General features: G+C 62.4%; 31 protein-coding genes, 1 tRNA gene and 1 rRNA gene. 21 read left to right on the top strand and 12 right to left on the bottom strand.

Annotated features, from left to right (window positions below; all coding sequences use genetic code 11):
- The first annotated feature begins 119 nt into the window (after nucleotides 1-119).
- Nucleotides 120-235, top strand: a 5S ribosomal RNA gene (gene rrf, locus BMY68_RS24700).
- A 133-nt stretch (nucleotides 236-368) separates the two neighbouring features.
- On the opposite strand, the gene BMY68_RS24695 is transcribed toward rrf, so the two are convergent.
- Nucleotides 369-1,373 carry a zinc-binding dehydrogenase gene (locus tag BMY68_RS24695; RefSeq protein WP_085533800.1) on the bottom strand — a complete coding sequence of 335 codons (1,005 nt, stop codon included), beginning with the start codon at nucleotides 1,371-1,373 and terminating at the stop codon, nucleotides 369-371.
- The gene (locus BMY68_RS24690; protein ID WP_085533802.1) at nucleotides 1,363-2,295 is read right to left on the bottom strand and encodes a TIGR03571 family LLM class oxidoreductase; all 933 of its coding nucleotides are present in this window, start codon (nucleotides 2,293-2,295) and stop codon (nucleotides 1,363-1,365) included. Before BMY68_RS24690 ends, BMY68_RS24695 begins: the two co-directional genes overlap by 11 nt.
- Before the next feature lie 243 nt (nucleotides 2,296-2,538).
- On the opposite strand from BMY68_RS24690, the gene mrdA reads away from it, so the two are divergent.
- Nucleotides 2,539-4,431: a penicillin-binding protein 2 gene (gene mrdA, locus BMY68_RS24685; protein ID WP_085533804.1), complete on the top strand. Its 1,893-nt coding sequence runs from the start codon at nucleotides 2,539-2,541 to the stop codon at nucleotides 4,429-4,431.
- A gap of 1 nt (nucleotide 4,432) precedes the next feature.
- Here the strand turns inward: mrdA and BMY68_RS24680 are convergent, their stop codons facing one another.
- Nucleotides 4,433-5,419, bottom strand: coding sequence for a LysR family transcriptional regulator (locus BMY68_RS24680; protein ID WP_009044872.1), 987 nt, complete (start codon nucleotides 5,417-5,419; stop codon nucleotides 4,433-4,435).
- 155 nt (nucleotides 5,420-5,574) lie between these two features.
- Here BMY68_RS24680 and BMY68_RS24675 point away from each other — a divergent pair, with 155 nt between their 5' ends.
- Genes BMY68_RS24675 through BMY68_RS24665 form a run of 3 tightly spaced genes read left to right on the top strand, consistent with a single transcriptional unit; the run spans nucleotide 5,575 to nucleotide 8,554 of the window.
- On the top strand, nucleotides 5,575-6,876 hold the full coding sequence (locus BMY68_RS24675; protein ID WP_085533806.1) for an MFS transporter: 1,302 nt from the start codon (nucleotides 5,575-5,577) through the stop codon (nucleotides 6,874-6,876).
- Nucleotides 6,873-7,628 (top strand): class II aldolase/adducin family protein, encoded by a 756-nt coding sequence (locus BMY68_RS24670; protein WP_009044870.1) that lies wholly within the window; start codon nucleotides 6,873-6,875, stop codon nucleotides 7,626-7,628. The genes BMY68_RS24675 and BMY68_RS24670 overlap by 4 nt, the downstream gene beginning before the upstream one ends.
- Nucleotides 7,625-8,554: a 2-hydroxyacid dehydrogenase gene (locus tag BMY68_RS24665; RefSeq protein WP_085533808.1), complete on the top strand. Its 930-nt coding sequence runs from the start codon at nucleotides 7,625-7,627 to the stop codon at nucleotides 8,552-8,554. The genes BMY68_RS24670 and BMY68_RS24665 overlap by 4 nt, the downstream gene beginning before the upstream one ends.
- On the opposite strand, the gene BMY68_RS24660 is transcribed toward BMY68_RS24665, so the two are convergent.
- Nucleotides 8,548-9,483, bottom strand: coding sequence for a LysR family transcriptional regulator (locus BMY68_RS24660; protein ID WP_085533810.1), 936 nt, complete (start codon nucleotides 9,481-9,483; stop codon nucleotides 8,548-8,550). The genes BMY68_RS24665 and BMY68_RS24660 overlap by 7 nt on opposite strands.
- Before the next feature lie 182 nt (nucleotides 9,484-9,665).
- Here BMY68_RS24660 and BMY68_RS24655 point away from each other — a divergent pair, with 182 nt between their 5' ends.
- The 7 genes from BMY68_RS24655 to BMY68_RS24625 all read left to right on the top strand — a co-directional run bounded on the left by BMY68_RS24655 (nucleotide 9,666) and on the right by BMY68_RS24625 (nucleotide 19,369).
- Entirely contained in the window at nucleotides 9,666-10,970 is a 1,305-nt protein-coding gene (locus BMY68_RS24655; protein WP_085533811.1) for an MFS transporter, read from the top strand.
- A gap of 28 nt (nucleotides 10,971-10,998) precedes the next feature.
- Complete coding sequence (locus BMY68_RS24650) at nucleotides 10,999-12,228, top strand: Zn-dependent hydrolase (RefSeq protein ID WP_085533813.1); 1,230 nt, start codon at nucleotides 10,999-11,001, stop codon at nucleotides 12,226-12,228.
- Between the two features lie 10 nt (nucleotides 12,229-12,238).
- A complete protein-coding gene (locus tag BMY68_RS24645) occupies nucleotides 12,239-13,264 on the top strand; it encodes a histone deacetylase family protein (RefSeq protein ID WP_085533815.1) in 1,026 nt (341 codons plus the stop codon).
- A 489-nt stretch (nucleotides 13,265-13,753) separates the two neighbouring features.
- Entirely contained in the window at nucleotides 13,754-15,796 is a 2,043-nt protein-coding gene (locus tag BMY68_RS24640) for a type VI secretion system Vgr family protein (RefSeq protein WP_085533816.1), read from the top strand.
- Nucleotides 15,797-15,850: 54 nt separating this feature from the next.
- Nucleotides 15,851-18,412 carry a lysozyme family protein gene (locus BMY68_RS30215; RefSeq protein ID WP_239694129.1) on the top strand — a complete coding sequence of 854 codons (2,562 nt, stop codon included), beginning with the start codon at nucleotides 15,851-15,853 and terminating at the stop codon, nucleotides 18,410-18,412.
- On the top strand, nucleotides 18,412-18,819 hold the full coding sequence (locus tag BMY68_RS24630) for a lysozyme inhibitor LprI family protein (RefSeq protein ID WP_085533818.1): 408 nt from the start codon (nucleotides 18,412-18,414) through the stop codon (nucleotides 18,817-18,819). The genes BMY68_RS30215 and BMY68_RS24630 overlap by 1 nt, the downstream gene beginning before the upstream one ends.
- Before the next feature lie 232 nt (nucleotides 18,820-19,051).
- On the top strand, nucleotides 19,052-19,369 hold the full coding sequence (locus BMY68_RS24625) for a hypothetical protein (RefSeq protein WP_239694128.1): 318 nt from the start codon (nucleotides 19,052-19,054) through the stop codon (nucleotides 19,367-19,369).
- 43 nt (nucleotides 19,370-19,412) lie between these two features.
- On the opposite strand, the gene BMY68_RS24620 is transcribed toward BMY68_RS24625, so the two are convergent.
- Both BMY68_RS24620 and BMY68_RS29950 read right to left on the bottom strand, forming a co-directional pair.
- The gene (locus BMY68_RS24620) at nucleotides 19,413-20,618 is read right to left on the bottom strand and encodes a hypothetical protein (RefSeq protein WP_085533820.1); all 1,206 of its coding nucleotides are present in this window, start codon (nucleotides 20,616-20,618) and stop codon (nucleotides 19,413-19,415) included.
- A complete protein-coding gene (locus tag BMY68_RS29950) occupies nucleotides 20,619-20,795 on the bottom strand; it encodes a hypothetical protein (RefSeq protein ID WP_157832265.1) in 177 nt (58 codons plus the stop codon).
- Between the two features lie 862 nt (nucleotides 20,796-21,657).
- Between BMY68_RS29950 and BMY68_RS24615 the strand changes: the two genes are divergently transcribed.
- From BMY68_RS24615 to BMY68_RS24600, 4 genes are read left to right on the top strand one after another with little or no spacing between them, the layout of a single operon-like run.
- Nucleotides 21,658-23,574, top strand: a complete 1,917-nt coding sequence (locus BMY68_RS24615; RefSeq protein WP_085533822.1) for a sigma-54-dependent Fis family transcriptional regulator — start codon at nucleotides 21,658-21,660, stop codon at nucleotides 23,572-23,574.
- A complete protein-coding gene (locus BMY68_RS24610; RefSeq protein ID WP_085533824.1) occupies nucleotides 23,574-25,292 on the top strand; it encodes an ABC transporter ATP-binding protein in 1,719 nt (572 codons plus the stop codon). The genes BMY68_RS24615 and BMY68_RS24610 overlap by 1 nt, the downstream gene beginning before the upstream one ends.
- Nucleotides 25,282-25,959, top strand: a complete 678-nt coding sequence (locus BMY68_RS24605) for a subtilisin-like serine protease QhpE (RefSeq protein WP_085533826.1) — start codon at nucleotides 25,282-25,284, stop codon at nucleotides 25,957-25,959. Before BMY68_RS24610 ends, BMY68_RS24605 begins: the two co-directional genes overlap by 11 nt.
- Entirely contained in the window at nucleotides 25,956-27,263 is a 1,308-nt protein-coding gene (locus tag BMY68_RS24600; protein WP_085533828.1) for a flavin-dependent monooxygenase QhpG, read from the top strand. The genes BMY68_RS24605 and BMY68_RS24600 overlap by 4 nt, the downstream gene beginning before the upstream one ends.
- Before the next feature lie 221 nt (nucleotides 27,264-27,484).
- On the opposite strand, the gene BMY68_RS24595 is transcribed toward BMY68_RS24600, so the two are convergent.
- Entirely contained in the window at nucleotides 27,485-29,386 is a 1,902-nt protein-coding gene (locus BMY68_RS24595) for an amidohydrolase (protein WP_009044852.1), read from the bottom strand.
- A gap of 230 nt (nucleotides 29,387-29,616) precedes the next feature.
- Nucleotides 29,617-31,107, bottom strand: coding sequence for an aldehyde dehydrogenase family protein (locus tag BMY68_RS24590; RefSeq protein ID WP_085533830.1), 1,491 nt, complete (start codon nucleotides 31,105-31,107; stop codon nucleotides 29,617-29,619).
- A 231-nt stretch (nucleotides 31,108-31,338) separates the two neighbouring features.
- Here BMY68_RS24590 and BMY68_RS24585 point away from each other — a divergent pair, with 231 nt between their 5' ends.
- Both BMY68_RS24585 and BMY68_RS24580 read left to right on the top strand, forming a co-directional pair.
- Complete coding sequence (locus tag BMY68_RS24585; protein WP_009044850.1) at nucleotides 31,339-31,728, top strand: MliC family protein; 390 nt, start codon at nucleotides 31,339-31,341, stop codon at nucleotides 31,726-31,728.
- Nucleotides 31,729-31,939: 211 nt separating this feature from the next.
- On the top strand, nucleotides 31,940-32,383 hold the full coding sequence (locus tag BMY68_RS24580; RefSeq protein WP_009044849.1) for a hemerythrin domain-containing protein: 444 nt from the start codon (nucleotides 31,940-31,942) through the stop codon (nucleotides 32,381-32,383).
- Between the two features lie 239 nt (nucleotides 32,384-32,622).
- Here BMY68_RS24580 and BMY68_RS24575 read toward each other — a convergent pair whose 3' ends face one another.
- The 4 genes from BMY68_RS24575 to BMY68_RS24560 form a co-directional block, all read right to left on the bottom strand.
- Nucleotides 32,623-34,188: a methyl-accepting chemotaxis protein gene (locus tag BMY68_RS24575; RefSeq protein ID WP_085533832.1), complete on the bottom strand. Its 1,566-nt coding sequence runs from the start codon at nucleotides 34,186-34,188 to the stop codon at nucleotides 32,623-32,625.
- 236 nt (nucleotides 34,189-34,424) lie between these two features.
- Nucleotides 34,425-34,829 (bottom strand): DUF1090 family protein, encoded by a 405-nt coding sequence (locus BMY68_RS24570; protein WP_009044847.1) that lies wholly within the window; start codon nucleotides 34,827-34,829, stop codon nucleotides 34,425-34,427.
- Nucleotides 34,830-34,958: 129 nt separating this feature from the next.
- On the bottom strand, nucleotides 34,959-35,624 hold the full coding sequence (locus BMY68_RS24565; protein WP_009044846.1) for an HAD family hydrolase: 666 nt from the start codon (nucleotides 35,622-35,624) through the stop codon (nucleotides 34,959-34,961).
- A 206-nt stretch (nucleotides 35,625-35,830) separates the two neighbouring features.
- The gene (locus tag BMY68_RS24560) at nucleotides 35,831-37,237 is read right to left on the bottom strand and encodes a saccharopine dehydrogenase NADP-binding domain-containing protein (protein ID WP_085533834.1); all 1,407 of its coding nucleotides are present in this window, start codon (nucleotides 37,235-37,237) and stop codon (nucleotides 35,831-35,833) included.
- 618 nt (nucleotides 37,238-37,855) lie between these two features.
- On the opposite strand from BMY68_RS24560, the gene BMY68_RS24555 reads away from it, so the two are divergent.
- The 3 genes from BMY68_RS24555 to BMY68_RS24545 all read left to right on the top strand — a co-directional run bounded on the left by BMY68_RS24555 (nucleotide 37,856) and on the right by BMY68_RS24545 (nucleotide 40,426).
- Nucleotides 37,856-38,929 carry a 2-hydroxyacid dehydrogenase gene (locus tag BMY68_RS24555; protein WP_085533837.1) on the top strand — a complete coding sequence of 358 codons (1,074 nt, stop codon included), beginning with the start codon at nucleotides 37,856-37,858 and terminating at the stop codon, nucleotides 38,927-38,929.
- Between the two features lie 6 nt (nucleotides 38,930-38,935).
- Complete coding sequence (locus BMY68_RS24550; protein ID WP_085533839.1) at nucleotides 38,936-40,321, top strand: FAD-binding oxidoreductase; 1,386 nt, start codon at nucleotides 38,936-38,938, stop codon at nucleotides 40,319-40,321.
- A 32-nt stretch (nucleotides 40,322-40,353) separates the two neighbouring features.
- Nucleotides 40,354-40,426, top strand: a tRNA-Lys gene (locus BMY68_RS24545).
- Nucleotides 40,427-40,442 lie beyond the last annotated feature (16 nt).

Below are 40,442 nucleotides of genomic sequence, written 5' to 3'. Positions count from 1 at the left end.
GCTTAACAGCCAGATTGCGGTGTGTGAAGACGAAACGAACCGAAAGTTCGAGAAAACACACAAACTATCGCATACCCAATTTGCTGAAGCGTCGAAAGACGACTCGGCACACCGAATTTCTTGACGACCATAGAGCATTGGAACCACCTGATCCCATCCCGAACTCAGCAGTGAAACGATGCATCGCCGATGGTAGTGTGGGGTTTCCCCATGTGAGAGTAGGTCATCGTCAAGATTAAATTCCGAAACCCCAATTGCGAAAGCAATTGGGGTTTTGTTTTTGCGCGCGGAAAAACCTTTCCAGTCAACGGAGAGCAGCGCCCTTCGACTCAAGAACTACCTCAAGCCGAAGGCACCCTTGGCGGGCGTTAACGTCCCAGGCTGCTGTGCGTTAGCCGGGCTACCCACTTGCCATGCTGCTCGCCATTCTTCAAGATCCGCAGTTTCTCCGGCAACTGGTTGAAGTCGAACTCAATCAGCGGCGCAGGTTGCAGCAGACCCGATACAGCCCCGCACATCAGTTGCTCAGCGTACTGACGTAGCTGTTGCCAGTCGGCCCGGCTGCCGTAAGCATGAATACTGTTGAGGGCCACCTCGTGGAGTGAGATCGCGGTGCTGAACGCCGGCAATGGCGCTGCCTCCTGACGATCCTGAATACACACCAGGTGCCCGTTGTAACCCAGCAGTGCTGCCAGGCTGCGCGCCTGAGCCCCGCTGACGGTATCGAACAGCGCATGCAGGCGACGCACCCCCAATCGTGATTGCAGCTCGGTTTGCCAGGTGTCTGCCCGATAGTCGAAAACCCCGACCGCGCCTTGCGCCAGCAACCGCGCATGATGCTGGGCAGACGCCGTCGCCCACACCCGCAAACCGCGTTGCACCGCCAATTGGACCAGCAACGAACCCACCGCGCCTCCGGCCCCCACCACCAGCACATCACGCGCACCCACAACGGGGACCTTATCCAGCGCCTGCAAGGCGGTCAGGCCGGGGCAGGGCAGGCTGGCGGCAACTGCGTCATCCAGTGACTCAGGAACCGGCAGCGCCGCATTGGCATCGAGCAGGCAATACTCGGCGAAGCTGCCATCACGGCTCAACGACTGGTGATAAGCCACCCGCGTACCGATCTTCAGCGTCACCGCGGACCCCGCGGCCACCACCACGCCAACGCCATCGACACCAGGCACGCGGCCGGTATGCCAATCGGCATGTCCCCACTCGATGATCTTCCAGTCCACCGGGTTGAGGGCGATCGCGGTATTGGCGATCAGCACTTCATTCGCTCCCGGTTGCGGCAATGTCTTGCGGATCAGTTGAAGGCCTTCCAGGCCGGCTCCTGCGGTCCAGCCCCAGGCGTTGTATTCAGTTGGCATGGTGAAACCTCGGCAGTACGAATTCGGCAATTTCCTCGATGGCCTCGGCCACCGGGCGTTCACTGCGGCGCAGATGCAGGCCGACATGCTGCACGCCTGCCTCACGCAGGGCCTGCAGTTCCTCGATCAGTGCCAGGCGCCCACAGCGGCCACCAAAGCGCAGGCGCTGCATGGGCGCATGTGGGTCAGCGGCAAGGTCCAGATGGACGAAGCTGATATAGGGTTTGTCGCCACCGACCTCACGCCAGAGCGCGACGCGTCGGCGATGTTCGTCCGGGGTGCCCGGGTAGGCGAGCCAGCCGTCCATGTGTTCACCGATCCAGGCCGGCGATTGCTGGCCCAGCCCGGCCACCAGCAGCGGTGCGGCTTCAGGACGCTGTGGCAGCAGATGCGCACCCTCGGGTAAACGATCCTGTCCCTGGCTGTGCAACAGCTCGACAGCATCGCGAAAGAGTTCTCCGCGCTGGGCGTAATCGACACCGAACAGCGGATACTCCATCGGCCGGTCACCACTGGCGACCCCCAACAGCAAGCGACCATCGCTCAACTCGTCGATGCTGTTGGCGGCCTTGAGGGTCAGCCACGGCTGGCGCAACGGCAGGACCACCGCGGCGGTTCCGAGCATGATGTTCTGCGTGATGCCGGCCAGGTAGCCGAGGTAGGAAAAGGTTTCAAAGACCTGAGCGGCATCGCCGAAATTCGGGTCGTACACCGGTACGTCACGTACCCATAGCGCGCGAAAGCCGGCCTGGTCCGCCAGGCGGGCGAGGGTGGCGTGTTGCTTGAGGTCCGGCACGCCGAAGGGGCGACCTTCGGCCTGGCGCAGGCGCTGGCCATCGCTGGACCAGTCGTTATCGAGCGGCAGTTCCAGGCCGACGGAAAAGTTGTTCCTGCCAAGCAGGCGTTGAAAACGAGGATGCATGAAGGGCTCCGGCGTCTCGCCCGTGGCAAGACGGTCATAGGGATCACAGCGCAGCAGTATCCCCAGGTCCGGCCCACGGAAAAATGCATGAATCGGAACAACAATCTTGAGCGGGCATCACGAATCGGCTGAATTCTTCATGAAAGCGCCGGGACGGTTTTTGGTATCGTGCAGCTCGCTTTTCAAGGGACCGACATTCACCCGCACGGATCAGCGTTCACTATTCCACGAGAAGCTGTAGCAATGCCTGAACCGATACCGATCAAGGACCACGAAAAAGAGACGCGGCTGGTCAACAAAAGACTGTTGGCCTGCGCGCTCCTGGTGGTCGCCATCACCTGCACCCTGATCGGGCGCCTGTATTTCCTGCAGGTGGTCGAATTCGACTATCACTCGACCATTTCCGAAAACAATCGGGTGCACGTGCTGCCCATCACCCCGACTCGCGGCCTGATCTACGACCGCAACGGCGTGCTGCTGGCCGACAACCGCCCCAGCTTCAACCTGACCATCACCCGCGAGCGCACCACCGATCTGAAAGGCGAGCTGGACCAGGTGGTCAGCCTGCTGCACCTGCCCGCCGAAGACCGCGCGCTGTTCGACAAGGCGCTGAAGCAATCACGCCACCCGTTCGTGCCGGTCACCCTGTTCTATGAGCTGACCGAAGAGCAGATCGCCGTGCTGGCGGTCAACGAGTACCGCTTGCCGGGGCTGGAGGTCGAGGCCCAGTTCGTGCGGCACTATCCGATGGGCGCGCACTTCGCCCATTCCATCGGCTATGTCGGGCGTATCAACGAGAAGGAAGCCAAGGTCCTGGACTCGGTGGAGTACCGCGGCACCCAGTCGATCGGCAAGACCGGGATCGAGCGTTTCTACGAGTCCCAGCTGCATGGCCATGTCGGCTACGAAGAGGTGGAAACCAACGCCCAGGGCCGGGTCATGCGGGTGCTCAAGCACACCGATCCGATTCCTGGGAAAAACATCGTGCTCAGCCTCGACGTGAAGTTGCAGGAGGCGGCCGAGGCGGCCCTGGGCGACCGTCGCGGATCGGTGGTGGCCCTCGATCCGCAGACCGGCGAAGTGCTGGCCATGGTCAGCAAGCCGAGCTTCGACCCGAACCTGTTCGTCACCGGCATCAGCTTCAAGGAGTACAGCGCGTTACGCGATTCCATCGACCGGCCGCTGTTCAACCGGGTGCTGCGCGGCCTGTATGCGCCGGGTTCGACCATCAAGCCGGAGGTGGCGATCGCCGGGCTGGACTCCGGGGTGGTCAGCGCCTCGACCCGGGTGTTCGATCCGGGTTACTACCAACTGCCGGACGTCGACCACAAATACCGCAACTGGAACCACAGCGGCGACGGCTGGGTGGACCTGGACGCGGCGATCATGCGTTCCAACGACACCTACTTCTATGACCTGGCGCACAAACTCGGTATCGATCGCCTGCACGATTACCTGGCGATGTTCGGCCTGGGCGAGAAAGTCTCCCTGGACATGTTCGAGGAGGCGTCGGGACTGATGCCGTCCCAGGCTTGGAAGCGCGCCACCCGGCGCCAGCCGTGGTTCCCCGGCGAGACGGTGATTCTCGGCATTGGCCAAGGGTATATGCAGGTCACGCCGCTGCAGCTGGCCCAGGCGACGGCGCTGATCGCCAACAAGGGCGTGTGGAATCGCCCTCATCTGGCCAAGACCGTCGATGGCGTGGCGCCGGTGGACGAACACCCGATGCCGAACATCCGGCTCAAGGACCCGGTCGACTGGGACCTGGTCAGCCACGGCATGCAGATGGTGATGCACGCGCCTCGGGGCACCGCACGCGACGCAGCGGCCGGCGCGCAATACCGCATCGCCGGCAAGAGCGGTACGGCGCAGGTGGTGGCGATCAAGCAGGGCGAGCGCTACAACCGTCTGAAGACCCGCGAGCGCCATCGTGACAATGCCTTGTTCGTCGGCTTCGCGCCGGCCGAGCACCCGCAGATCGTGGTAGCGGTGATGATCGAGAACGGCGAGGCCGGCGGCCGGGTCGCCGGCCCCGTGGTCCGTCAGGTCATGGATGCCTGGCTGCTCGATCAGCAAGGCCACCTGAAGCCGCAGTACGCCAGCCCTGGCAAGGGGCCGGACGTTCCCCACGCCTGAGTCATTTGAACATCAGGCTGTCCGGCACCTGCTCACGAATACTGAGCATGTGCTGGATGCTGTCCAGGAACAGGGTTTCGGCCTGGCTCATCTTCTGTTCCCGGTGCCACAGCAGCTGGATATCGAAATCCACCACGCCCTCGTCCGGCGGCAAACGCCAGAGCAGCCCTTGCTCGACATCCCGCCTGACCAGGTGGATCGGCAGGCAGCCGATACCGAATCCCGCGCAGATCAGTCGGTAAATCTCCTCGAAACTGGTGGAGGAGGCGACGATCTTGCCGGTAAAGCCCTGTTGGTCGCGAAACAGCGTCAGCGGTGACAGGTTGCCCCCCAACTGGTCGCTGGTGAAGCTGACGAAGTTCTCGTTGGCCAGTTGTTGCAGGCTCAGGTCCTGCTGGCCGAACAGCCGGTGGCGCTGGCCGCAGAAGTAGGCATACCGCTCGCGAAACAGCACCCGCTGTTCCAGCCTGGGTTGTGGCAGGCGGCACAGCCCGACCCCCAGGGTCGCGGTCTTTTGCAGCAGCGAACTGATGATGTCCGAGCTGCCCATCACCTCGACTTCCAGCTCGATTTTCGGGTGGGCCTCATGGAAATCGGCGAGGAACTCGTCGTAATGCGGCGCTTGCACACCGCTGACGGTAAGGATGCGGATCTTGCCCACCACGTCGTCGTTGCGGCTCTCCAGCACCGTGCCCAGGCGCGAGATATCGCCGTAGATATCGGTGGCGATGCGCAGTACTTCCTCCCCGGTCTCCGTCAGCTCGAAGCGCCGTCCGCTGCGCGCGATCAACACGCAATCGAGCTGTTCCTCCAGGCGCTTGAGGGCCTGGCTGACCGCCGACTGGGTGATGTGCAGGCGCGCGGCGGCGCGGCTCATGCTGCCTTCCTGGCCGATCACTAGGTAGGTGCGCAGCAGGTTCCAGTCCAGGCGATCGTTGAGGAAACGCCGACCGACCCAGGGGTTGGAGGTGGAGAGCGGTGCGGGCATGACGACTCCAGGTAGTAGCAGTGCTAATAGCAAAGATAAGGATTTGAAAATTGACTAATCCTGGCACGGCGGCGATAAAGCCCACAAGCGCCAGAGAGCGCCGCGTGATCAGCCTTCCGCACCTGCCCAAAACTACAAATACACAGGGTCCTTGCATGCACAGCACTCCTCAGCCGCGCCGAGCCGCGGCGGCGGCCTTTATCGGCACGACCATCGAGTTCTACGACTTCTACATCTATGCCACGGCCGCGGCCCTGGTCCTCGGCCAGGTGTTCTTTCCCAGCAGCGACCCGGTGATGAGCACCCTGGCGGCCTTCGGCAGCTTCGCCGTGGGCTTCATCGCCCGGCCCATGGCCGGCATGGTGTTCGGCCACCTCGGCGATCGCCTCGGGCGCAAGAAAATGCTGTTGGTGACCATGGCGCTGATGGGCCTGGCCACCACCGGCATCGGCCTGTTGCCCAGCTATGCCAGCGTCGGCATCTGGGCGCCTATCAGCCTGATCGTACTGCGCATCATCCAGGGCATCTCCGTGGGCGGCGAGTGGGGCGGGGCGGTGCTGATGGCCAGCGAACATGCCCCGGCCAAGCGCAAGACCTTCTACGCCTCCTTCGCCCAGCTCGGCAGCCCGGCCGGCCTGCTGCTGGCGTTGATCGCCTTCCGCCTGGTGACCAGCCTGGACCAGCAGGACTTCCTCGAGTGGGGTTGGCGCCTGCCGTTCCTCGCCAGCGGTGTGCTGATGATGTTCGGCCTGATGATCCGTTCCGGCGTGCATGAGTCGCCGGAGTTCGCCAAGGCCCGGGACAACAACGAAACCGCCAAGTACCCGGTGATGGAAGTGCTGCGCAGCTGCTGGAAGCAGATCCTGTTCGCCGCCGCCGCGGTGACCATCGGCTCGGCCGGCTTCTTCTTCACCAACACCTTCATGATCACCTACGTGACCCAGTACCAGGGCATTTCCCGGGCGACCATTCTCGATTGCCTGTTCCTGGTGACGATCATCCAGCTGCTGTCCCAGCCGGTCTCCGCGCTGCTGGCCGAGCGTATCGGCGAAGGGCGTTTCCTCAAGTGGGTGGCGCTGCTGTGCATGGCCACGCCGTACCCGATGTTCCTGTTGGTCGGTACCCAGAACATTGTGCTGATGACCCTTGGCATCGCCCTGGCGGTGGTGATTCTCTCGGCGCTGTACGCGGTGATCGCCGGCTACATGACCCAGGCCTTCCCGGTGCACCTGCGCTACTCGGGGATCTCCATCGCCTACCAACTGGCCTGCGCGGTCGCCGGTGGCAGCACGCCGCTGATCGGCACCCTGCTGGCCAGCCAGTTTTCCGGACAGTGGCTGCCGCTGGCGGTGTTCTTCAGCCTGCTGTCGGCCCTGTCATTGATCGGCGTCTGCGGCCTGGCCCGGCTGCGCGCCAACCCGACTGTCCACCACGTTCCTAAAGAGGTGTATTCGTGAGCAAACCCGAACACATGAGCCCGATTGAATGGCAGGCCCGCTGCGAGCTGGCGGCCCTGTATCGACTGGTCGCGCACTTTCGCATGACCGACCTGATCGACACCCACATCACCCTGCGCATTCCAGGGCCCGAGCATCACTTCCTGATCAACCGCTACGGGGTGATCTTCGACCGCATGCGTGCCAGCGACCTGGTACGCATCGACCAGGAGGGGCGCATCGTCGACCCGCACTACGCCGGGCACCGGGTCAATGCCGCCGGCTTCGTCATCCACTCGGCGATCCACATGGCGCGCCCGGACCTCAACTGCGTGATCCACACCCACACCGCCGCCGGCATGGCGGTGGCCGCGCAGAAGCAGGGGCTGTTGCCCATCAGCCAGCATGCGCTGAAGTTCTACGGCAAGCTGGCGTACCACACCTATGAAGGCATCGCCCTGTCTCTGGACGAGCGCGAGCGCCTGATCGCCGACCTTGGCCCGCACAAGGCGATGATCCTGCGTAACCACGGCCTGCTGGTGGGCGGTGCCAGCGTCGCCCATGCGTTCCAGGAGATCCATTTTCTCGAGCGTGCCTGCCAGGCCCAGGTCCAGGCGCTGGCCGGCGGTTGCGAGCTGAACTACCCGTCGCCGCAGGTCTGCGCCCACACCGCCGAACAGTTCGAACGCGACGACGCCGACCATATCATCGAGCTGGCCTGGGAGGCCGCCCTGACCTTGATCGAGTCCCAGCGCGAGTCCTATCTGTCATGAGCCTCGTGGTGCTGCTGTCCCGCGACAGCCTGTTGCTCAAGCAATTGCAGGCCGCCTTCGCCCGTTGTGCGCCACAGGTGCAGGCAGTGCTGGCCGACGATCCACGCGCGGCTCAGGCGCCAATGGCCGCTTGTTGGTTTCCCCCCGCCGGCAGCCTGGGGCGCTTGCCCAGCCTGCAAGTGATTCATTCGGTGGCGGCGGGCATCGACCATCTGGAACACGACCCTTCGTGCCCGGACCTGCCGGTGTGCCGGGTGGTGGACCCGGGCCACCGCCAGGGCATGACCGAGTACCTGCGCTGGGCGGTGACCCACTATCACCGCGGCTTCGACCGGGTGCTGGGGCAGCAGCGCGAACGGCACTGGGAGCGGCCGCTGCAACGGCCGGCGCGGCAGTTCAAGGTCGGGGTCATGGGCCTGGGTTCCCTGGGCAGCGCCATCGCCCTCGACCTGGCCGCCGCCGGCTACGACGTGCGCGGCTGGGCCCGCAGCGCCAAGCGCCTGGCGGGAGTACACACCTTCGTCGGACCGGGGCAGCTGGAGCCCTTTCTCGACCAAGTGGAACTGCTGATCAACCTGCTGCCCCTGACCGCCGAGACCCGCGGCATTCTCGGGCGCGACAGCTTTGCCCGGCTGGCCCATGGCGCGGCGTTGGTCAATGTCGGGCGCGGCGGCCACCTCAACCTCGACGACTTGCAGCAGGCCCTGGCCAGCGGCCAACTGCGTGGCGCCTTGCTCGACGTGTTCGAACAGGAGCCGCTGCCGACCGATGATCCGTTGTGGAGCACCCCCGGGGTCACCATTACTCCGCACATGGCCTCGGCGGCCTCCCACGATTGCATCGCCGAGCAGGTGGCGGACAACCTGCGGCGCCTGCAAGCCGGCGAGCCGCTGTTGAACGAGGTGGACAGGGCCCAGGGTTACTGAGCGCCCAGGCAGGCCTGCAAGGCTTCGATAAAGACCATCTCGGCGCGGCTCATGCGCTGTTCGCGGTTCCACAGCAGATGGATGTCGACGTCGGCGATGCCTTCGTCGGGCGGCAGGCGCCACAGCAGCCCGGCGTCGACATCGGCCGCCACCACATGCTCGGGCAGGCAGCCGATGCCGTAGCCGGCGATCACCAGGCGCCGCACTTCCTCCAGGCTCGGCGACGAGGCGACGATGCGCCCGCTGAAACCCTGCTGGTCGCGAAAGATGGTCAGCGGCGAGAGCATGCCGCCGATCTGGTCGCTGGTGAAACTGACGAAATTCTCCCGCTGCAAATCGCCCTCGGCCACCTTCTGTTGGCCGAACAGGGCATGGTGCTTGCCGCAGAAAAACGCATAGCGCTGGCGCAGGAACAGCCGCTGCTCCAGGCGCGGCTGGGGCCGGCGGTTGAGGCTCAGGCCGAGGGTCGCGGTTTTTTCCTGCAGGGCGCTGACGATGTCCGAGCTGCGCAGCACCTCGATCTCCAGGTCGACCCGCGGATGCTGGCGGTGGAACTCGGCGAGGAAATCATCGAAACGCTCGGAAAAGATCCGGCTGATCATCAGCAGGCGCACCTTGCCGATCACCTCGTCGGCCGGCTGTTCCAGCACGCCGCTGACCTGGGACATCTGCCCGTAGATTTCGCCGGCCAGGTGGAAGATCTGCTCGCCGACTTCGGTCAGGGCAAAACGTGGCCCGCGCCGGGCGATCAACTGGCGGCCCAATTGTTCCTCCAGGCGCTTGAGGGCCTGGCTCACCGCCGGCTGGGTCAGGTGCAGGCGGGCGGCCGCGCGGCTGATGCTCAGTTCCTGGCCGATCACCCGAAAGGTGCGCAGCAGGTTCCAGTCCAGGCGGTCGTTGAGCAGGCGGTCGGGCAGGCGGTTGGACATGGCGCGGGGCTCTGGGTCGAAGGACAGGGCTGATAATAAGCAGCGGTAATAATTAGCATAATAAATAGAAAATTGACTAATTATAGCCTCGCGACGATAAATCCCTCCCAGACAGGCGCCGCCAGAGCGCCTCTGCGTTCCCGTTCTCTCCTGCCAGAAAAATAATCAAAGGAGCACGATCCATGAAGCCTTCAGCTTCGCCCCAGCCGCGCCGTGCGGCGGCCGCCGCCTTTATCGGCACCATGATCGAGTGGTACGACTTCTACATCTACGCCACCGCCGCGGCGCTGGTGTTCGGCGCCTTGTTCTTTCCCTCCGACGACAAACTGTTCAGCACCATGGCGGCCTTCGGCACCTTCGCCGTGGGCTTCTTCGCCCGGCCATTGGGCGGCATCGTGTTCGGCCATATCGGCGATCGCATCGGGCGCAAGAAATCCCTGGTGATCACCCTGCTGATGATGGGCGTGGTCACGGTGTGCATCGGCCTGCTGCCGACTTATGCACAAATCGGCGCGGCGGCACCGGTGCTGCTGATCCTGCTGCGCATCGTCCAGGGCATCGCCGTCGGTGGTGAGTGGGGCGGGGCGGTATTGATGGCCGGCGAGCATGCGCCCAAGGGCCGGCGCAACTTCTTTGCTTCCTTTGCGCAGTTGGGCAGCCCGGCCGGGTTGATCCTGTCGCTGCTGGCCTTCAGCGCGGTCACCCGCCTGCCCGAAGAAGACCTGATGAGCTGGGGCTGGCGCCTGCCGTTCCTCGCCAGCGCGCTGTTGCTGGTGGTGGGCCTGGCGATTCGCCTGGGGGTCAATGAGTCGCCGGAATTCCTCGCCAGCCGCGAGCAGGCGCACAAGAGTCTGCGCAAGGAACAGGCGCCAGTGATGGAAGTGCTGCACAGCGCCTGGCGCCCGCTGCTGCTGTGCATCGGCGCCAACACCTTAGGGATTGCCGGGGTGTATTTCACCAACACCTTCATGATCGCCTACAGCACCCAGCAACTGGGGTTGCCGCGCTCGCTGATCCTGGAATGCCTGTTCGTGGTGGCGATCATCCAGTTCTGCATCCAGCCCCTGGCGGCCTGGACCGCCGAGAAGATCGGCGCCACGCGCTTCCTGTGCCTGGTGTCGTTGCTGGCCATGGCCTCGCCGTACCCGATGTTCGTGCTGGTGAGCAGCGGCCAGGCGCCACTGATCATCCTCGGCATCGCCCTGGCGGTGGTGTGCATGGCGTCCTTCTATGCGGTGATCGCCGGCTACGTCAGCGGCATGTTCGAGACCCGCGTGCGCTACACCGCGATCTCCCTGGCCTATCAGGTCTGCGGCGCCGTGGCCGGTGGCCTGACGCCGCTGATCGGCACCTGGCTGGCCCATCAATTCGCCGGCCAGTGGTGGCCGATGGCGCTGTTCTACAGCCTGATCGCGACCATTTCGCTGCTCTGCGTGCTGGCCCTGGCCCGCCGCCATGCAGCCGTCCACCGCCTGGAAATGGCTTGAGTGTTTATCGAATCCGGAGAACCGAAGCATGTTGAAGATCAACGGTGAACGCCTGTGGGCGAGCCTGATGGCCATGGCCGAAATCGGCGCGACCGCCCGTGGCGGCAGCTGCCGCCTGGCCCTGAGCGAGGACGACAAGGCCGGGCGCGAGCTGTTTGCAAGCTGGTGCCGCGAGGCCGGCATGAGCCTGAGTGTCGACCCCATCGGTAACCTGTTTGCCCGTCGTCCGGGCAGCGACCCCGACGCCGCCCCGGTGATGATGGGCAGCCACCTCGACACCCAGCCCGAAGGCGGGCGCTTCGATGGCGTGTACGGCGTGCTCGCCGGCCTGGAGGTGGTGCGCCGCCTCAACGATCTGCAAATCCAGACCCGCAAGCCGCTGGAGGTGGCGGTGTGGACCAACGAGGAGGGCGCGCGTTTCACCCCGGCCATGTTCGGCTCGGCGGTGTTCACCGGGATCATGGACCTGGAGGCCGCCCTGGCGGTGCGCGACGCCGACGGCATCAGCGTCGCCGAGGCCCTGCACGCCACCGGCTACGCCGGTACGCGGCCGCTGGGCGGGGCGGTGGATGCCTACTTCGAGGCGCATATCGAACAAGGTCCGATCCTCGAAGACAACGCCAAGAGCATCGGCGTGGTCAGCGGCGGCCAGGCGATCCGCTGGCTCGACGTGCAGGTCGAAGGTATGGCGGCCCACGCCGGCACCACGCCGATGCCGCTGCGCAAGGATGCGCTCTACGGCGCCGCGCAGATGATCCTGGCGATCGAAACCCTGGCCACGGATTTTGCCCCCGAGGGCCTGACCACCGTTGGCGAGCTGAGCATCGCCAAGTCTTCGCGCAACACCATTCCCGGCCTGTTGCAGTTCACCGTCGATCTGCGGCACCACCGCGACAGCGCCATCGCCGCCATGGAGCAGGAAGTACGCGCGCGGCTTGCTGCCATCGCCGGACAACGCCAGCTGAAGGTGACCATCAGCCCGCACTGGATCAGCCCGGCCACGCCCTTCGATGCCGACTGCGTGGCGGCCGTGCAACAGGCGGTGGACAGCCTCGGCTACGCTCAGCAATCGATCGTCAGCGGCGCCGGCCATGACGCAATTCACCTGGCGCGGTTCTGCCCCACAGCCATGGTCTTCATCCCGTGCGTTGGCGGCCTGAGCCACAACGAAGCCGAAGACGTACTGCCCGAGGACGTGCGCCAGGGCACCGACGTATTGCTTAACGCCGTGCTGGCCCGCGCCGGCCAGGTCGAATAAGGAGAAGGTCATGCGCAGTTTTTTCCACCCCGAACAGCTGCTGCACTATCCGCGCAGCTATTACTCCCGCGGCCAGATGCGCACCCCGCAGGAAGTGCCCGAGCGCGCCCAGCGCCTGGTCCAGGCCGTGCACTCCCTGGGTTTTGACGTGCAACAACCGGAGGATGCCGGCCTGCAACCGCTGCTGGCGGTGCATGGCGCGGCGTACCTGCAATTTCTCAAGGAAGCCCACCAGCGCTGGAAGGAGATTCCCGAGGACTGGGGCGACGAGGTGATGTCGAACATCTTCGTCCGCGAGCCCAACGCCCTGCGCGGCATCCTCGCCCAGGCCGCGCGTTACCTGGCCGATGGCAGCTGCCCGGTGGGCGAACTGACCTGGCGTTCGGCCTACTGGTCGGCGCAAAGCGCGATTGCCGGCGCCCGCGCCTTGCTCGACGGCGAACCGGCGGCCTACGCCTTGTGCCGCCCGCCGGGCCACCACGCCCGGGCCGAAGCCGCCGGCGGTTTCTGCTACCTGAACAACGCGGCGATCGCCGCCCAGGTACTGCGCGAAAAATTCGAGCGGGTCGCGGTGCTGGACACCGACATGCACCACGGCCAGGGCATCCAGGAAATCTTCTATGAACGCGACGACGTGCTGTACGTCTCGGTGCACGGCGACCCGACCAACTTCTACCCGGGCGTCGCCGGTTTCGCCGACGAGCGCGGCAGCGGCGCGGGGCAGGGCTACAACCTCAACCTGCCAATGGCCCACGGCGCCAGCGAAGCCGAATTCCTCGCCCAACTGGAAACCGCCCTGGCGGCGGTGAAAAGCTTCGACGCGCAAGTGCTGGTGCTGTCCCTGGGTTTCGACATCTACGAACTCGACCCGCAAAGCAAAGTGGCGGTAACCCGCGCAGGTTTCGCTCGCCTCGGCGAACGCATCCGCAGCCTCGGCCTGCCGTGCCTGATCGTGCAGGAAGGCGGCTACCACCTGGAAAGCCTCGAAGACAACGCACGGGCGTTTTTTGCCGAGGCGGGGGCCTGGACGCTCTGAGCGAGGGGATTGTGAGATCGCTTCGCGGGCAAGCCTCGCTCCTACGCAAGCACAGGCGTCGCCGTCCGTAGGAGCGAGGCTTGCCCGCGCTAAACGTCAACGATAACGCGCTGCGTCTGCCTGTCCCCCATACCAAAGCCCCTGAATCAAGAGATCCAGGGGCTTTTTAATACCTGCAACAGGCTGTCGCGGAGGATGTCGGGAGAGGCCTCAAACTCTTACAGACGACCCGCCTCTGGCCTTTGCATCACCTTGCCCTGGGCAACATCCAGCAAGGCCAGTCATTCGCTGAAAAAACTGACGTCTTCTTCCAATTCTTTCCAAGGGGTTTAGGACGTTTCCTAGATTAATGCCGTTGGTGACTTGCTAGCCTGGCTCGGCTGTTCAGCTTGGCCGAATCTGGATGTAACCAGGCCAAAAACCAGTTGCGCTGACATTAAGTCGGCGCACAAAAGCTCGCGCTATGTCGCAGTCCAAAGGAACAAAGGAATGTTCAACAACGCCAACGAAACTCACTTCAGCCTGAGCATTGAAGGCTTCCAGAGTGACTTGCAGGTGCTGTCTTTCAAGGGGATCGAAGGCATCAGCCAGCCGTTCCGTTTCGATCTGGAGCTGGTCAGCGAGAACCCCGACCTGGACCTGGAGACCCTGCTGCACAAGCAGGCTTTTCTCGCCTTTGATCCGCAAGGCAGTGGCATCCACGGGCAGATCTACCGCGTGGCCCAGGGCGATGCCGGCAAGCGCCTGACCCGCTACCAGGTGTCGCTGGTGCCGGAGCTGGCCTATCTCGAACATCGCACCAACCAGCGTATCTATCAGCAGCTGTCGGCGCCGAAGATCATCGCGCTGATCCTCGAAGAGCACGGCATCCAGGGCAACGCTTACCAGTTCCAGCTCGGCACCCCGTGCCCGGACCGCGACTACTGCGTGCAGTACGACGAAACCGACCTGCACTTCATCCAGCGCCTGTGCGAAGAGGAAGGTCTGCATTACCACTTCCAGCACAGCCCGCAGGGCCACTTGCTGGTGTTCGGCGACGACCAGACCGTATTCCCCAAGCTCGGCCAGCCCACCGCCTATATCCAGGGCAGCGGCATGGTCGCCGACGAGCCGGTGATCAAGGGTTTCAACCTGCGCCTGGAAACCCGCACCCGCCGTACTACTCGACGCGATTACGACTTCGAGAAACCGCGCCTGCAACTGGAGGCCGCCTATAAACCCGAGATCGACAGTGAAGAACCGGACCTGGAAGACTACGACTACCCGGGCCGTTTCACCGACCGCGCGCGCGGCAAGTTCCTCAGCCAGCGCGCCCTCGAACGCCACCGCGCCGACTACCAGCAGGCCGAAGGCTGGGGCGACCAGACGCGACTGGTCAGCGGCCACTTTCTGGAACTGTCCGAGCACCCGCGCAGCGAGTGGAACGACCTGTGGCTGCTGACCCACATCGTCCACGAAGGCAAGCAGCCGCAGGTGCTGGAAGAGTCGGTGACCAGCGACACCACCAACAACAAGGACGACTTCCACCAGGGCTACCGCAACCGCTTCCTCGCCACGCCCTGGCAGGTGTTCTACCGCCCGGCCCTGAACCACCCGAAACCGCGCGTCCTCGGCAGCCAGACCGCGGTGGTCACCGGGCCCAAGGGCGAAGAAATCCACTGCGACCAGTACGGCCGGGTCAAGGTGCAGTTCCACTGGGACCGCGAGGGCAAAGCCGACGACAAGACCAGCTGCTGGCTGCGCGTGTCCAGCAGTTGGGCCGGCGACCGCTACGGCGCCCTCGTCATCCCGCGGATCGGCATGGAAGTGCTGGTGACCTTCCTCGAAGGCGACCCCGACCAGCCGCTGATCACCGGCTGCCTGTACCACAAGGAACACCCGGTGCCTTACGCCCTGCCGGCGAACAAGACCCGCACGGTATTCAAGTCCATGAGCTCACCAGGCGGCGCCGGCTACAACGAACTGCGCATCGAAGACAAAAAGGGCGCCGAGCAGATCTTCATCCACGCCCAGCGCGACTGGGATGAAAACATCGAGCACGACCAGAAAATCCGCATCGGCCACGAACGCCACGACACGGTGGAAAAGAACACCTACACCGAACTCAAGGCCGAAGAACATCGGATCACCCACGCCGATCGCAAGACCGAAACCAAGGTCGACGACCACCTGACCGTGGGCGAAAACCAGCACATCAAACTCGGCACCGCGCAGCTGACCAAAGCCGGCCAGGAAATCCACCTCAAGGCCGGCGCCAAGATGGTGATCGAGGCGGGCAGCGAACTGACGCTCAAGGCCGGGGGGAGTTTTATCAAGCTCGATGCCGGCGGCGTCACGGTGGTGGGGCCGGTGGTGAAGATCAATGCGGGGGGCTCGCCGGGGAGTGGGGCGGGGATTGGGATCAAGCCGCCGACGTTGCCGGGGGCGGCGGATAAGGATAAGGCGGGGAGTTTGATGGATGGAGCACTGTTGAATGCACCGGAAGAACAGATCAAGCGCAAGCCGAAGCGGATGCTCAATTTTTCCGGCTAACCGACACCATCGGAGCTTCCAGTCACCAAGGATCAGGATTTCAGGTAAGTAGTTATGGCAGAGACAACAAGCAGCAAGGTTGAAAAGTGGGCATACCCTCTGAAAGCTGGAGCTTCAGAGGTCACAGATTCGATGCAGTATTACAAGGCTTTGGCCAAGGCCAAGGATGGGTATTACCCGCTTGGTTCCAATGGCTTGTGGCACGGAGGTGTTCATTTCGATGAGGACACCGGGTTAGTCGCAGACAAGAGCGAAGTTCGTTGCATCGCCGATGGCGAGGTGGTCGCTTATCGAATTGATGAGAAGTACCCGACCTCGAATTACGGTTCGACGCCGTCAGTATTCTCGACCGGTTTCGTGTTGGTTAAACACCGTCTTGAGCTGCCTGCGCCTCCTGCTCCGGTAGGTGGCGCACCGGCAACGACGCCACCAGTTACCAGCCCAAGCCTGACCTTCTTCAGCCTGTACATGCATCTGCTGGACTGGGAGGGCTACAAGGCCAACCCTACGCTTAAGAGGCCTGCCTTTTGGGGTAAAGACACTTATCAAGTCAAAGCAAATGCGCCAGACAAGTCATTAGGGCTGCGAGTTCGTAGCGGCAACTCAGGACAGACCTCGGTATTGACGGTTCTACCCCGTGGCACCACGGTGAACACTAAACCTGCTCCAGCAACACAAAAGTGGCTCGAAATCGTCAGCGTGACCCCTGAAGTCGCAGCTCTGCCAGCGAATACAGGTTGGGTGTTCAAAGGTGAAATGCAGCATCTTTCCGGAGATATTTATTTTGTAGGAGAACAGGCCAAGGACGCCCCTCCAGAGCAGAAAACCGGGGCGAACATCCGCAGTGCCACGGCAAGAGGGCTACCTATAGGTTTTTTACCTACAGGCACGCAAATCAAAATCAGCAATGAACAAGCTTCTGGCAAATATCGCAAGCTACTGGAAATTGTCACCGGCGAATCCATCCCTGCGTTAACACCGGGTGCAGATGGAACATTGCCTGGGTATGTCTGGCTTGACTCTCTTGAGGCAAAAAGCGAACCCAAAACCCCTGGGGTGATTGTCCCGTTGACACCGGTTCATAAAATCAAAGCCGGTGAGCTCATAGGGCATGTGGGGAAGTATCAGAATTACTCGGACGCAGCTCCGAAAAATTTACTGCACCTGGAAGTGTTTAGTTGTGAGGACATCAAGGCTTTCATCGACCAGACCAAAGAGCAGGCCGTCAGACTGCCAGCAACAGAAAAGACACTGGTCAAAATCCTGCCACACACCCCGCTGATTACTCATGTGTCGGGGATGAATGCTACCAACCCCCCCAAAGCGAACGATGCTAGCAAAGAGGTCGGTTATGGTCTGCTCATTCCTGTGAGCGTATTGGAAGCCCTGCCAGCAGAGAAAAAAATCAAAGCTCCGGTGGTGATGGATGGAGTCACTACCTATACGCAGTGGTGGCACCTGGAAGGGCTACTCGCCGATGCTCAAGGAGAGAGCATCGACGGTTGGTTTGCCGAGCCTAATACCACGTTGTACCGCCACTCGCCTTTTGAATGGGAAGGTTTCACCTTCATCGAAGAGACTGGGAGCAATGTCGATCTCTACGCGGATTTTCTGCATGCGCAAGAGAATATGACCGATGAAGAGCGCAAGGCTTACCACCCAAATATCGTGACTGCCGGGGCAGGTCCGACAAAACAATCTCTCTACACCATCCTTGATCGAAATCGCGACACGAAACTTCCACCGGAAGAGATAAGAAATGCCCTAAGCAAGCCTTGGTTTGCCCAACCGGTCTCACAGATGATTATCAAGTATGAGAGTGAGTGGGACTACCAGGCAGCGAAGTGGGACTCATTGGATGAGTTGATGGGGCATAGCGAGTCGGCGCCACATAAGGAGTGGGTTGCCGAGAAGGCGCGGATTGATAGCCTGAGTTGGTGGGAAAAGCTTGGGATAATTGATAGTGCCAACGTATGGCATATGCACCCTGTTGGTTTGCTGGGAGCCTTTTGCAAACTGAAGAGCTCAAGTGGAAGCTTGGGGAAGGTCACATATGATGCAGAAGGTAATGATATTCCTACGTCGCAATTTTTCAGCAGGGTAATACATTGGCCAGGTAATGCTGAGTCAGGAGTTACTTTAGGGCGAGGCTATGATATGGGGGATCGAAGTGAAAGCTCTATATATGAGCATATGGTTGCTTCGGGGGTTCCATCTGCTCAAGCTACGAAAATATCTAAAGCCCGTGGGTTAAAAGGGATCTTGGCAAGAGATTTTGTGGCGGCGAATAAACAAGATATCGGGGAGATCACGCTTGAGCAGCAAAAGGCACTTTTTGAATTGATTTATCCAGATTACGTTTCAAGAACAATAGTGGTTTACAATAGTTGGACCTCTACATTGCCAGGGCGTATAGAGTGGGAAGGATTGCGGCAGATAGTAAGAGACATACTGGTGGATTTTGTTTATCAAGGATTCACCCAAGGTCCAAACCCAATGAAGGCAGGGATGAATGATGATGTGGATGAGCTTATTAGATATATAGAAAATACCCCTGCTATAAGTCAGTATGAAGGCGGGCGGCATCGTGCTAATTATCTAAGGAATAATAGGTGATGAGAGTGTTTTTTGATTGTTTTGGGAAGTTTACTTTGCTTTCTCTGCTTGCCATTTTGTCATCTTTTGCTATAGGAGGGGAGTGCGATAATATTACATTGAGTGCCCAGGTTGACCTGTGTGCAAAAGAAAAAAAAGACAGTGCGGATGCGAAGCTGAACGAAAGCTACAAAGATCTCATAAGTCGAGTTCGAGCCCAGTATGAAGCTAACTCTGAATTAGGTGGCTTGTATTTGGAGAAGCTTAAGGGGGCGCAGCGTGCATGGTTGAAGTATCGTGATGCTAATTGTGATCTGGAAGCATTTGAAGTAGAGGTAGGGCGGCCTGCTCAGATAACGATAGTTAATAATTGTGTGGCTCGAATGAGTGAGGAACGTACCGCTTATTTGAATGGGGTTATGAATTGATTTTTAGTAAGGGGGGCAGCTTCATTTGAGGAGCCGCTGAAATGCAAACGCCGGGAATAAGTGGTGGGTCGTAACTTTTTAGGGGGTCTAATGGCAATAGTTAGCCCCATGAGTAGGCTTCAAATGTTGGAAGGTGTTGCCGTGGAGTGCGCCAGGGCTGTTATTGGTCATGGCGGGTCTTGCGGCGGTGGTCAAGCTGGGTGTTGTTTGAGGTTATTTACGAGAGCCACAAATGAGTACCTCTGAGATTGCTTTCGGGTATCTGGGTGGCGTCGCGATTCTCGGCACACTTGTCTGGATCGGTGTCGCGTTGCACATGGCTTATACCAAGCTGGATGAGCTCTTGGACCATCTGAAAAACTGTTCCGCCATCATGGCCCGCGCTCCGTTAAAACACGGCGGTCCCTGGGGGAAGCTGTTGCTGATTGGGGGTATCTCCGGGACCGTGACGTTTCCCGGGTTCCATCTCAAAAGAGGGGCGACGGAAACCATGGTGACGCCGGGCCTGGCCAATGGTGCGGCGACCTTTACGGCTATTTATCCGCGATGAACGGCACACCTCCTGCCGGGAGGCCGGCAGGAGGCAGCGCGGCTCAGTCGTAGTTGCTCACATAAGCCAGGATGCCCTGGGCGCCCAGGGCGTTACCGTTGAAACGGGTCGCCTGCAGCAGCACGGCGATCTGGTTGTCGCTGGCGACGGCTTTCGGAAAGGTATTGCCGCTGTCGTTCGGGTTGATCGATGTTTCCGCCGCCAAGGGGATGAAGGCGTCATCGAACCGGTTGAAAAAGATGCCGGTATAACCGGTACTCCAGGTCACCAGGAAGTCAATGACACCGCATGCGTCCGGCATGGCACTGATATAGGGCTGGCTCGAGGCGTAGACATTGTTGTTCAGGCGAACGGGGGAGAGGGCTTGCAGTTCCTGATCGCTTTGGTACTGCTCAGCCTCAGACTGATCAGCCTTGCCGAAGACCCGGACTCGGTCGCCATAGACATAGGCGCTGGTGCCGATATAAACCAGCATGATGTTGTTGTGCACGGTGTCGAAGGTTGCATGGAACTTGCCCATGCCGGTTTGCGAGTAGCTGGTGATCAGATTGACCGGCGATTTGCCGGAGGAGGGGCTGCCCACTCGCAGGAAATTGATCTTGCTCAGGGTTTCCTGGACGCCGACGATCACCCCGTCGCCATGGTTCATCAGCACGATATTTTCGTAGGTGGAAGTGTCCAGATCGGCACCGGGATTAAACAGGGTCGGATAGACGGCAGAGGTGATCATCACCGGATAACTGGTCGGCTCGAGGGTGTCCTTGTCCAGCCAGATGCCTTGCAACTGGCGTTCGGTCACGCCGATCCAGCAGGCGAAGAGCTGGCAGTTGGCGGGGTTGTAGATGACCCTGGGGCAGACGTAATCACCGTTGGAGCCACTGATCAGGGTTTCCGTGAAGGGCGCGCCGATACCCTGGCGCTCGCTGACGCTGTATTTGCGCGCAAAGATGCGAAAGGCGCCCGGGTCGTTGCTGGCCCAGACGGCAACGAAGTCGTCGCTGCCCTGGATCGGCGTGGTGTCGACATCCTTCTGGGTCCGCTGGGTGAAGGCGGGAAGCAGATAGCTCGGGCGTAGCGTGCCATTTTTTGTCTCCAGGCGGCCATAGAGCGTGGTGTAGCCGGAAGCCTTCGGCCCTTGATAGGTGCCGACCAGATGACCGCTGACATCGGTCTTCAGCACGCCGCGCAGGGATTCGTTGCTGTTGTCGTCATAGAAAATGTTCAAGCCGTTCAACCATTTGGTATTCATTCAGGCACCTGTGACTGTTTGAGGAGTGTCTTCGTTGTTCACGTAGTGGCGCAGGAACAGCAGGTCGCCATTGGCATCGGTCTGATGGCTGTAAAGAAGCGCAGGCAAACCGTTAATGATTCCCGAGTCGAAATTTCTGAAGAAGTTTCGCAAGTTCGGGGTGGAGGAACTGGGCATGCTGACTCTCCTTGTGGGCGAAATAGTCGAGGCTACTTTCTGCCGTGGGCTTTCCATCTCCATGGACTTTCATAGGGGGCGCCAATCAGGCTCTGCCCTGAAAAGCAGCTTTTCGGGAGGTCGATTTAGTGGGGCGTAGGTGACTTTTCTGGGCGGCTTGAAGTGTGCAAGCTGACGGTCTTGATAGGTCGTAGAAGTGCGGGGCAATAGTGTGTTCCGACGCATGACTTCGACCTCCTTGTCGACTCGCGTTCTGTCCGTTCGCATCCAGCAAGATCAGCGTAGTCATTATTTTATAGTGCCCGATAATATTTTTTTATTTATTTAAAACAGTAAGATGCCTCTGAAGTTTTGAGCGGTTTCAGCTTTGACGGATAACTGACTTGGCCAGGGAAAGGGTGGTGTTACTGGTGGCTATGAAGATAAGTGCGAGTGGTAATAGTGCAAAGTTGTCTTTATAACTCCACTAAAGAATGACCATGGCTTCTTGTAAGTATTGGCAATAAGTCATTTCAGAATATAAAGGGACTTAGTTGGCAGCCTGTCCGCATTACCTGCTTTATGTTCCCCTGTTCAGACTGGTCATTTACTGGGCCGTTTTACCGCCAGGCGAGCAGTGAGTAGCAGGGGAACCGGATGCCATACGGCACTTGCCATCCGCTTTACGTTAACGTCAAGATGCTTCGGCGCGGTTTGTCCCGTGGCGCAGGTTTTGCTTCTGTAAGGGCAGGGCTGGCCACGGGCCAAACTTCCCTTTACTGCCTTCTGAACCGGGTGTAGACATTGCCCATGGCTTGCGTGCCCCTCGCAACCCAAGGGAATGGACCGGGGAGGTGCCGGGCGGACCGATTCGGAGCGCTTGATGACGCTTATAAAAACAACAACCGGCGAGCTGCAGCACCAAGCCGGGCTGGCGCGCAAAAAACTCCATCTGGAAGGCGCAGTCCCCGATGGCGTATTGCGTGCGGAAATCGATGCGTCATGGCGGCGCAGCCTAAGCCATGGCGTGCACTTCAATGGCCAGCCGGAGTTGACCCTGGAATCCGGCGCCAGCCTCGAGGTGCTGCTGGCGAGCAATCGCCTGCTGCTCGACGCGGCAATACCCGCCATCGACTACCTGGCCGAGTGCCAGGGCCAGGACGGCCTGATTATCCTGGCCAATGCCGACGCCACCATTCTGTCGATCGAAGGCCGGGCCGACCGGCTCAAGGGCAGCGGCGTGCAGGACATCACCCTCGGCGCCTGCTGGAGCGAAGCCACCCGTGGCACCAATGCCCTGGGCACGGCGCTGGTGGAAGCACGCACCACCCTGATCGACTGCGGCGAACATTACCTGGATCGCCTGAGCCATTTCTCCTGCACCTCGGTGCCCATCCATTGCCCCCAGGGCGAGATCCTCGGCGTGCTCGACCTGACCCGCGAAGGCCCGCTCGGCCGCATCCACGACAGCACCGCGCTGCTGAGCATGGCGGTCAGCCAGATCGAGAGCCGGGTGTTCAACAACAGCTTTCCCGAGCAGATTGTCCTGGCGTTCCACAGTCGTCGGCAGTATCTCGAATCGCCGTGGCAAGGCTTGCTCGCGGTCAGTCTCGGCGGGCAGATCCTGGCGGTCAGCGCCCAGGCCTGCCAGTTGTTGCGCGCCGAGCGTTCGGCACTGGTCGGGCGGCGTTGTGAAGAGTTTCTCGGCGTGGATGGCGTGCAACTGCTCGGCCGTTTGCAACAGGGTGGCATCGGCAGCCTGCAGACCGCCAAGGGCGAGTTTTTCTACAAGACCCTGCGCGCCCCGCAACGCTCGATCAACCTCAGCAGCGTGCCGCGCGGCACGTCGAAAAGCGCCCCCAGCCAGGCGCAGCCCGACCCGCAACTCGACACCCTGGCCGGCAGCAACAGCCGTTATGCCCGGGCCTTGCGCATGGCCCGGCAGGGCCTGGCCAATGCCTTGCCGGTGTTGCTGCTGGGGGAAACCGGCACCGGCAAGGAGGTCATCGCCCGCGCCCTGCACATGGCGGGCAGTCGCGCCGACAAGCCCTTTATCGCGGTCAACTGCGCGGCGATCCCCGAGGGCCTGATCGAGTCGGAGCTGTTCGGTTATCGCGAGGGCGCCTTCACCGGCTCGCGCCGTGGCGGCATGATCGGCCGCCTGCAACAGGCCCATGGCGGCACCCTGTTCCTCGATGAAATCGGCGATATGCCGCTGGCCTTGCAGGCGCGCCTGTTGCGGGTGCTGCAGGACCGCAAGGTAGCGCCGCTGGGCGCTGGCGAAGAGCAGGACATCGATGTGGCGCTGATCTGCGCCACCCACCGCGACCTCAAGCAGCAGGTGGCCGACAAGCAGTTTCGCGAGGACCTGTTCTACCGGGTCAACGGCATCAGCGTGATGCTCCCGGCGCTGCGCGAGCGCGAGGACTTCGACGCGTTGTTGGACGTGCTCCTGGCCAAGCTCGGCAGCCCCGGCGCGGCCCTGGCCGAGGACCTGCGCCAACTGCTGGCCGGCTATCACTGGCCGGGCAATATCCGCCAGCTGGAGATGGTCCTGCGCACCGCCCTGGCGATGCGCGAGGAGGGCGACGCGGCCCTGGGCCTGGAGCACCTGCCCGACAGCATGCTCGACGATCTCAACGCCAGCGAACGCCCGGCCAGCGGCAGCATCCGCGAGAACCAGCTGGAACTGATCCGCCAGGCACTGGACAACCACCAGGGCAATGTTTCCGCCGCCGCCGATGCCCTGGGCATCAGTCGCGCGACCCTGTACCGCAAGCTCAAGCAGTTGCGCAGCTGATGTCGCGCCTGCTCAGCCGGCTGGTGGACAGCCCCGACCCCGCGGCCCTGCAAGCCGCCTTGCGCTGGCTGTACGGGTTTGTCCGCCCGCAGCGCCTGGCCATCGCCGGGTTGCTGGCACTGTCGGTCTGCGCCTCGTTGCTGGTGCTGGTGCAGCCGTGGCTGACCAAGCTGCTGATCGACGACGGCCTGCTGGCGCGCAATTTCCCGATGCTGGCGTGGATCGCCGGGCTGATGATTCTCGCCGGGCTGCTGGGCACCGCGTTGTCGGGCATCAACCGCTACCTGCACACGCGCTTGTCGGGGCGGATCCTGTTCGCCCTGCGCGACGACCTGTACCGGCATTTGCAGCGCCTGTCGCCGAGCTTCTACGGCCAGCGGCGGATCGGCGACCTGATGTCGCGGCTCGATGGCGACGTGGCGGAGATCCAGCGCTTTGCCGTCGACTCGCTGTTCTCCGCGGTGTCCAGCGTGATCGGCCTGGTGGTGGCCCTGGCGCTGCTGGTGACCCTGTCCTGGCAGCTGTCGCTGCTGGCGCTGCTGCTGATTCCGCTGGATGTGCTCTGGCTGCGCTGGATGCGGCGCAAGGTCGAGCGCGATGTGCGGCAACTGCGCGAGCGTTCGGCGGACATGTCGTCGTTCATGGTCGAGACCCTGCCGGTGATGAAGTTCATCCAGAGCGCCGGCCAGCAGCAGCGCGAGGCGCGGCGCCTGGAGCAGTTGGGGCAGGGCTATATGAGCCAGTTGCTGCGCCTGCAGGTCAGTGAGTTCTTCACCCAGGCGGTGCCCGGCACCCTGACCTCGCTGTCGCGGGCCTGTGCGTTCCTGATCGGCGGTTATTGGGTGGTGCAGGGCACCTGGCAACTAGGCGCGCTGATCGCCTTTTCCACTTACCTGGGCATGGCCGTGGGGCCGGTGCAGAGCCTGTTGGGGCTGTACGTGGCGATCCAGCGCATGAGCGTCAGCCTGGGCCGGGTCATGGAACTGCGCGGCGAACAACCGAGCGTGACCACGCCGGCGCAACCGCTGCCGATGCCCAGCGGCGGCGAGCTGTCTTTTCGTGATCTGCACTTCAGCCATCCGGGGCGACCGAGCACCCTGCGTGGCATCGAGGCGCGCATTCCCTATGGCCTGAAGGTGGCCCTGGGCGGCGGTTCCGGGGTCGGTAAGTCGACCCTGATCGACCTGCTGCAACGCCACCACGACCCGCAGTCCGGGCAGGTGCTGCTGGACGGTATCGACCTGCGCCAGCTCGACCTGTTCGAGCTGCGCCGACGCATCGCCGTGGTCAGCCAGGACATCGTGCTGTTCCGCGGCAGCCTGGCCGACAACCTGGCCTACAGCGTGCCCGACGCACCGCGTGCGGCGGTGGCCGAGGTGGCGCGGCTGGCGCAACTGGACAGCCTGATCGAAGCGCTGCCCGAGGGCCTGGACAGCCCGTTGGGCGAGCGCGGCCAGCAGCTGTCCGGCGGGCAGAAACAACGGATCGCGATTGCCCGCGCGCTGCTCCAGGACCCGTTGATCCTGGTACTGGACGAAGCCACCTCGGCGGTGGACGAAAGCACCGAGCGCGAAGTGATCGAGGCCATCGACCGGCTGTTCGCCGGGCGCACGCGGATCCTGATCAGCCATCGGCCGTCGACCCTGGCCGACGCCGACCTGCGCTTCGAGCTGGTGGACGGCGTCTTGTACTCCGTGAAGGTGCCCCATGAAGCCTGAGCTGCGGATCGGCGTGATCGACAGCGGGCATACGGCTGTGCAACGCCCGCAGGTGGTGGCCGGGCGGCGCTTCTATCTGGTGGAAGACGGGGTGGGCGAGGGCGACTTGCGCGAAGACCCCCTCGGCCACGGCAGCGCGATCATCGAGGCGATCAGTGCGCGGGCGCCCAAGGCGCGTTTCTGTGTGGCCCAGGTGTTCGACCAGCGCGGGGTGACCAGTGCGTTGCAGATCGCCAGCGCCCTGGACTGGCTGGTGAGCCAGCAGGTGCGGCTGGTCAACCTCAGCCTGGGGCTGCGCCAGGACCGCCGCCTGTTGCGCGAAGCCTGCGCGGCCGCCCTGGCCCGTGGCGTGCTGTTGTGCGCCTCGACGCCGGCCCAGGGCGAAGGGGTGTACCCGGCGCGTTACCCGGGCGTGCTGCGGGTCACCGGCGATGCCCGTTGCACCCCCGGCGAATGGTCGTGGCTCGACAGCCAGCAGGCCGACTTCGCCGCCTGTGTGCAGGGCAGCCACCCCGGCCAGTCCGGCGCCAGCCTGGGCTGCGCGGCATTGAGCGGGCATATCGCCGGCTACCTCGGCGAACACCGCGACGCCGACAACCCGCAGGTGGTCCAGTGGCTGCGGACCCACGCCCGCTATCACGGCCCCGAACGGCGCGGCTGGACATGAAGCCGATCCTGGTGCTCGGCGCCGGCCCGGCGGGGGCCGCGGTGGCCCTGGGCTTGCGCCGCCTGGGCTACGCGGTGGCGCTGGTCAGCGAGTGGCGGCGTTTCCCGGCGCTCGAAGGGGTGTCGCTGCGGGTGCTCGAAGCCCTGCGTGGCGCCGGCCTGGGGCGTGGGCTGGAGGCGGCGTTGCAGGCGTCCCAGCGTCAGGTGGTGTGGAACGGCCAGAGCCATGCGCAGAACGTCGAATACCTGCTGGATCGCCCGCGCTTCGATCGCGGCCTGCGCGAGGATCTGCGCGAGGCCGGGGTCGAGCTGATCGAGAGCCGGGTGCTGGAGGTGCAGTCGACGGCGAACGAGCATCGGCTGCGGATCGAGGGGCAGGCCGAGCGCCTCGCGGATTTTCTGGTGGAGGCCCGCGGGCGTCAGGCGCCTGCATTGAGTAAAGAACTGGGCAAAGGCCTGCGGGGCCCGGAAACCCTCAGCCTGCTCAACCGCTGGCAGGGCGCGCCGGGCAGCACTGCCAGCGCCGTGCACAGCCTGGAAGACGGCTGGGCCTGGATGGCGCGCCAGGCCGACGGCCAGTGTTACTGGCAACTGACGGTGGACGTGGCCAGCGCCGCGCTGCCGGGCAAGGCGCAGTTGCTGGATTACTGCCGCCAGCGGCGCCAGGGTTCGGCCCTGGCGCGGGCGTTTTTCGGCGCAGCGCCGCAGCTCGATGTACAACTGCACGCGCGCAGCAGCACGGCGATCCTGTGCCCGCAGGTGTGTGGCGCCAACTGGATTCGCGTGGGCGATGCGGCCATGGCCGTGGACCCGCTGTCGGGCAACGGCATCTTCCAGTCGCTGTCCTCGGCGTTGCAGGCGCCGGCGGTGATCAACACGCTGCTGCAACGGCCCGAACGCGAGGCCCTGGCGCAGCGCTTCCATGCTCAGCGGGTGGAGCAGCTGTTCCTGCGTTTTGCCCGCATCGGCCGCGATTTCTACGCCGACGAGCAGCGCTGGGCCGAGCAGCCGTTCTGGCAGGCGCGCCGGCAATGGCCGGACCGCGAGCCGGCGCATCGCGTCGCGGATTTTTCCGCCCTGCGCATCGAGCGTGCCCCGGTATTGCGCGATGGCCTGGTGGACGAAGCCGAGGTGGTGATCACCCCGGACCAGCCGCTGGGCATCTGGCATGTGCAAGGGGTGGAGCTGGCGCCGCTGTTGCGCCGCTTGCCCAACGAACCGGCGCAACAGCTGCTGGTGGGCCTGAGCGCGGAGCAGGACAAGGCCGTGCGTGGCTGGTTGCTGGGGCAGGGATACCAGCCTTGAGGCGACGGGGCGGCTTTTGTAGCCGCTGCCGCAGGCTGCGATCGACGGCGCAGCCGCCGCAAAGGCACCAACGATCGATCGCCGGATGTGTGGTGCCTGGACGATTGATCGCGAGCAAGCTCGCTCCTACAGAAGATGAGACGCCCTTGTAGGAGCGAGCTTGCTCGCGATCCGCGCAGCGGCCATCCAAACCCCGCCGCCCGGCTTGCGACAGCTAACGATCAGCTATCGGGATTGACGTACACCCGGTGGCCGCCTTTCCAGGTTTCACAGACCTTGATGTCCCTGATGTGGGTGGCCGGCACTTTCTCGTCGAGGGGATCCTGCTCGAGAATCACCAGGTCCGCGAAATAACCGTCCTGCAGGGACCCGGTCCAGCCCTCGGCGTGGCACTGCCAGGCCGCGTCATAGGTGATGGCTTTCAGGGCCTGCTTGCGCGTCAGGCACTCGGCTTCATTGAGGATCGGTTGCAGCCTTGGGTCATGGACGAACCGCCCCTGGGCATCGCGAATGCCTTCCATCTTGCGGGTCACCGCCTGTTCCATGGAGCGCAGCGGCCCCAACGGCGTTACCGAACAGTCGCTGTGCAGGGTCACTCTCAGGTTGTGGTCCAGGGCCGACTGGCACAGGTCGAGCATCTGCTCGGCCTTGCCTTCGAAGATCGCCTGTTTGAAGGCGTAGCCCCAGTAGCCGACATGACCGATCAGGAAGCTTGGCGACAGGCCCAGGCGCTGCAGGGTCTGCAGGGTGCCCGCGGTCAGCAGCGAGCAGTGCTCGATGCGGTGGCGTTTTTCCAGGGCGCTGCCACCCTGCAAGGCCGCCTCGTAGGCTTGCAGGGTGAACTCGATGGCCCGGTCGCCGTTGGCGTGGATCATCAGCGGCCAGCCGGTTTCGACGGCATTGCGCACCACGGTCTTGTAGGCATCGGGTGTGGTGACCGGCGTATGGTCCTGGTCGCAGAAATTGAAGTTGCCCACCGGCCGCGTCGCCTCGCAGCAGTAGCGCGTGGCCTGGTAGCCCGTCAGCCCCTGGTTGGAGCCGTCCGACACCAGCTTGACCGAGCCCTGGTAGAAGCGCTTGGCCTGTTCCCGGCTGACCGGCTGGTAGCGCGGCAGCTTGCCGATGGCCTCGGGCGTGCCATCGCAGGCGGCGGCGTAACCGATCCGCAGCTTGCGGGGGCGGGTCAGGAAGTAGGCGCCCAGTACCAGCTTCGACTGGGGGTCCATCATCGCGTCGTAGAGCAGGGTGATGCCGCGGCGGGCAGCCTTGTCGAAGTAGTCTTCGAGGTGCTTGAAGATATTGAGTATTTCCAGCTGCTGCCTGAGGGGAATGCTCTTGATGGCGGCCAGCACCTGGGCTTCCTGCAGGACACCGTTGTCGGCCCTGACGCCAGTTTTCTCGAACACCGCATCGCTGGCCGCGGTGTTCAGGTAGGCGGTGTGCATGGACGCGCTGATCAGCAGCATCGGGTGCTGCTTGTCGATGGTGTCCAGGTTGCCGATGTCGTCGCCGGGGCCACAGTGGAAGGTGATGAGTTTGTTCAGGCCATGGGGTACGACCTGGAACGGCATCAGCGCCGGATCGACCTGATGGCCGAGGATCCAGGTCGAGTTGTCCTTGGGCAGGTTGGCCTGGATGGTGCTTTTCAACCAGAGCCAGTCGTAGGTGGGCCGTAGCCGCTGGTTCTTGTGCTCATCGGGGTTGTCGGTATCGATGGCCCCCAGGTTCAGCCAGCCTTCCATGGCGCAGCTCTGCACGATATGGGCGTGGGGTTCGATCAGGCCGGGCAACAGGGTCTTGCCGTTCAACGACTGCTTTTTGTAGGTGATGCCCAGGGCGTTCATGCGGGCTTCGACGGCGGCCAGGGTGCCGGATGCGACCACGTCGCCGGCGTGGATGCCCAGGGCCTCGACCCGTTCGTCCATGTTGCCGTCGCGCAAGGGGTAGATGGTGCCGTTGGTAAAGATGATGGACTCGCCGGCCGGTTCCCTGGCCAGCTCATTGGCGTCCTGTGGCTGGCTGGCGGTATGGCTGGCCGGGTCGAGTGTGTCCTTCAGAGCGTTCCAGATGGGGTTGTGGCATCCGCATTGGACCCCGTCGTGATCATATCCATTTGATCCCATGATGCTTCCCTCGGGTTTTCGGTGGTGATGAGGTGTGGGTTGAAGGTGGGTGAGCCAGGCCCGCAGGGGAGCTGTCGAGCCGGCTCGGGCTGAGCGTAGCAGCCGTTCGGGGCGCGGGCCGGGCAGCGGGGCGGCGACGCTAAACCAGTCGTCGGGAGACGCCGGACAAACCCCGGCGCCGCCGTGGAGAAGCGCTTGCGCGAGTGCGAGGTGCTATGTGTTGTCGCGGATCAGAGCTTGATCAGCACCGATTTCAGCTCGGTGTAATGCTCGATCGCCGCGTAACCCATTTCCCGGCCCACGCCGGACATCTTGTAGCCACCGAACGGCAGCGCCGGGTCGAGGGCGCTGTGGCAGTTGACCCAGACCGAGCCGGACTGGATCCGCGGGATCATCCGATGCACCGCCGCCAGGTCGTTGGACCAGATGCTCGCGCCCAGGCCGTAGGGGCTGTCGTTGGCCAGGCGCAGGGCATCGGCTTCGTCGTCGAAGGGAATCGCCACCAGCACCGGGCCGAAGATCTCTTCCTGCACCAGCGAATGCTGCTGGTCGACGTCGACTATCACCGTCGGTTTGACGAAATAACCGGGGCCGAACCGCTCGCCGCCGCAGGCGAGGGTGGCGCCGCTGTCCCGGCCCATCTCGATATAGCGCCAGACCCGCTCCTGCTGCCGGGCGGAGATCAGTGGGCCCATGTCGACGCTGGTGTCCAGGCCGCTGCCGAGCTTCATGGCGTTGGCGATGCCGGCGATATCGGCCACCACATTGTCGAAATGCTTGCGCTGCACATACAGCCTGGAGCCGGCGCAGCAGACCTGGCCCTGGTTGAAGAAGATCGCGCTGGCGGCGCCGGCCGCGGCGCTGCCCAGGTCGGCATCGGCCATGACAATGGTTGGCGACTTGCCGCCCAGTTCCAGGGTGACCCGGGTCATGTTGTCCATGGCGATCTTGCCGATTTCCTTGCCCACCGCGGTGGAGCCGGTGAAGGTCAGCTTGTCCACCCGCGGGTTGTGGGTCAGGGCCGAGCCCGCGGTGATGCCGGTGCCGGTGACCACGTTGAACACGCCGTCGGGGTAGCCGGCTTCCTGCACCAGCTCGGCGAGTTTCAGCGCGGTCAGCGGGGTCTCGTCGGCCGGCTTGAGCACCACGGTGCAGCCGGTGGCCAGGGCCGGGCCGAGCTTCCAGCAGGCCAACAGCAGCGGGAAGTTCCAGGCGACGATGGCGCCAACCACGCCCACCGCCTCGCGGCGGATGAAACTGTGGAACTGCTGGTCGGGCATCAGCGGCACGGAAACCTCGACGCTGCTGCCTTCGATCTTGGTCGCCCAGCCGGCCATGTAGCGCAAAAAGTCGATGGCCAGTTGCACGTCCATGGCCTGGGCCACCGCGGCGCTCTTGCCGTTGTTCAGGCATTCCAGTTGCGCCAGCAGCTCGGCGTCGCGCTGCATCAGGTCGGCGAGTTTCCACAGCAGGTTCTGCCGCTCCCGCGGCCGGGTGCGGCTCCAGGGCGAATCGTCAAAGGCCTGGCGCGCGGCCAGCACCGCGCGGTCGACATCGTCCACCGTGGCCCGCGGCACCACGCACAGTTGTTCGCCGGTGGCCGGGTTGTGCAGCGGCATGGTCTGGCCGTCGGCGGCCTCGACCCATTCGGCGCCGATCAGCATGCGCGGGGCGCGCTGGATAAAGGCGGTGGTGGCGGGGAGCAGGGTTGCAATAGCCATGACAGAACCTCTTGTTATGCGTGAGGCGAGGGCTTTCGCAACCGCTGTGCCAGTTTTGACTGGCGCTTAACTCTATGATTCTAATGGTGTTTATTTACGCTGACGGAAGGGCGGCGGATACAGGCTGTCGCAAATTGCGAATGCCTTGAGACACCCCGGCCTGAACTTATGGGGGCCTGCTTCGTCGTAAAGGGGCCTGTCATGAAGGTGCACTGAACAAGGAGCTGTACATTGAAGATTGCAACGATTCTGGGAACCACCTTGCTGCTGGCGCCATTGTTCGCCCAGGCCGCGACGACCCCGGCCGAGCCGGAACTGCCGGCGTACCAGAGCAGCCTGGCCAGCTACCGCTGCGAGGGTGGGGTAGAGGTGCAGGCGGTGTACCTGAACATCGATAACGGCGCCTCGTTCGCCACCCTGTATTACAAGGGCCAGCTGATACCGATGCATATCGCCCGCGCAGCCTCCGGCGCGCTGTATGTCGCCGACGACGAGCAGAACAGCTACCGCTGGCACACCCAGGGCGACAGCGGCCTGTTGAGCTTCCTGGAAGCCGACCACACCGCCAAGGAACAGCAACTGCTCAAGGACTGCCAGGAGCAGAAGACCGAGGAGCAGTAACGCCTGGCCCCCATCCGCCTGTAGGAGCCAGCTTGTTGGCGAGAGGTCGGCACGGACCCTCTGGTTTTCGCGTCGAACGCCAGTCCGTCATCGCGAACAATCGAACGTCGACCGGCTGCTCCTACAGAGGGGGGGCGGCCATTATCTGCGGTTGAACTGCCGTCGAACGGCCAGTGTCTAGTCAAGACAAGCCTGCCGTGGAGATGTGCCCGTGAACATATTCGAAGCCCTGCGTGAGAGCCATGAACGCCAGCGCGGCTACGCTGCCGAACTGATGCGCACCTCGGGGGACAGCCCCGAACGCAGCGCGGCCTACGCCCAGCTCAAGGCCGAAGTACAGGCCCACGAGACGGCGGAGGAACGCTTCTTCTACCTGCCGTTGATGGAGCACGACAATGGCGTCGACCTGAGCCGGCACGCGATTGCCGAGCACCACGCGATGGACGAGCTGATGGAGGCATTGGACGACACCGAGATGTCCAGCCCGGCCTGGCTGGCCACGGCGAAGAAGCTGGTGGACAAGGTGCATCACCACCTGGAGGAAGAAGAGCAGAAGTTCTTCCAGATGGCCGGCAAGATCCTCGACGACAAGCAGAAGGACCAGTTGGCCAACGGTTATGTAAAGGAATACCGGCAGCAGCTGGCGGCCGACTGAGACGGTCCTTCGAAGAATAAAAGAGCCCGCGCGTTGGCGTAATACCGATCAGTTAAGGCCTTTTGTAAGCGCGAGCTTGTCTCCGGGTGGCGTTCCGACGAAGAGCTCCAGCACACCGCGTTAAACCGGGCAATACGCGTTATCGTTGACGTTTTTCGCGAGCAAGCTCGCTCCTACAGGGTTTGCGCATTACTTGTAGGAGCGAGCTTGCTCGCGATAAACCCGTACACACACCGAACCTAGCGGTTGAAACGCTCCACCAGCGAGTACTGGGTGGTGGCGGTCTGGGTCAGTTCCTTGCTCAGTTCGGCCGAGTGATGGGCCTGCTCCGAGGTCTGGTCGGCCAGTTGCGCGATGGTGCTGATATTGCGGCTGATTTCCTCGGCGACCGCGCTCTGCTCCTCGGTGGCCGCGGCGATCTGGGTGGTCATCTCGGTGATGTTGGCCACCGCCTCGCTGATGCCCAGCAGCGCCTGGTCCGCCTCCAGTACCCGGGCCACGCCTTCCTCGGCCTGGCGCTGGCCGCTTTCCATGCTCTGCACGGCGTTTTGCGAGGAGCTCTGCAACTGGGTGATCAGCTCATGGATCTGCTGGGTGGATTGCGCGGTGCGCTGGGCCAGCTGGCGCACCTCGTCGGCCACCACCGCGAAACCGCGGCCCATGTCGCCGGCGCGGGCCGCTTCGATGGCCGCGTTGAGCGCCAGCAGGTTGGTCTGGTCGGCGATGCTTTTGATCACATCGACCACGGTGCCGATCTCGTCGCTGTCCCTGGCCAGTTGCGCCACGTTCTGCCCGGTTTCGCCGACCACCTGCGACAGGCGTTCGATGGCTTCCCGGGTATCGCGGGCCACTTCGCGCCCACGCCCGGTCAACTGGTTGGCTTCCTGGGTGGCGTCGGCGGTGCGCTGCACATGGCTGGCCACTTCCTGGGTGGTGGCGGCCATCTGGTTGACCGCGGCGGACACCTGCTCGGTTTCCACCCGCTGGCGGTCCAGGCCACGGGAGCTGTCGCTGGCCAGGGTATCGGAGCGGCTGGCCAGGGCATTGAGCTGTTCGGCGCTGTCCTGCAGGCGGGTGAGGCAGGTTTTCAGCCGCGCGTCCTGGCTGACGAAGGCGGTTTCCAGGCACGCCTGGGGGCCATGGGCGTCGCTGTACATCTGCGCGATCAACGGGTCGCAGGTGGACGAGTCGGCCAGTTGCAGCAGGCGCTGGGCGGCATGGTTCTGGCGCTGCATCGCCAGCAGCGCCAGGGGCACGGAAATCCCGGCGGCCACCGCCAGCGCTAAAGGCGGCGCCAGCCAGAGGCCGCTCAGGCCACCGGCCAGGCCCGTGGCCAGGAACGGCGCCCAGCCCAGCAGGGCCGGTTGCCAGAGATGCCGACGGGGGATGGCCGGCTGCTTGCGGTTGAGACGCTGGTAGAGGTCTTGCGCGCGGCGGATCTGTTCGGCGCTGGGTTTGACCCGGACCGATTCGTAGCCGACGATCCGGCTGCCCTCGAAAATCGGCGTGACGTAGGCGTTGACCCAGTAATGGTCGCCGTTTTTCGAACGGTTCTTGACGATGCCCATCCACGGCTGGCCCTGTTTCAGCGCCGCCCACATATGGGCAAATACCGCGGGGGGGACATCGGGGTGACGGACGATGTTCTGTGGAGCGCCGATCAGGTCGTCGCGGTCGAAACCGCTGATGTCGACGAAGGCATCGTTGCAGTAGCTGATGACGCCATGGGCATCGGTGGTGGAGATGAGTTTCTGGTTTGACCCTAAAGCCACTTCACGTTGTGTAACGGGCTGATTGTTTCTCATTTCCAGATTGCTCCCTGTGTCCTACAAAATCCATCGGCACGAGTCAGAACAATCTTAGCTAAATGTTAGAAAATTCCTTGCATAACAATTAGTTGCATTCCCATTCGCGAGGAGTTCTGAATACTCCCGAGCGGATGGCACAGGTCGTTGAATCTGTTGGGGAAAGTCTGGCGCTGGAGCAAGCCCGGGTTGGCCGGCGCGAGCCGCCGACAACGCTTATCGGGCAAGAAACCGCTTCAGTTGCCGTGGGCGCCAAGGGCGTATTGCAGGACTTGCAGGGCGTGGGTCAGCCGGGCCTTGCGTTTGTCGATGATGCGCGGGTCGCCGTAACGCTGCGCGGCCTCGAGTTCCATCTGGCGCAATATCACCTGGTACTCGGCCTGGCGCAGGGGCGGGTTGTGCTCGAAGTGCAGGCCGTCGCAATAGTCGCTGAGCGGTTCCAGCGCCCGTTGCAAACCGGCCAGTTGGCGCTGCTCAGGGTCGGCCAGGAGTTTTTCCAGGCTGCTCTTGATGGTCTCGCCCCGGATCAGGCAACTGCTGGTGGCTTCCGGCGGGGCCGGTTCGGGGTCTTCCTGGGCGTGGCCCGTGCTGGCTGCAAGGCCAACCAGGGCCAGCAGGGAGAGGGCGGTGAGGGCGTTCATGAAGGTCCTTGATACGACAGGCGTGCGGGGCGCTATCTTCAAGAGCCAACGCGCGCCGGACCATCAGATACAACTGAAAAAGCCTTGGGATATTTCTGTGTTTTCCGGTCGGACCGGGCAGTGCCCGTCTCAGCGAGGGCCAAGCATCCGCTCGATCACCGCCCACAATCGCGGGTCGTTGAAATCCTCGACCACCAGATGCGCGCCAGCGGCCAGCAACGCCTCGGGGCTTTGGCTGGTGGCCAGGCCGACGGTGAAGACCCCGGCCCCGACCGCGGCGGTCAGGCCGGGGATCGAGTCCTCGAAGGCTATCCCGGCCTCGGCGCTGGCACCCAGGCATTCCAGGCCGGTGAGGTAGGGCAGCGGGTCGGGCTTGGCCCGCGGCAATTCCTCGGCCACCAGCACACTGTCGAAACGATCGCCCAGCCCCAGCACGTCGAGCATGTGCTCGGCATTGGCCCGTGGCGCATTGGTCACCACGCAGACGCCGATGCCGCGTTCCCGGGCGAAATCCAGCAGGCGCAGCAGGCCCGGCATCGGCGTCAGTCGTGGCGACAGCTGGCGAAAGCGCACTTCCTTGCGGTCGGCGAAAGCCTCGTGCTCGGCCACCGAGCGCTGCGGGAACAGGTAGCGGCACATATTGGCATTGGCCTGGCCGCTGACATGGGCCGCGAACTCTTGATGGGTGAACACCCGGCCTTCTTCCTCCAGCAACAACTGCTGCAACGCCAGCAGGTGCAGTTGGTCGGTGTCGGTCAGGGTGCCGTCGAGATCGAAAAGCAGGGCATTGAGCATGGCGCGATTCCTGTCAGGGCCGGTGGCTGAAGCGGTTAAGCCAGGCATCGTAGCAGCTGCCGAGGGGAGCGCTACAGCCCTTGTCTGGGTGTTTGCAGTGACAGCAGAGGCGGCAGGAGGGCGGAGTTTCGCTGGGGCCGGTCGACGCAAGGTGCTCAAGGCTGGAAAGTTTTCCAGCCCAGGCAGATAAAAGAAGGGAGGTCTATTTAGACGAGGAAGTTATTGAATTGCCAGACATCTGTCGGGTCGTTGATGGCAAAGGTGCCTGGGTCATTCTTCACCGGGTTCCAATCGGAGAAGAAGCCTTGCAACCCACCCAAATAAGGGGCCGCATAGCCAAGTACTTCTTGGTAGTCCATTTCTTCAGCTTCTACCATTCCCGCATTCGGGTGGTTCAGGGCCCATAGATAACCCGATAGAACACCCGCCGCGACTTGCAGGGTGGTCGCGGTATTCAACGGCGCCAACTCCCTTGCCTGGTCGATGGAGAGCGTCGAGCCATACCAGTAGCAACTTTTCTGGTGCCCCATCAACAGCACGCCAAGATGGTCCGAGCCGCCGGAGATATCTTCGGACTTCAATACGCGCTTGAGTAAAGGGTCTTTGCGGCTTTTACCCAGCCATTCCATGAGTGAAAGAATCGCATGGTCACAGGGCCTGTAGGCGTAGTTGACGGTGGGGCGATAGGCTTCGTCGGCGAAAGTGCCGCTCAGGAAGTCTGCTATGGAAATCGCTTCGTTATGGGTAACCAGGAAGCCCAGGGTTTCCTGATCGTAGGGAGTCCATGTTTTCAACTGCACCGTCGCCCCGGGTCTGCCTATATAAATGGCGGCCTTGCTCCCGGATTCATGTTCGAAACCCTGCTCGGGAAGTGTCCTTTCGTGGGAACCCCACCCCAACTCCTCGGGTTGTTGCGCTTCGCTGATAAAGCCGTTTACCGACCAGGTATTGACAAACTCTCCCCGGGCCTTGGGTTCGACGGCGACCTGGGAATCGTATTCGGCGATATGAATGACTTTCACCCCCAGTTCCTTGCTGGTGCGGGCCCAGTCTTCCTGGCACTGGGGCGGTGTGAAACCTGGGGTGAGGTCATTGGCCAGATTCACCAGGGCCTGTTTCACGAAGTGGGAGACCAGCCCGGGATTGGCACCATGCGCGACGACCGCCGTCGGCCCGCCGCCCAGGCGCTTTTTCAGTTTGAGCATGCGCTCACGCAGGTGGTAGTTGGTGCGCTGGGCCATGGGTTGCCCGGGGTCGCTGTAGCCGCCTGGCCAAGGCTCAATGCAGGTGTCCAGGTACAGGGCGCCGGCCTCGTGGCAGACCTCGATGAGGTCGAGGCTCGAGACGTCGGTTGAAAGATTGATGAGAAAGCTGTCCCGCTCGACAAGGGGGGTGAGTATGTCCCTGAGGTTGTTCGGGTCGAGGTGGGCCTGAATGAAGTTCAGGTTGTACCTGCTCTGGAAGAAGTCCTGGCGCTGCGGGCGTAACGGATCGATGGCGACCAGCTCGATACTATCCAGATCGTGAGTTTTACTCAGTAGTGCAACGAACGATTCTGCTATAGAGCCAAAGCCGACAAAGATTATTTTTCTGGGCGCAATAAGGGCATTCATTCGCAGGCTTCCTTGCCGATGCTGTGTTTATTTTTTAATAGACAGGAGGTGTCGGGGTATTGTCAACAATGAATCTGTACGAACAGGGATAATTAAGCGTTAGAACTTTAATCGTGAACATCGAGTTCGAAAACTCACGGAATGGTTAATTAGTTTTTTGCAATTAATGGAGCTGCCGCTGAATCGTGGAAATTGTCGAGATGTAGTTAAAATGTAATTTGCTTTCTGTGCCCGGGGAAAATTCTTGACAGGGGAAACATATTGATCTTTTATGGGGTCCTGAACTTTCCAGGTGGATTTAAAGTTCGGCGATGCAACGGATGCATTGTTATTGTCTGGTGCCGCAGTGCACCGTACTCATAAGGATATGTGTATGTTCTTGACCCTCTTTGTCCGCGCTATTTATTACCTTCCCGAATCTGCTCTCATAACGAGTCCATAAGTCTGTCATTGGCTTTTTGCCCGATCCTGCCTGACGCCCGGCATCTTCTCCTGGTGGATGTTGTGTAGCGTTGTTCGATCGTTGGCAGGACTCGTCAATTATCACTGTTGTTTTCAGTGCGTCATGTCTTGGCGTTTGAAATTTAATATTCCATTAAAATTTATTGGGGTGTCACTGTGTCGGAACGAATTAAAGTAGTTATTTCCGGGGCTGATCGTTTGGCTCAACGCTATATCTCTAAGTTGAATCCCTCGCAGTATGAGGTGGTGTTGATTGGCGAGTCGTTTCCCGATCAGGCACGGGTTATTTCCGCTATCGGCGACGCCCACATCTATATGCACGCCGGTGAAGAGATCCTCACCGAAGAGGTCCTGCAACAGGCCGGAAAGTTGCAGCTGGTGGCCTGCCTGGCTTCGGGTGCCGAGCACCTGGTCGATATCGAGGCGGCTGACCGCCTGGGTATCGCGGTGACCAACACCCCGGGCTTGAAAGTGATGTACGAAGCCATGGGCGAGTTCCTGGTGGGGCTGGTCATTGCCTTGCGCCGCAAGCTGATCTACTTCCACACCGAGCAGAAAAATGGCCGCCTGCACGAAACGGACACCCCGCTGCTCAAGGATGCGGTGATCGGCATCATCGGCATGGGCAAGGTCGGCTCGCGGGTGGCGAGGATGATGCACGATGCCTTCAACTCCAGGATCGTCTACACCGCCAACTCGCAAAAGCCCGAGGTAGAGCGCGATACCCAGGCGCAACGACTGGCGCTGGATGCGCTGCTGGAAACCAGCGACGTGGTGATCCTGGCGTGCCCGTACAACGACTCGACCCTGGGCTTCATCGGGGAGCATGAGTTGTCCCTGATGAAACCCAGCGCGATCCTGATCAATACCTCGGAGTCGTCCCTGGTCGATGGCCAGGCGGTCTACAAGGCCCTTGTCGAGGAGAAGATCGCCGGTGCGGCGTTCGACGACAAGAACTGGGATGCCCCGCCGCTGATCAAGGATGGCAAGACCATCAATATGCCGATCGAGATGCTCGACCTGCCGGATGATCGTTTCATCTGTACGCCTTATGTCGGCGCCATGACTTCGGCGGTGTGGGACGAGATGGCGAGTGTGGCCGTGGGGTCGATCCTGCACTTCATGGAGCAGGGCACCGACAAGAATCTTTACAACCGCAACCTGGACGCGACCCGCCACGCCCGGCGCATGGGTTTCGGTTCGCCGCTTGTCGCAGCACTGGAAGGCTGAGCCAGGATGAACGACGTTACCACGCAAACACGTCTGCGACAGGCGCTGCAGGGGTATGAGGCGGTCGAGCTGCTTTTCCCCGGGGAACCCGGTTACGAGGAAGGGCGCCAGGTCTATAACCGGATTCACGACCTGCATCCCTTGCTCATCGTGCGTACCCAGAATCGCGCGGCCATTGGCGCGGTGCTTGAGCTGGTGGCCGATAACGGGCTGGAACTCGCCATCCGCGGCGGTGGGCATCACATTGCCGGTTTCGGTTCGACCGAAGGCGGCGTGCTACTCGATTTCTCTGGCTTCAACGGCGTCCGGATCGATGTGCTTCAGGGCATTGCCCATGTGCAGCCGGGGGTTCGCTTGCGAGATATAGACGCGGCCCTGTGCCCTCAGGGGTATGTGGTGCCGACCGGGACGGTCAGCGATACCGGGATTGCCGGGCTGACGCTGGGGGGCGGGATCGGCTGGTTCGTCGGCACCCTGGGGTTTACCTGCGACAACCTGGTCGGCGCCGATGTGATGCTCGCCAGCGGCGAGGTCGTCAGGGCCGAGGACCCGCAGCACCAGGACCTGCTCTGGGCCCTGCGTGGCGGTGGCGGCAATTTTGGCGTGGTGCTGGAGTTTCGTTATCGGTTGTCGAAGCTGCCCAAGGTCTACTGCGGCTCGATCTCGGTGGCTGCCCAGGATGTTCCGCGGGTGCTGATGCAACTGGGCAACTACATGGAGCAGGATTGCCCGGCGAACCTGGTGTTGGCGCCGGTCTTCAGCCCGAGCGCGGATAGCGGGCGCTGCGTGTTATCGATCGATTTCTGCCTCAGCGACTATCAGGACCTCGGCGCCATCCGCGCATTGGAAGAGGCGCTGGATCTTGCAGGCAGCCACCAGTACGTCACGGATGACTTCAGGGCCTGGCAGGCCTGGTTCGACGACAGGTTCCAGCCGCCGATGCGCGGGTACTGGAAGTCGATCTGCCTGGACGATTTTACCAGCGGCACCATGGATGCCTTGCTGACCGCGGCGTCCAGCATGCCGGGCAAGCGCTGCAGTATCACCATCGAGCATTTGAACAAAACACGACGTTCGGCAGCGCCTGGCGACTCGGCCTTTCCGCTCCAGGCGAGAGGCTACGGCATTCTGTTTTCCGCCCGCTGGATCGACGCCGGGGACGACCAGGCCTTTATCCACTGGGTCAAGGCGGCCGCGCTGGAAACCGCGGGTAACGATGGCGCCGCGGCGTATTCCAACTACTCGTTTGCCGAGAGCACCTCGCGTGCGGTCTTGCTCGGCAGCGATAACGAGCGGCTGCTTGAGGTCAAGAAGCGCTACGACGCGGGCAATCTGTTCCGGCGCAACCACAATATCCGCGCGAGCCAAGAAGGTGCCTCCTCACTCGGTTGATTGAGGGAGGAGGGAAGCAAGACCGATACATGGGGGAGAATGCCCGGTGGCTTGGGCGCCAACTATTTAAGTTGGTAGTCGTGAGTTCGAGTCTCACTCTCTTCCACCATTTTTGCCCGGG

The organism is Pseudomonas sp. NFACC41-3 (genome assembly GCF_900109505.1).
GTDB classification, from domain to species: Bacteria; Pseudomonadota; Gammaproteobacteria; order Pseudomonadales; family Pseudomonadaceae; genus Aquipseudomonas; species Aquipseudomonas chlororaphis.
The sequence above is the reverse complement of the archived record's forward strand: the minus strand, read 5'-3'. Positions and strand labels throughout refer to the sequence as shown.

Bases quoted from the DNA above. Each gene is read 5' to 3' on its own strand.
- BMY68_RS24590 (WP_085533830.1), bottom strand. From the start codon at position 31,107: ATGGCTATTGCAACCCTGCTCCCCGCCACCACCGCCTTTATCCAGCGC.
- BMY68_RS24625 (WP_239694128.1), top strand. From the start codon at position 19,052: ATGAGTACCTCTGAGATTGCTTTCGGGTATCTGGGTGGCGTCGCGATT.
- BMY68_RS24665 (WP_085533808.1), top strand. From the start codon at position 7,625: ATGAGCCTCGTGGTGCTGCTGTCCCGCGACAGCCTGTTGCTCAAGCAA.
- BMY68_RS24610 (WP_085533824.1), top strand. From the start codon at position 23,574: ATGTCGCGCCTGCTCAGCCGGCTGGTGGACAGCCCCGACCCCGCGGCC.
- BMY68_RS24615 (WP_085533822.1), top strand. From the start codon at position 21,658: ATGACGCTTATAAAAACAACAACCGGCGAGCTGCAGCACCAAGCCGGG.
- mrdA (WP_085533804.1), top strand. From the start codon at position 2,539: ATGCCTGAACCGATACCGATCAAGGACCACGAAAAAGAGACGCGGCTG.
- BMY68_RS24550 (WP_085533839.1), top strand. From the start codon at position 38,936: ATGAACGACGTTACCACGCAAACACGTCTGCGACAGGCGCTGCAGGGG.
- BMY68_RS24690 (WP_085533802.1), bottom strand. From the start codon at position 2,295: ATGCATCCTCGTTTTCAACGCCTGCTTGGCAGGAACAACTTTTCCGTC.
- BMY68_RS24695 (WP_085533800.1), bottom strand. From the start codon at position 1,373: ATGCCAACTGAATACAACGCCTGGGGCTGGACCGCAGGAGCCGGCCTG.
- BMY68_RS24560 (WP_085533834.1), bottom strand. From the start codon at position 37,237: ATGAATGCCCTTATTGCGCCCAGAAAAATAATCTTTGTCGGCTTTGGC.
- BMY68_RS24675 (WP_085533806.1), top strand. From the start codon at position 5,575: ATGCACAGCACTCCTCAGCCGCGCCGAGCCGCGGCGGCGGCCTTTATC.
- BMY68_RS24650 (WP_085533813.1), top strand. From the start codon at position 10,999: ATGTTGAAGATCAACGGTGAACGCCTGTGGGCGAGCCTGATGGCCATG.
- BMY68_RS29950 (WP_157832265.1), bottom strand. From the start codon at position 20,795: ATGCCCAGTTCCTCCACCCCGAACTTGCGAAACTTCTTCAGAAATTTC.
- BMY68_RS24660 (WP_085533810.1), bottom strand. From the start codon at position 9,483: ATGTCCAACCGCCTGCCCGACCGCCTGCTCAACGACCGCCTGGACTGG.
- BMY68_RS24570 (WP_009044847.1), bottom strand. From the start codon at position 34,829: ATGAACGCCCTCACCGCCCTCTCCCTGCTGGCCCTGGTTGGCCTTGCA.
- BMY68_RS24595 (WP_009044852.1), bottom strand. From the start codon at position 29,386: ATGGGATCAAATGGATATGATCACGACGGGGTCCAATGCGGATGCCAC.
- BMY68_RS24565 (WP_009044846.1), bottom strand. From the start codon at position 35,624: ATGCTCAATGCCCTGCTTTTCGATCTCGACGGCACCCTGACCGACACC.
- BMY68_RS24645 (WP_085533815.1), top strand. From the start codon at position 12,239: ATGCGCAGTTTTTTCCACCCCGAACAGCTGCTGCACTATCCGCGCAGC.
- BMY68_RS24605 (WP_085533826.1), top strand. From the start codon at position 25,282: ATGAAGCCTGAGCTGCGGATCGGCGTGATCGACAGCGGGCATACGGCT.
- BMY68_RS24575 (WP_085533832.1), bottom strand. From the start codon at position 34,188: ATGAGAAACAATCAGCCCGTTACACAACGTGAAGTGGCTTTAGGGTCA.
- BMY68_RS24680 (WP_009044872.1), bottom strand. From the start codon at position 5,419: ATGCCCGCACCGCTCTCCACCTCCAACCCCTGGGTCGGTCGGCGTTTC.
- BMY68_RS24640 (WP_085533816.1), top strand. From the start codon at position 13,754: ATGTTCAACAACGCCAACGAAACTCACTTCAGCCTGAGCATTGAAGGC.
- BMY68_RS24630 (WP_085533818.1), top strand. From the start codon at position 18,412: ATGAGAGTGTTTTTTGATTGTTTTGGGAAGTTTACTTTGCTTTCTCTG.
- BMY68_RS24600 (WP_085533828.1), top strand. From the start codon at position 25,956: ATGAAGCCGATCCTGGTGCTCGGCGCCGGCCCGGCGGGGGCCGCGGTG.
- BMY68_RS30215 (WP_239694129.1), top strand. From the start codon at position 15,851: ATGGCAGAGACAACAAGCAGCAAGGTTGAAAAGTGGGCATACCCTCTG.
- BMY68_RS24620 (WP_085533820.1), bottom strand. From the start codon at position 20,618: ATGAATACCAAATGGTTGAACGGCTTGAACATTTTCTATGACGACAAC.
- BMY68_RS24655 (WP_085533811.1), top strand. From the start codon at position 9,666: ATGAAGCCTTCAGCTTCGCCCCAGCCGCGCCGTGCGGCGGCCGCCGCC.